The following is a 57671-nucleotide window of genomic DNA, read 5'->3' on the forward strand; positions in this document are numbered from 1 at the left end:
AAAACATGAGCATAAATTTTTTCGAGCATCGGGAGACGATTTCCAAAAACCTGGTGAACTTTCTGCGCCTGAAAGGTTACTCCAAATTATCTTTGTCCAAACAAGCAGATATCTCCCGTCCTACCATTGATCAAATTATTAAAGGTGAAAGTCCTAACCCTAAACAATACAATTCGCAGATTACAAAGATCAATCTTGCCTTTGATTTACCAGAGGATTACTTCATTACTGCTCGAATTACCTTAACCCCAGCCCCTGCAGCCTATGCATACTCGGATCATAGTGCTGGCACAGCGAAAAATCCTGTAGTCAAGGAACTATTGGATGGATTAGATAACGTATTAGACATTTATTCATTGTATATAAAGTAAGGAGATGTCCATATAACATGCGGATTACCAGCGAAAACTTAGATGAGACCGTGGAATTGAATTTGAAGATTGAGCGGCAAGTTGAGGAGCATATAGCCTATATCGAAAAGCGTTTAATTAAATGGAGATCTCTACCTCTTGAAGAACGGGCTTACGAGATTCTAAAAGAATACAACCTTATTGAGATCCCTATACCGGATGAGAATTGGGGTGGAGCTATCCGGAAGTTCGCCAATGGAATAGCCGTCCCGATCATCAATACCGCACAACCACGATTGTATCAATATTTTATATATTGGCATGAAATATACCACTTAACTGAACATGAAGAAATGGACAGCCATCCTGAAGATTACGAGATTTCAACTGAATTTGATTTGAATGAGCGAAAAGCTGATTATTTTGCCAGCCAAATGATTTTTGGTCGTCATGATTTGTATGAATATTATCTCTCACACAAACATAATGATTTCCTGGTTAATGTGGCCCATTGCATGAAATCCTTTAAAGCTCCATACAAAGCCGTGCTAATTCAACTATATCAGATCGCAAAAAAGAACCAAAACAGTCAACTCCAAGAACAAATCAGACTTTATTTCGATAAACATTTGTCGGCGGCAGAGTGGTCAGCGATTTTCCATGAATACGCACTAGATGATTCACTAATCAAGCCATCACTAGTAGCAAACCTAAGCCCCATTGTAGTTGCAATTAAAGAACAGATTGAAGCGCACCCGGATGTGGAATTGTACCAGGATAATTGGAGAGTAGTAGAGAAATGGGCCAGGAAATACAGCGATGTTCAGAAGGAGTTAAAGGAGCATTGGAATGGGGAGTTATAGCGATCTTGAACAACGTATGCGTACAGCGAACAATCTGAAAATACTGATTTTGGATACCGGGAACATCCAATTTTTTTATCAGAACGCAGACTTACTTCCACACTCGTTCATTTTTAATCGTTTCGATATCGTTCTTATTCCTGGCTGGGTTCATGCAGAGTATGCTCATCATCCCGGAAAAGTCAGTTATATCGCTTCTCTTCCTCGGCCTTATTTTATCGTCGATGAAGTGAATGACTACTTACCCATGTTAGGGTACAGCGATAAAAAGTTGATGGAGCTATTTCGAATAGCTGCGCCCAACGAATAATCCCAAAGGTTTTTTAACCAGTATAAAGGAATTGGCGCCGAGGATTTCCCTGATGACTGGATCGATCAATATTATGAAAATGGATTCTTCACTCGCGAAATGCAGGCTATGGTTACGAAAAAGAATGCGGGGGAAGTCTCTGTCCTGACGTTATGCTTCTCATTACTCTCCCATTATCCCATACAGATTTCAAACATAGCTATCGCCTCAAGTGACCTCGGTATCATTAATATTAAGAACAGAATTGTACAAGAAGCAAACAAGGCTCCTCTAGAACTAGGAATACCAATTTCACCATCCATTTCATATTTCAGTAAAGATGTATCCATGTTTACCGCTGTTAAAGAAGGAATTATCCAACCACATCAAGTCTCCGCTCTTCGTCCTAATTCCAGCTCTTCAACTTATGTAGAATTGTTCGCCGACGGAACCACTGCCCTCCACCGGCATTTGGTCCCTACGCCTTATTTTGAGGAAATGTGCAGGAAGCATCACCGGTATAATATTATTTTTTAGAAAAGTGGACTAGCTTATTGTTAAGTCAGACTCTCCCCGCCTCTGTTCCTGAGAGTTTGAAGAATAGTGCCAAGCCCCCCGGGAAAAAGCAGTTATTCGATAAACATTTCTGCAGATGGTGTTAATGTTCGGAATATGCGGACGGACTTATGATTTCCACTCCGCCGCACTCCATAGGGAGCGCTACACCAAATGCTTGGCTGTGCGCCTACGCATTTAAAATTTCACTCCATACACTCCGTGTGGAGTGCAACGACAGCACCAACATTAATGATTTTAGAGCCAACAAATTTCAATCCACGCACTCCATACGGAGTGCGACGTAATTCTTTCAAATTTGGCATATGCCTGTGATATTTCAATCCACCCACTCCACAAGGAGTGCGACGATATGTTCGTCTGGAGCAATTACGATGCTCGCCAATTTCAATCCACACGCTCCATACGAAGTGCGACGTGTTTTATATCTATGGCGGAGATGCCCCTGAAATTTCAATCCACACACTCCATACGGAGTGCGACGATATCCTCAATCTCGCGTTGATGCCGGACGGCTATTTCAATCCACACACTCCATACGGAGTGCGACCTCCAGATCCTCCTGGCTGAACGGCTGCCGGTGACTATTTCAATCCACACACTCCATACGGAGTGCGACAAAGTCTCAAGAACAGTACCATCAGCTCGATTAAATTTCAATCCACACACTCCATACGGAGTGCGACGATTGCATCGTCGTCATGGTTAATAGCGATATGAGGAATTTCAATCCACACACTCCATACGGAGTGCGACACATACGCGTGCGGGAACATGGCCGACAAGGAGATTTCAATCCACACACTCCATACGGAGTGCGACAGCGAAAACCAGCACAATCTATGCTGTTCCCGCAACAATTCACTGCACTTCCCCCAAAACAATACTAAACTAAGTATCAATCTGCCATTGACCTTTCTTCAGTATTCTCAATTCCAGGTGGTTTCGACAAATTCTGAGGTGCGAAGGACCCGTGGATTTCATGTGAGCTTGCTATTCGCACCTCATACTTGCCCTCAATAACCCCATGATTCTTTATTCTACAAGTGTTATTAATTTCCTAGATGAAGTGCCCCAGAAAATAGAGTAATTGCATTATGTACAATAGAATGCTTAAAGAACGGCCGAAAAATCTATTCTAATGTATTTCGTACAATTGTTTTCAGTTATATGAGCATAAACCTGCAAATCTAATGTATGAAGTGCAATAGATTCTAATTTCTGCCTGATTTTATTACTATCCATTGTACAAAATACAATAGGAACTATTCATGCTCTCTTCCCCCGAAGCCCAGCCCGCTTTTAACGTACCCTTACTCTTAACCCGCAAAACAAAGTTCATAGTATTACTAAACTTTAACCGGATTTACTTTAATGCATTTTTCCACAATCAAATATTCATGGCTAAGTATGAAAAACCGCCAACAGAAAAAGAAACACACAGCTTATCAGCCCAAACAGCTCAAGCGCAAATAGTCTGGAACGTTTTTTCCGGAAAAATACGATGGCGGGATGGGCCAGACTGGCTGCCATATATAGGAGCGACAGCAGCAGACCGAAGCTAAACAATGAGAATATAGGGTTATCTGCCAGAGGAACACCGATGAAAATGACCAGCAGAATGAGCACGGTCAGCAAATACAATAACAAGCGGGCAACAAGGATCACTGGTCCGGATTCCGCCGGCGGAAGGGTTTGCCCTTTACTTCTATACTTCTCCAGTGCCCGTTGTATCTCCTCGGGATTCTGTTTGCGCATTTTGTTCATTTCGTTCGCATTATCCATTCGCTGCTTCAGTCTTCTAAACATGAGGCCTACTCCTCTCCCTTGCTGCTTCACTCTTTATATTATGCCGGACTTTCCCCCATCCTGCCTGCTGCTACGCCAAATCCCCTTACCCCTGCAAAGCCTTCCGCACACTCAAAATATACCGCGCCTGATCCAGCGGGTTCACGCCCCGGCGGGTGCGCTCGGCGGTAACATCCGGTGGGCAAGGCTCGTAGCCGGCGAAAAAGGAAGTGAACGTGCTCCGTCCCTTCGTATAGGAGCTTAGGCTCACGGGATAATCGAGTGAGGTAGCCAGCGGCAACCGGCCCTCAATGATCATCCGCTCCCCTTGCAGCACCGGCGGCTCGAACGTGCCGCGCATCTGCACGAGGTCGTTCATCACGCGGCCGCCGTTCTCCTCGGGCACGACGATGCGCACTTGCAGGATCGGCTCCAGCAGGCTGGTGCCGGTATGGGCCAGCCCGTCCATGATGGCCATAGGCGTAGCCACGGCAAAATCCAGCGGGTGCGTATGCCACACATGGTGGTTCCCCTCCACCAGCGTCACTTTCAGGTCGGTGACCTCCCAGCCGCTTAGCCCCTGCTGCAACGCCTCCGGCACACGGCGGGCCGTCTCGTTCTGGTATTGCGGCAGCAGATCGGAGCTGCGCACCAGCGATTCATAGACAAGGCCGCTCCCCGGCGGGCCCGGCTCAATCCGGAAACGCAGAATCGCCCAGCACGGCTTCGGCATCAGATAAGCGACATAACCCTCCCCCGTGCTGCTCGGCGTCTCCCGGTAGATAACCGATGGCTGCCCAAAGGTCACTTTTAGCCCGAAACGCTCCTCCAGCACACTATCCAGAATCTCCAGCTGAATCGGCCCCATCACCTTAATGTGCAGCTCCCGCTCCTCCTGCAGCCACTGCGTATCCAGCAGCGGGTCTTCATCGGCCAGCTCCTGGAAGGCAGCAATCACCTTATGTTCGTCCGTATCCGCTCCCCAGAATACCCGCACAGTCAGCAGCGGCACAGCCAGCTTCGCCTCTTGCGGAATGGCATCCGGCTGGCCCAGCACATCCCCGATTCGCACACCGGACAGCCCGTATACCACGGCGATATCTCCCGCTTCGAGCGCTCCGACATCTTCAGTACGGCCGCCTTCAACCTTGCGGATCTGCGTTACTTTGGCCTGCACCTCCTGCGTGTAATTCATCACGGTATCGCGGTTGCGGATGGTCCCTTCATAGAGGCGTACGTATGCCATGCGCCCCATATTTTTATCCCGCTGAATGTTGTACACGATGCCGGACACCGGCTGCTCCGCATCCCCTCCCGCCCGGGGAAAATACTGGACCATCGCATCCAGCAGCGCAGTAACGCCAAGTCCCTTCGCCGCTACGCCATACACCAGCGGATAGATCTTTCCTGCGGCCGTCCGAGCGGCCAGCTCTCTTTTCCAGCGCATCAGATCTACTGCACCCTCCGACATGTACAGCTCCAGCAGCTCCTCATCTCTCTCAGCAAGCGCTTCCAGCAGCTCCGTACGCGCCTCATCCGCCGCCTCTCCGGCCTCGTCCCACAAATCAGCTGCGCCGATAAATTCCAGTTCCTTATACAGCGGCTGCTGCACGGGCAGGATATCCTCCGACAGATAAGTCCGCGCCTGCGCCAGTACAGCGGCTGGATCAGCGCCGATCCGGTCCATTTTATTCACAAAAATCAGGGTCGGAATCCCCAGCTTACGCAGCGCACCCCAAATCATCTCACTCTGTGCCTGCACCCCCTCCACCGCCGACAGAATCAGCACCGCACAGTCCATGACCCTTAGGCTCCGCTCCACCTCGGACAGGAAATCGACATGCCCCGGGGTATCGACCAGGTTGATCTGCACTCCACGCCACGCAAAAGAAGCCAGCGCCGCACGCACCGAGATCCCCCGCTGCCGCTCCACCTCCATCGAATCGGTCATTGCCGTTCCGCTGTCCACGCTGCCCAGCGCCTTGATCCTGCCGCTTTCATAGAGCATATGCTCTGTTGTAGTCGTCTTTCCCGCATCCACATGCGCAAATATCCCGACATTAATCCGTTCAATCCCCTGCTCATTCATCTATGTTCTCCTGTCATTAGCCTGTAATTTCTCAATGCCATAGGTCCATCTATTATTATATCAAGAGCAGCGGGTGCGCGGATACGGGGTTGATGGGATGGAGGAAATTAATGACTTTTACAGAATATAGTATGAACTTGAGAATTGGGAGGCGCCTTTTATGGGATTCAAATCAACAATTTTGGTAGTTGAAGATGTAGTGCGATCAAGAATGTTGTATGAAGATATACTTGGCTGCAAAGTAGAAGCTGATTTTGGTATATACAATCTGGGATTTTCAGGCGGCTTTGCACTTTATGCAAAATCCCTTTTTGCAGAATTAATTAATAGTAATGATATTGTATTTAAAGCACAAAATTTAGCTGTTTATTTTGAATTTGATGATATTCATTCATTAAGAGATAAGATTATCGCTAATGGGTTCGAGCTATTGCATGATATTCAGGAGCAGCCCTGGGGACAGTTGGTTTTTCGTTTCTATGATTATGATAAGCATATCGTAGAGATAGCAGAAGATATGGATACTGTTCTCGTTAATATGTACAAATCAGGCATGTCAGAATCAATGATAGCCAATAAGACGGGTTACACTGAAGAAGATGTGACAAAAACATTAAGATCTAAGGATAGATGAACGAACAGTATAGTTTCATTTTAAATAAACTTCCCCTTCCCGCAGTTAACTTAAGGGTGTAATCTGAAGGCACTTTCTTGAAGGAGTGGACCTAGTGCAGGTTATTAAATCTTTATTAGAGTGTCCAGAGCGTCGTAACGAATTTGCTGAATATGTTAAAGAAAAATGGCCGAAGGTAACGAAGGTAGTCCTCCCTAAAATTGACGAAAGTTTATCGGCTGAAGCTGGTTTGCCCTTTACATTCCTACTCTTGAAAAACGGAAAAATAATAGGATTTTATCAGCTGATTGAGCAGGAATACATAAGCCGAAAAGACTTATCGCCATGGATTTCACCTTTGTTCATTGATGAGAATGAGAGAGGGCGAGGTTTAGGCTCCGTACTGCTGGAGCATGCCAGAAAAATGGCGGGGCAATTGGGATATGCGAAGGTTTATTTAACAACCGACCATATTCTCTATTATGAGAAATATGGATTCAGAGAAATCGGTTTGGATAATTTCGCGTGGGGACGCCCCACCAAAATCTATGAGCATGATGCTATAGAATAAATATGGTCTTGTACTACAGGCATTTTATTGATTAATGCTTGTAAGTGATTAAGCTCTAACGGGAAACGTTTCCTCCCCCTTCAATTTAAATTTAATTCACCTGCAACCTTTTCGCCGCTTTTGCCATCTAAGAGTACAAGAGGTGAGGCACAATGAAGAAGACAACTTTCCAGAAGCGCGCTACAAAAATCACTCTAGCGTGCAGCATTCTGGCGGCAACCGTATCATTCGGAGCATCGGCTTCTGCTTTTTCAGACTTGAAGGGCCATGCGGCCGAAACGAAAATCAACGCACTTCATCAAAACGGCATCATTAATGGAATTACCAGTGATAAGTTCGCCCCGAAATCCAAACTGACTTATGCGCAGGGCCTGCAGTTCATCGTCAGCGGCCTTAAGCTCGCTCCGGTGAAGGACGGCAGCAAGGCGAGTGACCATTTTGACAAAGTAAAAGATTCCGCCTGGTACGCATCCGCCTTCCTGACTGCCAAGCAAAGCGGACTAGCGCTGGACAAAACGATTGATCCAAACGCAGCCATGACGCGCATCCAGTTCGCTCATTTGCTGACTCAGGCGCTGCAGAGCAAAGGGAATTTCCCGGTAACGCTGATGTACGCGGAGATTACAGATGGCGGCAAGCTGACTACGGCTGAGATGAACAGTCTGCAGATTCTTTTCAACACCCGGCTGCTCACGCTGGAGAAGAATAACACCTTCCGTCCTTATGATCCGGTGACCCGTGCGGAAGCCGCAGTCTTGATCTATGACGCAGCTAAATTTGCCAAAGAAGTAATCACTCCAGACAACAGCACAACGGCTCCAGCCTATGAGTATGAGTCGGCAGTAACGCTGACCAAGGCCGGTGAAGGTGTGAACAAAGCAACCGTAACGGTCGACAATCTGCCTAACCCGGGTTACGGCCTGGCCATTGAACGTATTGAATTCGGTGCGAACAAGACAGCTGTCATCTATTTCAAAGTAACTCCGCCGTCGGCAGGCTCGATGAACCTGCAAGTGATCTCCTCCGCTTCTGCGGATACTTATCTGCCTGATGGATATACGGCAACAGCCAAGTCCGTGAACAGCCCGGCTTCCTCGGCTTCATCTTCCGCAGGCAAGTAATGGTGCAAGTGCTGCAGCCGGGCAGCAGGAAATGATTCTCCGGCAGTAATAAAGCCGCATCTCCATTGGATTTCCAAGGGGATGCGGCTTTTAAAGTTTTGTATACCGAATACGGTGGCAGTTTCGCACTAAGGTGTCCACTGGTCATGGATGATTGCTACGAGAATAGGATCCTGGCCGTTTTTTTCAAAAACAAGACGCAGGCTCCGCCAATCCATCCCCTCTGCCGCAGGGTCGATCCCCTTGATGTAATATTCGACGTAATCATGGGTCGCCTTAGGGTACACCTCGTTGACGTTGTTGATCGTCGTTCCGTGGCTGGTGCTTTCGTTCAGCAAGATTTCGGCCAGGCCGGCAAAATCCACATCATACACATACTGCTTATAATAGTCTGCAAAGGTTAACGTCATGCTCTCACCTGAACCGGCTGACTCGCCCCAGTTACGCTTCAGCGGATCTTTCATCGCACCAGCCAGCTCATCCCGGCTTAATACGATATCCCTTTCCGTCTGGACATAAGCATATGGGGAAAAGCGTACGCCTCTGTCCTTGTGCGCCCAGGCGGCGAGCGTCTCCATATTCCCGTTCTTCAGCGCCTTCACTACAGTAGCTGCTGCTTCCAGTGCAGCCCGAGGTGTCCCTTCCTCCGGTGCTCCGGGATCTTCCGTTGCCTGGGGCTCAGGTGTAGCCTCAGGACTAGGGGCAATCGTCGCAGCCGGGGCCGGCGAGCCTGACGGTGCCTGCTCAGTCGGCGCAGGTGCTGCCGTTGCTGCAGGCGATGCATCCGGCGCTGAATTACAGGCTGCCAATGCGAGCATTAGAGCGGTTGCTGCGGTGAATCCGACAGCTTTTACCTTAATCATGATATCCCTCCTCATGCTGCCAATCTTACTTTTGTAGACGCTGACCCGCTGGGATTAGTTGCAAGGCGTGTGTCTTCGGAGTAGCACAGAGTATGAAGGAATTACCGAGGACGGTGGGGACTGCCACAATCTCAGGAACGTCAGGATATCAGGCGGCTGGCGCTACTCTATCTGTTAACCGAGCTCCGTGTAATATCTGATCTCCTGCTGGCCTTTTTCAAAACCCACCGATTCATACAGGGATAACGCCGAGTCATTGGTAGCCATAGCGATAAGCTGGGCCTGTTCCAGTCTATGCTCCTTCAGATACTGCAGGGCCCGGGCCAGCAGAGCCTTGGCAATTCCGCGCCGTCTCCAGGGTTCCCGGACGAACACATCTTCAATAATGCCGCCGTGCTCTTCCTTCCATACCATGAGACTGCCGGCTACCACGCCTGCATCGCGCACAACGATTGAGGTCCAGAGGGAATGCTCCTGATGCTCCAGCAAACGCTCCATTCCGAGCGCTGTATCCGGCCAGATCTCCGTATCCAGCTCCAGATAGGCCAGCCGTTCCTCCGGCGAATCGAGCTGAGCAAACGTGAGTTCCAGCCCCTCTTCCAGGTGATGCACGGGCATAGGTTCGTTCAAATCCCGGCGGAGCATGTACATCCGGCTATGCGGCAGGAAACCGAGATGCTGCTCAAAATAAACGTGACTGCTCACCTCCGCTGCATTATTCCCCGTACAGAGAATGGTGCCATACTCCTGCGGCAGTATAGACTTCAAGGTCTGTGCCCGTTCCAGCAGCGGGGCGTAGACACTATCCAGCAGCTCAATGTCATTCGCTCGTTCCGGTAATGTCTTAAGGTTCACAAAAATTTTATGCTTGCTCCCCGGAAGGCGTCCCGGAGGCACCACGTTGAAAATACCCAGCTGGCCCTTGGCCACCATAGTATCTCCTTCAAAAGCACAGATTACATTCTCCCAGTTGCTCTCCTCACCAACCCACCAAAAAAGCACATTCTCCTGCGCCGATACCACAGCATACATCGCTCCAAGCGCCGCCATATCACTCTGCTCAAACCTGCGGATGATTCTATTCTGCATTCACACTCTGCCACCTTGTCTCCAGTTTCCCCCAGCATAACATCATAAGTCGCAGCTACAGCAGACCATTAATGGCTATAACTATTCTCTACCGGAGTCAAAATAAAGCTGGGACCCTACTCTCATCGCGTTCTCTTTACTCCCTATTTACCCTTGGTACACCATTCTGGCTTCTGCTGAAAAAAACGGCTGCGCCGTCCTTGGTCGAGGACGCGCAGCCGTTTTGCTGGGTTTGGTGGGTTTGGTGGGTTTGCTGGTTACACCGTATGACCCTTGCGGACACCAGAGCCGTTATTTTGCAGAAAAGTCCGTGTTTTCTTCCCTTACGGACTCAGGAGACGTTATTATGCCCATTCAGCTTAATTGAAGGCCGCAATGCATGAAATAAGGGCTCCTGTGTCCTCAACTGAAGCTGAAACCCCGCTTTCCGCAAAATAAGGTCCGCTGTGTCCGTAACCGCAGCAGCGGATGCCGGGACAGAGGTGCGAGTGCTGGAGGCCAGTGTTGGATGTTGGGTGCCGGTTGATTAGAGTCTGTCCCCGGTATCGGCAGCAGTAATGTTAGGTACTACGTCCGCAGAGACGTCAAAGCATAGTTTGTTCAGACCACTGTATCCACGGTATTGGCGCAGTAATGTTCAGTGTTCAGTGCAGTGCAACATCCACCGTAACGCCAAAACCTAGTTTGTTCAGATCATCGAATCCCAGCATCTGGCAGCAGTAATGTTCATTAATGCTCAGTACTGCTGCCACTGCCACCGTAACGCCAGCCTAGTTTGTTCAGTTCACCGTATCCCAGAGGTTTGGCTGTATTCTGCTCTGAGCGTTTTCCCCTCACTGTTCCAGAATTCTTCTGTCCGAGCGCCTCCACTCACCATCTAGCATCCTTCTGCTTTGGCACTTTCCCGTTAACCCCCGCACTCTTCTGCCGGTCATTTTCCCCGCCGTCAGCAAGTCCCGTCCCTACTTCACGCTGCCGGCAGCTTCGCGCGGCTGGCGCATGGTCAGGCTGACGCGGCCTTTCTTCAGGTCAACGCCGAGCACCCAGACGGTAACGTTGTCTCCAACGGAGACTACGTCCATCGGGTGCTTGACGAAGCTTCCGCTGAGCTGGGAGATGTGGACCAGCCCGTCGTTCTTGATGCCGATATCGACGAAGGCGCCGAAATCGATTACATTGCGGACGGTTCCCTGCATTTCCATGCCGGGAACCAGGTCCTCGATCTTCAGCACATCTGTGCGGAAGATCGGCAGCGGCAGCTCCTCGCGCGGGTCGCGGCCCGGGCGCTGGAGGCTCTCCAGGATGTCGCGCAGCGTTGGCACACCGACATCCAGCTTCACCGCCAGGCCGGCGGCATCCTGCGCCGCCAGCTGCAGCGCAACTTCCTTGCTGCCGAGCTGTGCCACATCGAGGCCCAGCTCACGGAACAGCCGGTCCACCACCGGATACGATTCCGGGTGGATCGGCGTGCGGTCCAGCGTATTGTCCCCTCCGGGGATACGCAGGAAGCCGATGCACTGCTCGTAGGATTTCGCGCCCAGGCGCGGCACCTTCTGCAGTGCCTTGCGCGTAGTGAACTTGCCGTTCTCCTCGCGGAACTTCACAATATTCTTGGCGATCGTCGCATTGACTCCCGCCACATAGGAGAGCAGCGAGGCCGAGGCGGTATTCACGTCGACACCGACGTGGTTGACCGCCGACTCGACGACTCCCTTCAAGCTCTCCTCAAGATGCTTCTGCGATACATCATGCTGGTACTGCCCGACACCGATCGCCTTCGGATCGATCTTCACCAGCTCCGCGAGCGGGTCCTGCACGCGGCGGGCGATGGAGGCGGCGCTGCGCTCCGCCACATCCAGGTCCGGGAACTCCTCCTGCGCCAGCTTGGAGGCGGAATACACGCTGGCCCCTGCCTCGTTGACGATCAGGTAGGCCAGCCCCGGGTCACCGACCTCGGCAATGACCTCGGCCGTGAACTGCTCCGTCTCCCGCGAGCCGGTGCCGTTGCCGATGACGATGAGCTGGATGCCATATTTGGCAATCAGCTCCTTGAACTTCGCCGCCGCCTCTTTCTTCTTGTTGTTCGGCGGCGTCGGATACGTGACCGCTACCTCCAGCAGCTTGCCGGTATCGTCCACCACGGCCAGCTTGCAGCCGGTGCGATAGGCCGGGTCAACGCCAAGGACATGGCGGCCCTTCACCGGCGGCTGCAGCAGCAGACTGCGCAGATTTCCGGAGAAAATGGAAATCGCCTGCGTCTCCCCTTTTTCCGTCATCTCCCCGCGCACCTCGCGCTCGACGGAAGGCGCAATCAGCCGCTTGTAGGCATCCTCGGTCACCGCTTCCAGCAGCTCCTTGACCGGAGAAGGCCCCTTCACCAGCTTGCGGATAATGAAGGCATGAATCTTGTCGGCGGTCACCTCTATGCCGACCTTCAAAATATTTTCCCGCTCGCCGCGGTTAATCGCAAGGATGCGGTGCGGCGGCATTTTATGGACAGGCTCACGGTAATTGTAGTAGTTCTCGTAGACACTTTCCTGCTCCGAATCCTTGGCCTCAGAGACCAGAATCCCCTGGCTCGCTGTATATTGACGCACCCAGGAGCGGATCGTAGCATCATCGGCAATGTTCTCGGCAATGATGTCCATGGCTCCCTGTACGGCCAGCTCGGCACTGTCGACACCTTTCTCGGCATCTATATATTTCGCTGCCTCTTCATAAGGGCTGCCCTGACGGCGCTGCTCCATAATCCATTCCGCCAGCGGCTCCAGCCCTTTTTCCTTCGCTACGCTTGCCCGGGTCTTGCGCTTCTGCTTGAACGGACGGTACAGATCCTCCACTTCCTGGAGTTTGACTGCCTTCATGATCTGCTCGTGCAGCTCTTTCGTCAGCTTGCCCTGCTCGTCGATGCTGCGGATTACATCCTTTTTGCGGTCGCCCAGATTGCGCAGATAAGCCAGACGCTCTTCGATATCGCGCAGTGCATTCTCATCCAGCTCACCGGTCATTTCCTTGCGGTATCTGGCGATAAACGGAATCGTGTTGCCCTCATCCAGCAGCCCGACTGTAGTCCGTACCTGCTTCAGGCTGATATTAAGCTCCTTCGCAATTGCTGCAGTAATCAGTTCCTGTTCCTGCCGGGCGGCGGCTTCCTCTGCCGTTTTCCCTGCCTGATTCGTATCCACGCTCACTACAATCCCTCTTTCCATACCCAATCTGAGTTCATAACACACTACTGAAATACTATCACAATTTGCCGCCGGACCAAAGTTTAGCGCGGGGAAGCGAAAGAACCCCTGGACCCCAAAACATACAAATTCCGCAAAAAAACTGCACCGCCCCCTCCGGGACAGCGCAGCCAGCTTTTCAACAGTATTCACAAGATAAATCTTCATTGATGCGCTGCCGTGCTCCGCTGGTTCTGTCTGCGTCTGCCATAGCTCAGTGACAGGAAGAAGCAGATGAACATTACAAGCGCGGCTGCCGCATAAGGGAAATTCACATCGAGATCAAACAGGATTCCCGCCACGATCGGACCGGCAATATTGCCAAGGCTCGTATACGCGGAGTTCATCCCCATAACAAAGCCCTGCTGCGACTCGTCAGCCATTTTGGACAGCTGCGTACCGACTGCAGGCCGGAGAATATCCATCGCCAGGAACACAATGAACGTCACCGCAACAATCGCCGTGAAGCCGTGGACAAACAGCGTAAGGAAGATCGACAGACCGGCAATCAGCAGACAGATCGTGATGACTCTGCTCTCTCCGAATTTATTAAGTATCCAGCTGAACACCGTAACCTGAACCACCGCACCGGCAATTGAACCAAACGTCAGCACAAAGGCAATATCCTTCGGGGTGAACCCGAACTTGTGATCCACGAACAGCCCGAAGACTGTATCATAGTTGGCGAGTCCGAACGACAGCACGAAAATAATAATCAGTCCAAAGAAATAAGGCTCACGGTAGGAGCGCAGCAGCTGGGTACTCAGACTTTCTTTATTTCCCTGATCGGCCTGCGCTTCACCCCGCTTCTCAGCAGATAGTGATTCCGGCAGAACGGCAAAAGTAATAAATGCAACCAGTGCAGCAGCTCCGGCAGCCGTAAAGAACGGTACACGAATGCCCAGCTCCGCCAGATATCCGCCGATCCCCGGCCCGATGATGAACCCGGTAGTGATGGCCGCATTGATCAGCCCCATCCCTTTGGCGCGTTCTTCGGAAGACGTGGTATCGGCAACATAGGCCATAACCGCAGGCATAATCATTGCGGCACCCGCTCCGCCCAGCATCCGGGATACGAACAGCAGCCAAGGTACGCTAGCCAGACCAAACAGCAGCTCCGAGAAGGCAAAGACGATCAGTCCGGCGATAATGATTTTTTTGCGGCCCATCCGGTCAGACCAATTCCCTGCAAAAGGGGACACCAGCAGCTGCGTCAGCGCAAAAGCGGCCACCAGCAGCCCGACCACGCTCCCGCCGATTCCCAGCTCGTTCATGTAAGTAGGCATAATAGGGACAACCAGACCGATCCCCGTAAACGCCAGAAATATATTTAGCATCAGGAGCAGCATAGCGCCCCGGTTTCTTAACAGTAATGACATTGCATTTCCCTCCGTATTCCCCCGGACTTGAACAGCACGCCCAGGATGTACATCGTCTTATTATAGTAGTAGTTTAAAATATAGCCGTAATCTTACCGTCCATCTCCCCGGCCGCCTTGCTTTAGTTTCTCCCATTATAGGGCCTGAAAACCGCACACGGACCAGGTTTTTGCAGCTTGCATAACCTCTTGTACAAGACCGACCATCCGGTCTATTTATTGGGTAAAAAAATACCGTTACCGCTCCAGCTCCACAACTTCACTCCAGCCGAAAATTCACTGTTTCACCGATTGCAGCAGAAACGGGAGCATACCTTTGCCTTCATATAAAATGGGCCGTTTCTGCTTGCGCGATCCTTTATCAGCTGCCTGGCAGCTCTTACCCGCTAACGCTCCTGTAGGCGCATCCCCTGGAGTAACATTTGTATTGCCCCGCGGTAATATTCCCTGATATCCTCGGAATTCTGCGCCAGTGCAGTAATCTCGCTGACTCTGCAGATGCCTTCCAGCATGCCGCTGACAATAATCACATATTTGTCCAGATTGCCCGGGGCCAGGTAACCGGAATCCATCCCTTCCTGAAGCACCTCACGGCAAGCCTGTGAAGCCGATTCGTAGACCTCCGAGAGCCGCCGGCTGATATCTTCGGTAAGCGTCCGCGATCTGGAATACTCCTCCAGCGCATGAATAATCGGATTCTGAAAATCATTCGCATAATGATCCCCAAGCGCATAGAGACGGGCTTCCGTTCCGCTGATGGTGCTCCGCAGCTCCTCCCACTCACAGAGCCACTTTTGTGTGTCATCCTCCACCACGTGCAGGAACAATTCATCCTTACTCGGAAAATGGTGATACAGACTCCCCTTGCTGACCTTGGCAGCGGCACATACCTCATTCATGCTCACAGCACCGTAACCCTTGTGTGCGAACAATTGAGAGGCATTCTGCAATATGCGGTTTCTGGTTTCTTCTCCATCTGAGCGTCCTTTGATATGTATCCCTCCTCTAGACCGACCAACCGGTCTAATTATACCATGAGCATGTGTGAAAAGAAAACCTCCAAAGTTGTTCCAGCCTGCCCCAGCAAGAACACTCCAGTTATTGAGTGATCCAGCCTGCCTTCAGTTGCTCCTCCAGCATACTTTATGCAAATTCGAGCCAATTCTGGGGCACTTTTGCCCCTAATTTCGCTCACCTAAATCCCTGAATGCTGGCCTTGCGGACACCAGCGCCGTTATTTCGCTAGAAAAGTGAAGTTTGCACACCAAAAGTGGTGAATAAAGGCCGTGGTGTCCGCAAACCTGTCATTTTGATCAAAAGCAGGCTTTTAAGGGCGCTGGTGTCCGCTAGTGCCAAAGTCTCTGAAGTACCCGCAGTATTCGCAGCACCCGCAGTGTCCGCTTAAGGGTGTTGGTGCCCGTGTTGGTGTTGGTGCCCTAGTCCCCTTAATCCACCCGCGCGTATAGCAAAAAAGACATACCGGATATACTCCAGTATGTCTTTCATTACAACTATTGATGTGTATCCCGGCCTGATTCAGAAATCAATCAGACCCAGGCTGATTTGCAGCGAATCATCCACCAGCTTCATGGTCTCATCGTCCAGGTGGGTGATCTTATCAGTTAAGCGTTGTTTGTCAATTGTCCGAACCTGCTCCAGCAAGATCACGGAATCCCGGTCAAAGCCGTGCGCTGCCGCATCAATCTCTACATGCGTCGGCAGCTTGGCCTTCTGGATCTGGGCAGTGATGGCTGCCACAATGACCGTGGGGCTGAAGCGATTGCCTATGTCGTTCTGAATGACCAGTACCGGCCTTACTCCACCTTGCTCTGAACCCACCACCGGTGAAAGGTCGGCAAAAAAAACGTCGCCGCGTTTAACAATCAATATCTACACCCCGCTTACTAAGCGGCCAAGAGTACTGTCTGCATCTTCCTCAGCGAGAAAAGCCTCGCATGCCATGGTCAAATTAATCTTAGCCATTTCCATATAGCCCCGCTGCATCGACTCCCGGATCGTACGTTTCCTCCGTTCGCTTAAATACAGCTTCATGGCCTGCCTGATCAATTCACTACGGTTAGAGTTCTCCATTTGAACGATCCCATCCACTTCCTGCAAGAGATGATCGGGCAAGCTGATCATGATTCTTTTGGTGTTCTGCAAATTGGCCACCTTCTCTTCCACCCCCACAAACCTTCTGCCCTTGTGTTCCAGTGTTACAATATACAAGGAATTTTATACAAGGAATATATGCCGCCAGTATATCAAGTATGCTGCATCCCATTATAAACTAGAAATGGCGGTACGTATAGACTATAAGTCACACGCTCTACACGGATTATTCCTTTATACTCATTCCTGCACAAGGTATCTGGTCAGGGAATTAGGCCTGCAGCAAGGGATTCACGAGGTTCGGCAACATACCTTCACGTGTATATACACGGGGCACCCGGTGAGCCAGCATACAGATTACTTCGTAGTGAATCGTTCCAAGATGGAGCGCCAGTTCATCTGCCGTCACCGACATAGTGCCCTGGCGTCCGATGAGTACAACCTCTTCGCCGGCTTTGATTTGTTCCGCTTCATCAGCGAAAGATTTGAGTGATACCATACACTGGTCCATGCAGATTGTTCCGACGACAGGAACGCGGCGTCCGCGTATTAGCACCTCCGCTTTGCCCGTTAGCATGCGGGAATATCCGTCAGCGTATCCCACAGGAAGCGTAGCGATAATCTCATCGCCCTCTGTGAAATACCGGGTGCCGTAGCTGATGCCTGAGTCAGGCGGCAGGGTCTTGATATAGACAGCCTGCGTCTTCAGCGTCATTACCGGGTGTAAAGCCACCTGCTCGCGGTTCACCTCAGCCGAGGGGTAGAACCCGTACAAGCTTATGCCTACACGCACCATGTTGCTGGATAGGAGAGGTGTATCAATGGCCGTAGCGCTATTGCCCGTATGTATGATCGGGATCTCGATTCCATAGTCCCGAAGCGCCTCCGCCACGCTCATGAAACGCCGGTGCTGCATTAGTGTATAGCTTTTGTTCTGTTCGTCTGCCTTGGCAAAATGGGTAAACATGCCCTCCAGCTCCGCCTGCGTTGTCTGATGCACTTCATTAATGAATGCGGGTGCATCAGCCGGCAATAATCCCAGCCTGCCCATCCCGCTGTCAATCTTGATGTGCACCTTCAGCCGGTACTCCGGGTCTGCAGGAAGCTGTCTGACGGCCTCCAGCACCTCCGGTGTGAACAGTGTCACGGTAACGTTATTCTTCCAGGCAGCGGCTATCCCTTCCGGGGAGGTGTAGCCCAGCACCAGAATAGGAATTAGTATTCCCGCCTGACGCAGCTCCAATGCCTCATCCAAAAAGGCAACACTGACATAATCCGCCCCAAGTCGTTCCAGTTCCCGCGTCACTTCCACGGCTCCGTGTCCGTACGCATTTCCTTTGACGCATCCCATGAACTTGGTTTCCGGCGGCAGCACGCCGCGGAAAGCCTCATAATTGGCACGCAAATCATCCAGATTTATCTCGGCTACTGTCGGTCGATAGCTTGCTTGCACTTCAGGGTCACCTTCTTACATTGTAGTAAAACATCTGTGCAAATTTCGCACAGATTATAAGTCTTACTGCCAATGGTAAGCTTAGTAATGGCCGCTGTCAATCTGGGCCAAACTAACAAAAAACGGATACTGCGTGTAGAGGAATAATTCCCACATTGCGCAGCATCCGCCTACTGATTATTACTTACCCGATTGTTCCTCCATAGAAGCGGCAATTTGCATCATTTCCGTAACCGGGAGATTTGCACTGGTAATCCGGTACTCGACACCCTCGCTCATCCAGGTCAGCGTCTGCTGTTCATCCCCGCTGAGGAGGCCGGCGGTGAAGCCCAGATCGATCAGTGTTCCCGGTGCCAGTGATACCGCGCGGTCCAGCGGACGTGATTCCATAATGGTGTACTGGTAGATTCCGTCATAGCGGATTAGCACAGCATGATCCTTGCTGCCTTCAATCTTGTTGGTATCCTTCAGCTGCACACCCGCCGGAACATAAGCCGGCTCGATAATGCCGAAGTCACCCAGCTCAGCGGCCACCGGCTGATCCGTTTGTGTGCCGTCTTCGGTCACCACCGGATTGCCGTTTTCGTCTACCTCGGCGACCGTGCTCTCGGAAGGAGTACCGGTTGCCATATTCTTTTGCATATCGAAAGCGTCTGCGGTGAACTCCGGATCGAATTTGAAGCTGTCGAACTTCACATTAACGACAACCTTGGCTTCGGAATCGGAGACCTGGACCTGCTTTGGTTCATAAGTCTTTTTGGCGAGCCAGATCTTCTGGCGGACCAGCGCGCTGCTCTGATAATTCGCAGCTACCTCAAATACATAATTATCCCCGTCCTCCACGAACTGGCGGTTGTTGTCAGAGACAATCCCCTTGAGCAGCGTCTGGTACAGGTATACCTGCCCTTGGCTGTCCGGCCAGTCGCTCTGGAAACGGAAGCTTTTACCAAGACTAGGTGTTAATACGAATACGCCCTCATCATTGCGCAGCACGATCTGCTTCACGTCCTTCTGGACATTCGACAGGCTGATCCGGTAGTACGAAGGGTTCTTGTACCAGACTTCAACCTTGTATTCCTGCGGCTGCTCCCCGGTGTACAAGGTCATCGTGCCTGCCCCCTGGTAAGCCCCCTGTTTACTTTCCAGCTTGTCAGACACATTATTCAAATCCTTGACCACAGAGGCGGCATCCTTCTTCCCGCACCCCGTCAATACTAAGGCCACGCTCATAATGATCGCGAGTACCCATGTTATCCGGCGCATGATCTCATCCCCTTAACCTGTTTTGAATGCATTGATTAGTACATGTCTATGAGGGACTTGCCAGCATTATGCAGACGGGCATGACAAGCAGGCAGAGAAGTATTTCGGTCTGACAATTTGAGTAGAGAATCTTACGTATAGACTGTGGACGGCATATTGTTGTACATACTACAACTTTGATGAGCTGTTATCAGGTTGTTCCGGCGGATTGTTATATAAAGTACATGAATTCTTGCGCTAACCCGCTGTATGGAGGGAAAATGCTGTATTTCATACAACATCTTTGGATTTTAGCTGAAACTCAGAGGAGAATGTTGTATTTTGTGCAGTATTTCGGGAAAGGCTGCCATTCCACCGCAAACATGAGGATAACCTGGGAGTCCATCCGCACAAAAAACACCAGGCCACCATCCCCGCTTAGGGATCGCTGCCTGGTGCTGATGTTCATTATATATCCGGCGTTATTATCTGCCCGGTTACCAGTTAATCGACTCGGCGATTTTCAAGACCTCGGCCCGGTTAAGACCGCGGGTACCCAAATAATACAGCACTCCGTTTGCTTCCCAGTCCAGCCCCCTGTTGTTCATGAGAATGGCATCCACTCCCTTGATGTTCACCTGCTCAATCGTGCCGTCCGTCGACATCTCATAAGCATTATCCCTATTGGATAAGCGCAGCTGCATCCAGATCCGCTTGCCCTTCTTCGGGCTGTTAAAGAACAACTCCACCACCTGCCCGTTTACGCCATCTTCGCCCTTGTAGAACTCTCCACGGTCAAAGGTGAAACCCTCCGGCAAATATTCAGGCAGTTTTACTTTGAAAAGGGCGTATTTATCCAGCTCCGCAGGCTCTTTCACAGCAAATATACGTGCTGCCTGGGCCTTGTCCAGCTCTTCCTTCTCACTTTGAGTAATTAGCTTGTCACCGTCAAAGTCCACGATCTCCTCTCCGGCTGCATTGTATATAGCTCCCCGCTGGGGGGACAATGATTCAACCGGGTTGCCGGCTTTATCGAATATTTGCCCCTTCCATACTTCCGGGAACTCCGGCGGCAGGCTCACATCCATTTCATGGGCAATAATGTTACCCAAATTCACCGTCTTCAGCACCCGGACCAGCATCTCCTGCGCAAAGGATGGACTGACGATGGTTACACTTACTGCACCTGCCACCAGCAGGGAAGCCGCAATCATGGCCGGCCGTCTGAAACGCCCTTTGATTGTCACCTTTAATTCCTCCTGTTTCGATATGGAACGGCTTCTGACTTTGCGGAGCACTGCCGCTTGGTCAGAGTCCCGGGAGAAGTCCTGCTGTGCCAGGTATACTCCCAGCTTCTGAAGCTCAAGCGCTTCCTCAGCCTTCTTCTTATTATTCATAGACTCTCCACGCTCCCTATTTCAGATTTCAGTTTCTGCAGGCTGCGGTACAGAATGACCCCGACATTGCTCTCGGAGATTCCCATAACCTGCGCAATCTCTGTATTCTTCAGATCTGCCCCGAATTTAAGGGCAATCATGTTCCGCTGCTTGGCGCTGAGCTTATCCAGCGCAAGATTCAGCCGGTCGCTGCGCTCTATGCCGAGAATCAGCGCCTCCGGCTCTTTCCGGCCCGACACCAGCTCACGGATCGCCTCCAGCGGGAACCACCGGTGCCTGGCCTGGCTGCGGTAATGATCATTCACTACATTTCTGGCGATGGCGAAAAGCCATACCTCCAGGGGTGCCTTGTCCCGGGAATAACCGCACAGCTTGGTCAGTGTCTTCTCAAACACCTGGCTGGCCAGATCCTCGGCAGTGTAACGGCAGCTCACCCGGTAGGCTATATAATTGAATATCCGTTTATAGTAAGTTTCGAATACCTCGGTGAACTGCAGTTCTGTATCCATTCGTTCTGGAATTCCTTCTTGTACCGCAGGCAGCAATGCGCGCTCTTGCATCCCTGAAGCCCTCCCTTCCCTGACTGAATTTACTTGGCCAAGTAATTTACATCAGCTAATACGTTATCTATGTGAATTTCATTACATCATCCGTCCAAAATAACCCTGCAACGCTACAAATTCTTTAATGCTATCAAAATTCAGAGCATACCGCTATGTAATGACAAAAAGAGCCTGCGGATGCAGACTCTTCATTATGAAGATCTGGAAACAAATTTATGATTTGCTTCGATCCGTTACGAAGTAGATCAACGCCAGCACCGGCAGTGCCAGCCCGATCAATACCGCCATACTCCAGCCGCCGTAAGCATAGGCCCAGCCGCCCAGAGAGGACCCTACCGCCCCGCCGACAAAGAAAATCGCCATGAATAATCCGTTCAGCCGTCCTCTGGTCTCATTGCCGAGCGAATAAATGGCCCGCTGCCCCAGCACCAGATTGCCGGATACGGCCATATCCAGGAGAATTGCAGTCAGCACCAGCAGACCCAGGGCGAATCTGTCTGTCTGCAGCAGATACGCCAGGATGAAGGATAACGCAGCCAGCACCATAGCGAATCCGGTCAAAAGCTTCGTCCAGCCCCGGTCCGCCAGTCTGCCGGCAATCGGAGCAGCCACGGCTCCGCCCACACCGGCCAGGGCAAACAGGGCGATGCCTTGCTGCGACAAATGGAAATGTTCAGCCAGATGCAGCGGCACTGTTGTCCAGAACAGGCTGAAGGCACCGAACAGGCTGGCCTGATAGATCGCCCGGCGGCGCAGCACCGGTGTATGCAGCCAAAGCGTGCCGAGTGATGAGATCAGCTGGGCATAATTAAGCGTCCGCACCGGCTTGCGGGCCGGCAGAATGCGGGAGAGAAGCAGCGTCAGCAGCGCTATCACAACAGCAGAGACAACAAAGATTGATTTCCAGCCCCACAGTCCGGCCATGAAGCTTGCCACCGGCCGGGCGAACATAATTCCGAGCAGCAGTCCGCTCATCACATTGCCGACCACCCGGCCGCGTTCTTCCTCTGCTGCCAGATAAGACGCGTAAGGCACCAAAATCTGTGCCGCAACTGAACCTAGCCCGATGAACATCGAAGCGGCTAGGAACAGCGGCGCATTCGGAGCCAGCGCCGCTATGACCAGTGCCGCTACGACCAGCACAAGCGACATTACCGCAAGCCGCCGGTTCTCGAACATATCACTTAGCGGCACTATGAACAGCAGTCCGATGACATAACCGATTTGGGTCAGGGTTACGATCAGCCCCGTAGCTCCGGGAGAGAGATGAATAGCCTCGCCGATCGGTCCGACCAGTGTCTGGGCATAATACAGATTCGCTACAATAAGTCCGCAGGATACCGCGAGCAGAAATGTGATCCAGCCGGGAACCGCCTTGTGATCTGCCGGAGATGCTGTTTGCTGTTGCATGAATAATTCCACCTTTCAATTTTTAATACTGAACGTACAGTTTAGTAATTTGCATAACCAAATAGTATACTATACGTTCAGTATTGTAAATAGGCATTTTTATGTTATACTCCATTATGAGCAGCTTATAGTTAAGGAGGAATTGCAAGTGGATAAAAAAAGAGGACGGCCGCGCAACAGTGAGGCCAAGAATGCCATTCTTAACGCATCCTATGATTTGCTTCTGGAGATGGGCTTCGGATCAGTAACTGTGGAGAAGATTGCAGAACAGGCTAAAGTCAGCAAAGCAACGATCTATAAATGGTGGCCGAATAAAGCTGCAGTGGTCATGGACGGATATCTGTTTGCCGCAGCTGCCAGGCTGCCTGTACCGGACACGGGTAGTGTGAAAGAGGATTTGCTGGCTCACGCCGGGAACCTGGCTATGTTTCTGGCCAGCCGGGAAGGCAAAGTGATTACGGAGCTGATCGGGGAAGGGCAATTTGATTCAGGATTAGCTGAGGCTTACCGGACCCGGTATTTCGGGCCGCGCCGTCAGGAAGCTGCACAGCTGCTTGAACGGGGAATAGCCAGGGGAGAACTGCAAGCCGGGCTTGATGTTGAGAGCAGCATTGATCTGATCTACGGGCCGATCTTTTACCGTCTGCTTCTGACCGGTGATGACCTGGGCGAGAATTTCATTCAAACGCTGATAAGGCTGGCGCTGGAAGGGATTCAGGCTTGAAGCACCTTCAATTGCCGGAATCCCGGCTTCTGCAGAGAAAAGCTGCCTTATGATATTCATTGATCAGGTCATCCAGCCTTCCGGATTGCCTGATCACATCGGGATGCAACCGGCCATATTGCTCCTCCATCTGGTTCAGTCTGGCCCGTTCTGTCTCAATCTGCTGTTGAATAACCTCCAATTGATCCATTCCTTCCCCTCCCTGCTAATATATTAGCGGGATATGGCGAATTGCAGGGTAGTGTCCGCATTGCAGTACAAATGATGCCAACTAGCCCCACTAAGTAAAAATAATCTCATAAAAAAACCGCCGGAAAAGGGAAATCCCTCTCCGGCGGTTTTTGCGTGTAAGAAGATGCTCCTAACGGTCCGACAGCTTCATCATATACCCCATTTCCTTCAGATAAGGATTAAGCTGCTCCAGAAGCTCTGCCTGTCTGGCAAGCTCAGCATCCGGAACCCGGCCGGAATGAACACTGCCACCCCGACCGGCTAATTCTGCATGATAAGCTGTCCACTCTCCGATCAGCTGCTTGACGGTAGCCAGCTCCTCCCCGCTGAAGGTCTGCTCCGCCTTAGCCAGCAGCTGATCACTGAAGCCGGCGAAGTCCTCTGTGCCCGCCGCCGCTCCATGAGCATCAGCCTGATCCAGCTTCCCGTTATATGACTCAAGCTCTGCTGCCAGCTCCTCATAACGTATCTGATCCGCAGCGCTTAATTTATCCGGGTGCAGCACACCCTGATTATCGGCAATCTGCAGATTATAAGCCGCAAGCCCTTGCAGAACAGCTGACATTTCATTGTACTCTGTTTCACTTAAACTGTTCTTAGCCTCCTGAAGCTTGGCTTCCAGCCGGTCATAATCCTGCTGTGTTCCGCCAAATTCCGCCACATGTTCAGGTGAACCGTATAACGAATCAGCCAGATAGTTATAACCTGCATATGCTCCTGTAGGAATAATTAAAGTTGCAGCCACGACCGCTGCCACCAGCCATTTCTTCATCCGTGTGCCTCCTTGTCCGGGGACGATTCTCTCCAGAATCCTCCCCTTTAGTTCCGGTGGAGCGTTCCACCCGCCCGCTTCTTCCTTAAGCGCCTTGCGCAAATCCTGCTCAAGCTTCATGCAGTTCCTCCACCTTCCCTAATTTGAATGTGTTCACCTTATGCTTCCGGCGCAGCTTCTGCAGTGCGGCGTGCAGCCGGGACTTGACTGTCCCGAGCGGTATTTCCAGAATGACGGCAATCTCCTCCTGGGCATACTCATACAGGTAATGCAGGATAATAACCTGCTTCTGCTTGAACGGCAAGCCCTCCACCAGCTCAATCAGGCCGCGGTTCGCGAGCCGCTCGACAACGTCGCCGGCGAAATCATGCTCCATCCGCTGGCTGGTCTGCTCCATTCTTGTGACAATCCGCAGTTGCCTCCAGCTTCTGCGCCTGTAGGCATGAATCTGCCGCATGGTCAGACCCATCAGCCAGGGCCGGAACGCCCTCCCCCCGTCATATTGTCCCAGTGAACGATGCAGCTCAATGTAGATTTCCTGCACGACATCTTCTGCATCAGCAGCTCCGGAAACGAGGAAACGCACGGCTTTATAGACATCTTGAATCGTCGCCTCGTATAACTCACCGTATGCTTCACGGCTGCCGGCTAGCGTGAGCTCGATGAGCTGCGAATATTCAGCTGTTGTCTTCTTCATCCGTCATTCCCCCTTCAGGCTTACACTATATATTGGCTGAACACAGCAGTTTCGTTCGATTTATTTATCTGCCCGTTGATCGAGGAATGTTAGGAACGGCAAACAGAGCCTTTCGTTTCGAAAGACCCTCTTCGGCCCGCTTATCACTGTGCCTCTGATTTACAGCTTGATTTTGGCAAGCAGGCTCATCAGCTGCTGCTTCTCTTCAGGCGCGAACTCCTCATAGACAGCTGCGAGCAGTGTTTCTGATACGGCTTCGAAGACCGGCTGCAGCTCCCGCCCTTTCGCTGTCAGCGACAAACGAAAAATCCGCCCGTCCTGCTGGTCCTGCTCCCGCTTCACGTATTCCAGCCGTACTAATTTATCCACTAATGCTGTTATTGTGGACTTGTCCTTATCAATACCGCGGGACAATTCGTTCATCGTAAGGGCTTCCCTGGCGAACAGCTGGAATAGAATATCCCCATGCGAAGGGGCGATGCCGTGAATATTATGCTTTTTCAATTCCTGCTCAATAAACCTGTTTCCGCGCCGGTGAATACGGCCAATGACCGCCAAGACATTATTTTCATTCATAATTCACATGTTAAATTTATATAAAATAGGTGTCAAGCTGCTTCTGCCCGCCGGGCCAAAGTATAATTAATCCGTGTATTGAAAATTTTATGCAATATTCATCAAATTTTAGTTTGATATAAAAATTTATTGCGTTTTTGTGATTTATATCACACCTATTGTGAAAATAATCACTTAATATTAAGGCATCGAAGATGATCATCCGATACCACAGACAAAGAGATTCAGGATAGGTTGCTAACAAAACTAAGTGTATGCTTCCGAAGTCAGTTTTGCCGAAGTAATTCACTGCAGCTATGCTAACAAAACTAAGCGTATGCTTCCGAAGTGAGTTTTGTACGAAGTAATTCACTGCAGCTATGCTAACAAAACTAAGCAAATGCTTCAGAAGTGAGTTTTGTACGAAGTAATTCACTGCAGCTATGCTAACAAAACTTTAGGAGTGAGAGAGATGTTCAACAACTGGTTCCGCACAAACAAAGCAGCTATGGTGCTGCTCACAATAGTACGTTTATATGTAGGTTACAAGTGGATTGATGCCGGCTGGCACAAGCTTACCGGCGGTTTCGACGCTTCCGGCTTCCTGAAAGGCGCCATTGCCAAAAGCGTCGGCGAAGACGCCACCGTCCAGGCCTGGTGGGGCAGCTTCCTGCAGCATGCGGCGCTCCCTGGAGTAGATTTCTTCAATGTGCTGGTTCCTGCCGGTGAATTCCTCGTTGGGCTGGGCCTGATTCTGGGTACCTTCACTACCTTCGCCGCACTGATGGGCATTGTAATGAACACCGCTTACCTGCTGTCCGGTACGGTCAGCACCAATGTCCAGCTGCTCCTTATGGGAATCATCATCGTTGTGTCGTCCGCTAATGCCGGCAAGGTTGGTCTGGATCACTGGGTTCTCCCTTACCTGCGCGGCCTATTTCATAAGAAGAATCATACGCCTCTTGCCCAGCCGCTTGCTTCCGTTCAGACTATCAAACGTTCCGTATAACAAATGGTATGTATTATAGATATATAGACATCAAACAAAGACCTGCCAGACAAGGATAGCGCTTCTGCTGCCTTCTCTTGCAGGTCTTTGTCATATATTAATAACTTTCTTATGCCGGAACATAACCCGCTGGAGGCAATTTTCATTTATAATAAAATGGATTGGAATTTCCAGACTCCGGAGGTTATCCTTATGAAAAAAATCATGGCCGCTTCCGCAATTGCCCTGCTCTTCGCAGGCTATGCGGCAGCGACATCTATAAATACAGTTTCTGCTGCTGCCCCGCTGTCCCTGATTGTAGACGGACAAGCTGCGCTCGCACATGTTCCCCCTTTTTATATCAAAGAGACCCTATATGTCCCGGCAATTGCCCTGCTGGAGTATTACCCCATCCGGCTCGAATGGGACAATGTCCGCAAACAGCTTACTGCCGCAACCGGATGGGAGCATACCGTATTTACACCGGGAAGCTCTTCGCTTCAAATCGCTTATACACAGTCGGATGGCGGGTACGAAGAGGTTCTGGAGGCCCCTGTCCTGCTTAAGGCAGGACATGTCTACATTCCGGCAGCTTCGCTGGGGCTTATCACAGGTGCAACTGCAGAACTGGAAGAAGGCGGAAAGCGGGTAGCTATAACACCCGGCAGCCTAAGCACTACGGTGAGAGTTCCTGCAGCTCCAGTAGCCGTAGCCGCAGATAATACCAAGGTTAAGCTGTATGCTGCACTGAAGGACGGAGACACCTACAAAGGCTTCAATCTTGAAGTTAACGGCAGGAAGCATAGCTTCGGCTGGTCTGTATACAGGGATTCTATGAATCCGCCCCAGCTTTTCTACACCGATGTTGATCAGGACGGAAAGCCGGAAGCTGTAGTTGTATTCACACTAGGTACCGGAACATCGCTGGTAGTGCAGGAGGTTCATGTAGTCAAGCCGGAGCAGTGGAAGGAGCTCGCTGTGCCTGCAGCAGACCAGGCGGCAGCCGCAGCCGTATCGTCCAGTATTTCACTTGACGGGAAAGATGTGCTGCTGAAGCTTGAGCTTAAGGGGAACAAACCGTCTAAGATAACGCTGAGAATCCCGGACCGGGCAGAGGACGGACTGGAGTACTTGGGGCAGGCAGCAGGCATCGGCGCTGTCACCTACTACACGGCTGAAGGCGGTAAGCTGAAGGCGGATACCAGCCTGATGATCGGAATGCTGGAGAGCATGGGCACGCTGAAGCTGGAATATAAGGCAGGTACTGCGGGGATGGAGCTGGACACGGTTACCTTCGAGCCGCATGATACGACCCAATCCTTCGTTGTGAAGTAATCTCTTAAGAAAGGTGCGTTACAATCATGATTGATGCCCATATTCATCTGGACCAATATGAGGACGCTCTGCTGCCTTCACTGCTTCAGAACCTGCCGGAACAACAGATCGAGGCGCTCATTGCCGTCTCTATGAATCTCACTTCCAGCATGCGGACCCGGGATATAGCAGCCAGGTATCCCGGACGGGTCAAGCCGGCCTACGGCTTCCACCCCGAGCAGCCGCTGCCTTCAGAAGAAGAACTGACAGCGCTGCTGGACTGGATAGAGCAACATGCCGGGGAGATGACCGCTGTCGGGGAGATCGGGCTTCCCTACTATTCCCGTGCTGAGGCTCTGGAACGCGGCGAAGCCTGGGATATGGCTCCCTATATCGCACTGCTGGACAAGCTGCTTGCCCTTGCTGCACGGCTGGACAAGCCGGTTGTGCTGCATGCCGTCTATGAAGATGCATGGACCGTCTGCGATTTACTGGACAAGCACGGGATTACCCGCGCCCACTTCCATTGGTTCAAGGGACCTGCAGCAACTGTGGACCGGATGATCAGGCGCGGCTATTCTATTTCCTTCACGCCTGACATCCTGTATGAACAGGAGATTCAGGAGCTTGCGCGCCGCTATCCGCCGGAGCTTGTCATGGCGGAGACGGACGGGCCCTGGCCGTTCGAAGGGCCGTTCGCCGGACGCGTTACACACCCGGCGATGGTGCATGAGGCTGCCGCCGCCTGGGGAGCGCTGCACGGTTATGCCATTGACCGGGCTAAAGCCGTCCTGACGGCGAACACGGTACGCTTTTATCAGCTTAAGCTGTAGCGGTCAGGAAAGGGCTTCGTGCTTCACGGCAAGACGCTCCACACCGGTCAACCGGCCCTCTTGAAAGGCCATCACATATATATCTGGCTTCCTGGTCTGCATCAGGAAGTCCAGATTATATTCCGGGGCGTAATATCCCATCATTAAAGTCATTACGAGCCCGTGGGTTCCGATGACAACCCGCTCATCTTCATGCCGCTGCAGAATCTCCTTCAGCACACGGACCGCCCGTGCCTGGCATTCGCGGTTGGATTCCCCGCCCGGCAGGGCGTAATCCGGGTCTGCGAACATCTTGTGCAGTTCCGCATCCAGATCTTCGTCAGCCAGCTGTGCGTTGCCCTCCATCCAGACCTTTTCCCGGAGGTCTTCATTCAGCCGGATATCTTCTCCAAGCTCCTCGGCAAGGTCAGCAATGGTATCTATCGCCCGGGTATATGTGCTGCAGTACAGCGCATCAATTCCTTCATTCCGCAGCCGGGCTGTCACATCATGGGCGTCCTGCTCCCCTTTGGCCGAGAGGCCGCGTGTCCATTCATCCACTCCGGTACGCAGCGAATCCCCGTGCCTCACCATATAGATATAAGTCGTCATGGTTTCCTCCTGAATATGTATTGCGGGCTGGTGCCCGCTTTACATTTTCGCCGCACAGCTTCCAATTCCTGCATAATTCAGGGACGGACTTATTCCATTAACCTGCTCCATTAATGCTGCTCCGCTACAGCCTGAGCACGCTCCAGCTTGGGTACAGGCCAGAGCAGTCTGCCGAAGAGCAGGCCCGCCAGGCCCAGAACGAGCTGCATAATGCCGAAATTGACGAAGATCCGGGCCGGGCCCGCGTATTGAACAAGTATCCCGCCCAGCAGAGGGGCAACGATCAGCACCGTGCTGAGCACCGTGTTCTGGATGCCGAAGATCCGGCCGGTCATATGCGGCGGTGTCTCCTTTTGCAGGCAATAGTTGAATGTAACAATGAATGCCCCGTTGCCGATCCCCAGCACAAATCCAATCAGAAGAACCCAGATTACAGATGCCCCGGGCTGCAGCAGCCCAAGCGCTGCAACCGAGCCGCCAATCAGCACATAGCCTGACCCGAGCCGCCAGCTGTAGCCTGTCTCCGGATTCAGCTTATTCAGGACAAGTATGATCAGGACAGCACCTACTCCCGATGCCGCTACCATCCAGCCAAGCAGTGATTCCCGCGACGGGGCAAATACGCGGAACAGGCTGGTGAACTGATAATCAATCACCTGGATCACCAGTGATCCGGCCAGGCCGAACATCATCGTACTCAGCAGCATCCGGCTGCGGAGCATGAAGCTCCAGCCTTCACGCCACATCTTATGCAGCGGAACCTTCTCCTCCGGGGCACTTGAAGCAGCAGCGCCTTCTGTACCCTCCGGCTGCAGGCTATCCCCCTTATCAGCGGGGATATTCCTTACGGACAACAGCAGCAGATAGGAGCAGCCCCGCAGCAGCGCATTCAGCAGAATACACCACTGCGGTGTAAGGAAGGCGAGGGCCAGGCCTCCGAGCAGCGGCCCGGCGATTTTGGAGCCCTGGTTAACCAGACCGTTCAGTGAGGAGGCTTGCAGCAGCTGGTCCTCCCTGACCAGACTGCGGGTTAACGACTGCTGGGCAGGCATGTTCAGCGTAGATAGTGCGGAACGCAGCGCCAGGAGCGGCAGCAGCCAGACCATGCCTGGTGCGAACAGCACCAGCACGGTCAGAATTGCCGTGAGCAGATCGCAGATGCGCATCAGCTTCAGCTTGTTCAGCCGGTCGGCAGCTACGCCGGCAACCGAGCCGAGCAGAATGCTCGGCAGCGCCAGGGCTACCGGGATAAGCGCCAGCATCAGCGGCCCGGCCTGCCAGCGGTAGCCGACCAGCACCTGAATGGCAAGCGCATCGAACCAGTCGCCGAAGCTCGCTGTAGCGAAGGCGCTGTACACGCGCATGTAGGTTTTGTTGTGCAGCAGGCTGTTTCCCTGCTTCGTTGAAAGCTCCATCTGACATTCCTCCAGGTTGCTTATAGATTCATGGAATATGAAGAAGTCATATCCATAATCCTAATGTAGCGGAGTAATGTCAGAGAATTATCAGAGGGGCTGCGCGAATTGCCGGAGCACTGCTGCGAGCGGCTGATCTAACCGGTTAAGCCCCATCTGCTCAAGCTCGGCCGTGAATTTCTCTATGTATTTGCGGTGGACCGGCGGAGCAGGCGGGTATACACGGCAAAAGTGATAAATCCGGTACAGCGCGTACAACCGCAGCGGAGCGAATCCGGACATCTCCTGCACAGACATTCCCTCTTCCAGCAGCCTATCGCCCTCCAGCCACTGTCCGCGCCGGAAATGCCATAAGCCCTTGACTACCTTATAACTGCCAATCTCCCGCAAAAACGGCTTCTCCTGCAGCATTCTGCCAATTGCTTCATCCATCCGGATCAGTTCCTCTTCCCCGGTCCCGGCGGTCAGGTGCACATACATCTCGGTAATCATCGTTACCGGCACGAAATTCTCATAGCCGGGTCCGGCAATCACCTGATAACTCCTGTTCAGCCGCTCCAGGGCCCGCCCGGTTTCACCCGCTGTAGTGAACAAATCGAGCATAATCAGAATTTCCATCTCTGTCTGCTCAGGATCAGGCAGCTGGCAGTTATCAATGATCCGTCCGCAAAATCCCAGCTTCTCCCGCGGGTCGCCTGAGAACATATAGAAGAGAATTAAATAGAACAGCCTGTCCTTCAGCGGGACCTCTTCCGTATATAACAGCCAATCCAAATCACCTTGCATGTAATGCACTACAACGGAGTATAGCGGGTCCAGCTCATATCCCAGCAGATCCTGCTGGCGGGCAAGGGTCAGCATCGACTTGCCTTGGCCGTACACATGATATTTGCCGAATACCCCGCGCATGGCCTCATGCAGGTCAGGATCCTGAATGGTTGGATTCGGAGCTACGCCTGCGGGCATATCCGGTACAGTCAGACTATAGCCGAATCCGCGCACCGTCTTGATATCAACGGTGCCCAGCTTGTGCAGCTTTTTGCGCAGCCGGTAGATATGATCATCAACCGTCCGCTCCACCGGATACTCCAGCGGCCAGACCTTATCGAGCAGCTGCTCCCGGCTGAACGTCCTCCCCCGGTTACGGTACAGAAACTGCAGGAGCGCAAATTCCTTCGGCAGCAGCGTGATGCTTATCCCGCCTGCCGATACTCTATATTCACTTTCGTTCAACTCCAGCATATCTGCGCCTTCTTTCTGCTCCGGATACATCCATGAATAGATTATATCAGCATGGCGTTATTCGTACGAGCCGCCGCTTCAATCGTGGCCGGAGGGCAGGCCCGCTCCGGCCTTTGCGCTGTTCGCGGCTGGGCAGACAGGCAATCGTGAACAAGAGCATCCCCGCAGTTGCCGCTGCGGAGATGCTCTTGTTAGGTTGATCTATTCAGCTGCTTCCACTGGAGGTGCCATCGCTACAAAGTTTAGTTGGATTTTCTACACTTATTTATCCCGTTTATGAGCGGCGGCGGAATTTAGTTGGATTTTCGGCACTTAATTCTGCCCAAAACCTGCTGATTTCTTGAACAGATTAGAATTAAGTGCCTTTTATCCAATTATTCACCTCAACATTGGAAATTCTCCACAAATAGATGACATTTATCCACCTAATTTCCCGGTATCAACAACTCATAGTGCAGGGCTGCGGCCACAATGCATATTCCGGCTGCAATCCTGCTAGCCCGCCATATTGTTGATGGAATCCTGTTCAGAGAATACGGAGATATGATCTACTGTGCCGGTAGCATCCGGGATAACGAACTTTAGCTGGTACTGCTCCCCCGCCTGATAAATATATATTTCATCCTTGCCGTTCACTGCCGTATGGTCCGGCTCGCCGAGCGCAGCTTCAATCTGCTTCAGGGTCAGCTTGTGCAGGCCGGCGGCGCTTGAGCGTACATCGAAGACCCGGCTGCCCTTGTTGAAGCCGAACACCACTGCTTTGGCCGCATAGGTGGAATAGATGCCTTTGCCGGCCGCTTCCTTGGTGTCCGGCTCGCCCCATGCAGCTTCCACATCGTCGATGAGTCCGCTGTGCGCAGCATATTCCACGCCGGGCACCTTGCCCTGCTTGGCCAGCTCAAGCAGCTCCTTCAGCTGCTTGCCCGGATCCTGCGCCGCCGCTCCAGCCGCAGCCGTGCCGCCCGCGGCTCCCGGCTCTGCCGTAGCAGCTGCGCCGCCGGCCCCTGAAGCAGCCGGGTCAGCCGGTGCAGCTTCCCCGCCGCTTGCTGGTGCGGCGGCCTCACCGCTGCCCGTCTCCGCGGGCGGGCTGGCCTCCGGCTGCGGCGCTTCCGCTGCAGCCGGTGTCTGCACCGCGGCCTGCCCCGCAGGCGGCGCGGCATCCTGCTGGCCGGAGCTGCAGCCCGTCAGGCTGAGCAATCCGCCAAGCATGATGATACCGGCCAGCTTTTGGAATGATATATTCATCTTGCCATCTCCTTCGTCATAGGGAACATCCTGTAGTGTAAGAACTGTAACCCTATAACGAAAGCCAAGTAGTAAAGGTTGCACACGCATACGCTACCGAGCTGCCGAAACCGGAAGACGGCTATCCCTTCATAAATTGCTCATACAGCTCCTGGAACGAAGCGTAGCGCTCAACCTGCCGCCCTACCCTGATGTATTCGTTCAGATATTGGTCCATCACCAGCAGGAATTGATCCCGGAAGACATCCAGCTTCCCGGAATCGAAATACTGCATTACATCGAGCGCCGGAGTCCCCTTGTGCTCGCTCATTTCATTCAAGAAATTCTGTGCGCTCAAGGCTGCGTGATAGAGGTAAGCTGCATCCGCCTGTTCCACGCCCGCCAATACTTTATTGCGGCAGTTGCACCACAGTTCTTCGTACGTCCCCCCAAGACTGCTGTAATCCGGGACAGGACGCTCTACGAATTCCAGAGTCAGCTTACGGTACAGCCCGTTTACGCTTGTCAGCAGCGCGAGTGCCGAGCTTCTAATCTCCTCCTGCGTGCCGGCTTCAATGACAGCCATATACCTGACTGCGAAATCCTCCGGAACATAGCGGAATGTACCGATCTCCTCCAGATATCTTTTTATCCCCCGCTTGAAATAGGTATTGTTCAGATGCGTCAACGCATAGAGCAGATTGTAGACGGTCTCGCCCGCAGCATATCTTACAGCCCCGATCTCGTCAGATAAAAGCGTATTCGTATACTCCTGCTTCGCCTGGTCCATCCATTTACCCGCCCGGCGGATGCATTCTGGTCCGACAGGCTTCGCCAGCATATCCAGTGCGCGCTGTTTATATGAAGTGAACTTGTCCATGTACTCCGGCTTGGCACAATACAGAATCTGCATATCCACCAGATGTGAGATCATCGGACTGTCCAGCTTCGCCTGGCTCTCGATCCTCGTCTCCCAGGGCGTGCAATAAATATCGTAGCCGATCTCCCCCAGAATGAAGCAGGAGGAGATTCCCCAGCCCCGGTCCGTATTGTTGATAATAATGAGATCAAGATCGCTTGCAGCATGATAATCTCCTGTGCTGAACGAGCCGGTAAGCCCGATAATGGCGATATCCTCGGCAAAATCCCTCTTCGCACGTTCAATAACCATCTGAATCAGCAGCTCATTCCTGTCCAGAAGCCTCTGCCTCTCCGCAGCATTCATCTGTAAATGAGTCATTTACAGCCCTCCCTTCCCGTCTCATTCTATAGACCGCTAACCGGAAGGGGTATACCAAGTTTAATTAAGTTCAAATTATCCTGCCCGGTATCCAGGCTTACGATCACCGCCAGAAAGGCGTTGATAATGAAGAAGCAATCCCGGATGAGCGCCTGCTTGCTTCAGTGATTCATATTTTCCTTCCATATTAATAATCCTGGTCCCCAGAACCAGACTACATCAAGAGCGGTGCCGCAAACGGAAGAAGAATCAGGAGCAGGGCACTGATGCCCAGAATCCTGGTCCAGAAGGGTTTCAGCTTCTGGTTCTTCTCCGATTTGTACCAGCCCCTAAACTGCAAGTAATTCCGGTACAACACAAAAAACAGCAGAAAATTACCAATTGCAGAAGTATACAAATACCCGTTCCAGCCGTATAACGCCTTGAAGATCCACTGCTCCACGCTTCCAAGCAGAAGTAAGGTCAGTAGTAGCAGAGCTGCCATGCGTATCATTTCTGCGATAAAAGTTGCCACTTTACTCATCTGTTCCTCCGGTTCAATAGTTTCTGTTGCCCGCCTCAATCAGCGGGACACACTCTTCATATATTTGCCGACATACTGCATAATCTCGCGGTTACTGCGCTTATCCTTATACTCTTCGGTCAATGTCATAATGGCTGGAAGACTCTCCTTGTTGAAGCCCCGGTTCCACTCGAACAGCATCACATAACGTTTTCACTTCTATATTTTACCTGTAATCCTTTCCACGCGGCAATCCCCGCAGTCTATAAAGACTACGGGGATTGCTCAGGCATTCAATTCTGGAAAAAAACCGTCTGCTCCTGCGGCTCCCACTTAAGCTGCAGGCCGAACAGTGCCGGCAGGCTGCCCAGCGGCAGATACAGCCGTCCGTCCTGCTTCAGGGAAGCTATCATCTTCACGTTCTTGCCGTTAACCACAGCCAGATCGGCCAGCGGCTTATGAATCGCTGTATAGCTGCCTATAGTAATGATCAGTGCTCCGCTGCCCGCCTCCTGCTGCAAGGTTCCGCCAAGCAGGGCGACAGATTCACGGAGCGGAAGGTAGACCCGCCCGTTCTCCATGATTAAAGGCTCATTCAGCTTAACTGCTGCACCGTCAATCATGAAGGTACCGGCAAATTGCTTCTGGCCCAGACGGTAGCCGCTGGCGGAGGCGAGACTTGCCATCGTTTGGTTGGAGGAGGTAATAATAACGGTCGTATTCTTGGCGATCCGCGGATACAGCCAGTGAATATCATCATTATGCATCCGGATACAGCCGGCACTGACATATTTGCCGATTGAAGCTTCATTATTGTTGCCGTGAATGGCATAGGTCGTACCATAGGTATTGTTTACTTCAAGGCCCAGCCAGCGGTCGCCAAGCGGATTGGCCGGGTCACCGCCGGGAATTTTTTCTTTGTAATAAGGCCGGTTTTTGATTTTGACGACAATTTTGAAGCTGCCTTCCGGAGTCAGGCTTTTGGTTTTTCCGGTTGCAACCGGGAATTCCTTTTCCAGCTTACCGCCGCTGAAATACGCCAGGGTGTTGGTCTTTTTGTTCACAATAATTAATTCCGATGATGCAGAGGGTGCAGAGGATGACGATGCTGCTGCTGATCCGGCGAAGCATGCTGTGAACAGCATTACGAATACAAGGATCAGCCTGCTTGGATGATACGCTTTACTCCGGATGGTCTGCTCGGGCAGATTCATGGCTATCCCACCTCCAGGTTATGGTTGATTCTGGAAACTCGCTTACTTAGACGAAGCTGAGCCGCAATAGTTGCTTAGCAGCCTGTACCTATTCATATCAACCTGTCCCGCCGGATTGAAGCAGCTGAAGCCGGGATGAATATTCAGCAGTCCGGCACGGGATAATAAGCCCGCATGACCATTACATCACCCGCCAAGGAGGCAACTTAATTGAATTTAAATCATTCCAGCCAGATCAACGAATGCGAACAAATCATCCAGCAGCTAATGACCGAAACCCAGCAGGGAACGCAGAATTACCAGCAGCTTCTGCAGCAGGAGCAGCAGCATTCCGCCAAGCTGCAGGAGCTCAGCCAACACAGCAGCAAAGCCATTCAGATGATTCAGCAGGCACTGCAGGGTCATCAGACTGCTATGCAGCAGCTGCAGCATGTCTCGCAGATCATCCGGCAAATGGATACTTCCGGGCAAAGCACCGGTTATAATACGGGAATGCCGAGATATAACACCGGAATGCCGAACTTCAATCAGGGGATGCAGGGTATGAATTCCGGAGCTTCCTCTAATCCGTCCTATAATACCCAGCCGGTGAATTCGCTGCACAGTCCGCTGAATTCATCCATGCAACCACAGCAGATGCATACGCAACAGATGCATACACCGATGTTCCAGAACCCTTCCTTCAATGCTCCGATGAACCAGGGACGGAACTTCCAGCAGTAAGACAAAAGGGTTCTCTCATACCGCCTAAGCGGTCCTGCAGAGAACCCTTTCCTGTATCCGCATTTAAGGCTATACCACCAGCCGCCCCCGCTTCTCCGCCAGGCCGATCGTTGCTTCTACGCCGGAATTAAACTCCAGATAATCGCTTTCGACTCCGTCGCTGAAGATTACCCCGTCCTCCGGCATCTGCGAGGTTATCCGCAGCGGCATGCCGCTGCACACTCTCCCGAAGACCAGATCAGCTGAAGTCGTCCGGCTGGGAAAAGGCTCCCGGACTGTGAAATACAGCTCCGGATGATCCCAGGCCAGCCCTTTGCCCCCGCTGAGCGCTGCGGAGTCTGCCAGCGCCGCTGCACTCAGCGGGGAACCGTTCTGCTGCAGCCGGGAGGCGCTGCTGATGATGCCCGCTGCTCCGGCAAGGACACTCCTCAGCCACCCGGTCGAGCCCATGCCGGTCGAGACAATGATTCCGCTGGACGACTGCTGCTCCAGCAGTCCGTTCACCTCAAGCTGATAACGGGCTGAGACATGGGTCCGGCGGCCGATGAACAGATCGTTGACCCCGTAAAGGCTCTGGCCGTCATTCAGCTCGGCCTTGGCCAGCGTGACCTCCCGTACCTCACGCCGTCCATGCAGCACCTCCGGCACCAGTTGCCGCAGCTCCTTGACGGTGTACGGGAGCAGTACGCCATCCCAGCGCTGCGGATCAGGATTAACCCCAATCAGCGGCTGCTCGCGTAGATACTTCAGCGTATTGGCTACCAGGCCGTCCTGTCCCAGCACAACTACCGTATCCTGAGCGCCGAATATATAATTCGGCACATGCTGCCGGTCGAGCAGCTGCAGCCGGCCGATCGCACTCAGCTCCGTCACTGCCGTCTCAAGCGCCTTGCGGTAATGGAAATCCTCGCTCAGATAATCGCTGAAGTCGGCACCCAGCCGTTCAATGTAGAACTGGGCCTGCTGAATCGTATTATAGCGGACCACCAGCTCTTCCAGCCTTGTATTGCGCTTAATCAGAATAATTTTGTTCTCGGACAGCCGGCTGCCGCCACCGCCGCCTTGGGCCCCCCCGCTCATCGTCCGCCGCCTCCCCCGGCACCTGTCTGGCCGGACATCAGGCCCTGCAGCAGATCCGGCGTAATGTTCAGCTGCCCGATCTTCTCTGCATTCTCGGCCAGCTCCTGGAACGCGATGGCGATCAGCTTATCCGGCTTCATACCGACATTAGTCAGGGCCTGCAGCACACCCTGCGGTACCCCCTGCAGCGAATTCATGACTGCCGACAGCTCATAAGCCTTGGCATCCGCCTCTTCCCGCTGATTCGCTACCGTCAGCCCGATCAGCTCCTGCTTCTTCTCCTCAAGGGCGGTATCGAAGCTGAGCTGCTCTTCCTTCATTTCGTTCTGCTTCTGCTTCACCGAGCGTTCGGCATCGAGCTGGGTCTCACGGATCTGCCGTTTCTTCGTCTCTACGGCAATCTCCGTATTCAGCTCATTCTCCTTTACCCGCCGTTCCTGCTCAATGGAGGCATTACGCCGTTCATAGAGCGCGTTGTCCGCGCTGCGGAGAATCTCCTCCCGGGCCTGCGCCTCCAGTGCGCGCAGCGTCTCCTTATTCGGCACCACTGCGAGAATGGATAAGCCCATCAGCTCAATACCCAGCTTCTCAATCTCCGTACTCTGCCCGATTTCAAGCGTAATTGTCTTGGCCAGGCGTTCACTGGATTGGATCGCTTCCTTCAGCGGCAATTGTCCAATCTGCTTCTTGGTCAGTACTTTGGCAATATTAATCACCCGCTGGGCCAGCTTATGCGGATCATCGGAGAGATACGTATTCTTCCGTAAATTATAGGTGTAATTGAGGATCTGCGTCGTCTTGCGGTAATCGGTAATCCGGTAGGTCAGCTGCCCCTGTACGGACACCGTCTGATAGTCAGCGGTAATCTCTTCAAATATGAACGGAACATCGATCGACGAGACCGGCACCACCACCACTGAAGTTGTAGGGGCATAATAATGAAAGGCAAGCCCGACTCCCTCGCGCACCACCTTACCGTTCTTCACCTTAAGCACATAATCACTGGGCTGAAACTTTACAAACCGGAATCCGAACATGGTCATTACCTCCTGTAATTTGGTCTGAAGCCATGAATCAATCAGCGGGAAATGATATTAACTATTTGATATTATTAATTTGTTATTAACAATATCTTAGCAGACCATGGTGATATTATCAATACGGTAATAACAAAATAATCAAAAAAATCACCGCCTTCTCCATCCCGGAAAAAGCGGTGATCCTTCTACTTATTATTTTACGGTGACTTTAATCTTGACGGTTTTGCCGCCATATTTCACGGAGATGCTGGCCGATCCCTTGCTGCTGGCTTTTATCAGACCGTTTTTACCGGTAGCTACAAGCTCTTTGGACGAAGTCCAGGTTGCCGCCCTGGATACATCGGACTCGCTCCCATCCTCAAAAGTAGCCGTAGCCGCCAGCTGTACCGACTGCCCCACACTCAGAGTGAGATTCATCTGGCTGACCTCGAGATATTTCAGCACATCTACGGTGACGGGGATTTTTACCGTTTTACCGCCGTATTTGGCCGTGACGTAGGATTTTCCGTAAGCAACCGCCTTTACCGTTCCTCCGGTTACTGTGGCGATTTTGTAGCTGCCGCTTTTCCACTCCGCCTTATCCGTAACATCCCTGGTGCTGCCGTCACTGAAAGCTATACTGACCGTCACTTTGCCACTATCGCCGGATTTCATCGCCAGATTGGTTACAGATGCTGTAATTTCAGCTATCTGATCGACCTCAATGCTGATGCTCACCTTCTGGCCGCCGTACGAGGCTGTAACGGTTGTCTTGCCCTTCAGCACCCCGGTTACGAGGCCCTTCTTCACCGTAGCAACCGTCGTTTTGGCTGAGCTCCAGTCCGCATCCGCAGTTACATCACTCTCTTCACCTGCAGAATCGGTAGCGGTTAAGGTGATCTGCCCCTTATCCCCGGCGGACAGTACAACCAGGCTGACATCTGCAGCAAGCTCATCCACCAGACCGCACTCGACAGTAATCGTTGCCTTCACACTGCCCAGTTTGGCGGTAATTACGGCCGTGCCTGTTCCGGTTCCGGTAATCAGGCCGTCCTTAACCTCGGCCACCTTCTCATCGCTGGAGCTCCATTCCGCCTCATCCGTCACCGTCAAATCACTGCCATCGCTGTAACTGCCGGTAGCTACCGCCTGATAGGTCTCATCTTCCTTCAGTTCAACCGCTTTGGCGGACAGCGTCAGCTTGTCCGGTGTTCCTGCCGTAACCTTAACCGCAGCCGTCTTGCCGCCATACGAAGCCGTGATGACTGCACTGCCTGTAGCATAGGCCGTAATGGTGCCTTTACTTACATCGGCCACAGCCGCATTATCCGTACTCCATACCGCATCCCCGGTTACATCCTGTGAGGTGCCGTCCGCATAACTGGCCATTACTGTTACCGCTTTGCTCTGGTCCTTGCCGAGATTCAGCTTGCTGACCGTCAGATTGAGGCGCGCGGCTGTTTCGACGCTCACGGCAACTGTAATTGTTTTACCGCCGTATACTGCAGTAATTGTGGTTGCACCGGACTTGTAGCCTGTCACCAGACCTTTGGTTACTGTTGCAATATTCTCGTCAGCCGCCGTCCAGACGGCGCTGTCTGTCACAGTGCTCGGTGTGCCGTTTGCGTCCAGGGCGGTCAGCACCAGCTGGCGGGTAGCGTTCAGACGCAGGTTAATGCTCTCACTGTCAGCACTCAGCTTATTGCTTTTGCCTACAGCAGCAGCTGCCGTAACCTTCTTCCCGCCATATTCCGCCGTGATAGTCACGTTGCCTTCCGAGTAGGTGGTGATCTTCCCCTTATCTGCAAAAGCCACGGCCTCATCGCTGGAGGTCCAGGCTGCCTTGCTGGTTACATCCGTTACCGTGCCGTCAGCAAAGGTCGCACTCAGCGTAAGCGCCTTATCAGCATCTACCGCCAGGTTCAGCTTGGTTTCACTCAGGGCTAAGTGCCTCGCTGTTCCTACATCCACCGTAATGGCTGCGGAGGCTCCGTTATAGGTTGCTGTAATAGTAGCTGTTCCTATGGTATAGCCGGTAATCAGGCCTTTACTGGCCAGTGCGATGCTTTTGTCGCTGGAGGCCCAGGCTGCGCTGGCTGTCACATCCGAAGAGGAGCCGTCTCCGGCAACGGCAGTCAGGGTCAGCTGCTTCGTCCCGCCGGACTGCAGGAATACACTGTCACTGCTGGCGGTCAGCTTGCTGACCGTTCCGACTTCGACCTCAAGTGAGGTTTCAAGTGTGCCGTAGGCGGCAGAGATTGTCGCGGTTCCCGCTGATTTGTAAGTGGTAACCGCGCCTTTTTTGACAAAAGCCACAAGCTCATTGCTCGAGCTCCACACCGCCTTGGCTGTGACATCTTCAGTCGTTCCGTCAGCGTAGGTCGCTGTCAGGGTAAGCGCATGGGAGGAGCTTGTCTTCAGGCTGAGCTGCTCTTCACTCAAGTCGAGATAACGGGCAACCGCAACATCTACAGCTACCTCCACCGATTTATCACCATAGGTTCCCGTAATCGTTGCCGTTCCGGCGGCATTGCCGTATATCCGGCCTTTATAGACATAAGCAATGCCGGAATCGCTCGAGCTCCAGACCGCTGTGCTGGTCACATCCTTGACCGTCCCGTCCGGATACACCGCTGTAAGCTTAAGCTGCTGGTCTTCCTCCGTCTTCAAAAAAACATTCTGATCATCCACCGCCAGTTTGCTGGTCTGGTCAACCGATACCTGAATGGCGGTGGTTTTGGTGCCGTACTTTGCCGTAACCACTGCCGTTCCTTGCTTGTAGCCGGTAATGACTCCCTTCAGCACATCGGCGACAGACTCATCACTGGAGGACCAGGCTGCAAGCGCAGTTACATTCTCCTGGGTGCCGTCCTGAAAAGTAGCCGTAAGCTTTACCGCCGCACTGTCTTTCAGCAAAAGCGCAAGCTCCGGCTGATCCGCTTCGATCCGCTTGGCTACCTCTACACTGGCAGTGACGGTAATCGTTTTTTTGCCATATACGCCTGTGATAGTCGCAGTACCGGAGGAAATCCCCTTCACTACGCCGTTCACCACGGTTGCTACCGCAGCATCGCTTGTGCTCCAGACCGCTTTGCTCGCCACAGTAGCATCGGTTGTATTATCAGAATATGTAGCTGTCAAAATGATACTGCCACTCTCCGCCTTGCGCAGGTCCAGATTCTGGATATTCTGCGTCAGCGCCTTAACCTTCTTAGTCACGGTAACGGTCGCCGCCTGGGAGAACTTCGTTCCGTCACTGTAGGTGAATACCGCAACGATTGTAGCTGTCCCTTCTCCCTTTGCGGTAACCATCCCGTTGTACACTGTAGCTACAGCCGGTTTGTCACTGGACCAGTCACTATTGACGGTCACATCGCCCGAGGTGCTGTCGGAATAGACCGCCGTAGCCGTCAAAGCCGAAGTATCCTCGATCGCAAGCGTCAGCTCACTAACATTCAGCACAATTTTGGAGACAGTGACGGCTGTCGCTGCAAGCGCGAGCCCCCCGTTAGCCAAGACCAGGACCAGCGATAATGCCAGCAATACGAACCTGAAATACCTGTGTTTTCTCAATCTGTTATCCTCCTTGCCGTTGTTTGATTCCACTTTCTTATCGACATGCAGCGGCTCTAAAATCAGGTGCTTAAGACTCATTTAAGTTCCTATAACAAGATTAATTATTCAGTTTATTGATCTATGTATATGAATTTTCCCACCTCAAATAAACCTGCTCACAGCCCGGCTGAGTGCATCATAGCAACCTAAACTGAATTTAATCTGAAAAGCTTCAATATTTTTTCACATGAAGTTTTCACCTGTTAAATCCGCTATAGCAGTTCATGCTGCAGCGGCATTTTTGCACAAAATCAATTCCCGCTGTAGGTTTTGTCCATTGAGTAACAGAAGGGTTTACTTTATGATGTTTTCAACGAGAATGATTATCATTATTGGTAATCGATATATATGGGGAGGCATACTTACAATGAACAAGGCAAAACAACCTTTCGTGATTCTGTGCATCATCTTCCTGATGAGCACCTTACTGCTCGCCTGCGGCAACAACAGCAACGGGCAAGGCAGCAATGCCGCTGCCAATACGGCGGCAAGCAACGCGGCGGCAACAACAGCACCTGCAGCTGAAGCTGAAGCTACTGCGGAACCTGCTGCAACAACACGCTCTTACACAGATTACAAAGGCCACACTGTTGAAATCCCTGTAAATCCTGAGCGGATTATCTATTCCGGCGAAACTTACGGCGACCTAATTGCACTGGGCGTACAGGCTGTCGGTTATCCGCTCTCCATGGGCGAGGGCCAGGTATTCGAAGACAAGCTGGCAGGCGTGGAGGATGTCGGATTCCCGATCAATCTGGAGAAGACACTTGAGCTTCAGCCTGATCTGATTATCTATGCCGGAACGGATGAGGCGGATTTCGAGGCATTGTCCAAGATCGCTCCAACCATCATCTTCAATACCTTCGCTCCGCTGGACGAACGGATGACTGAAATCGGCGGGATTCTGAATAAATCAGCTGAAGCAGAAGCTTGGCTGGCTCAATACCAGACGAAGGAACAGGAGATGTGGACACAGCTGAAAACTGCGGGCATGAAGGATGGCGAAACTGCTGCAGTCTTCACTTATTATCCCGGTGACCGGTTGTTCGTAATGGCGACAACAGGGCTGTCGCAGGTATTGTACGGAGAGAACGGCTTCAAGCCAACTCCGGCAATCCAGGCCGTGCTTGACCAGGATATGGGCTTCCAGGAAATCTCGATGGAAGTTATCCAGGAATACGCAGGAGACCGGATCTTCCTTCTGACTCCAGTTGCAGACGAGGCGAAGAAATCGACTGAGAAGCTGCTGCAGAGCGCGGTTTGGAAAAGCCTGCCGGCCGTCAAAAACGGCCATGTCTACACCCAGGACATCATGAAGACCTCCAGTGATGCTACCACCAGAGAGTGGCTGCTGGGCGAAATTCCTGTAATGCTTAACAAATAGGCAGAATGACAGCAAGCTTGCAGGTTATTGAACCGTAAGCAAGACGATTCTCACAGCAAACGGCAAAAAGCAGCTTATCGACTAGATGTTGATAAGCTGCTTTTTTTTATATACAATAAAACTTATTGATAATCGTTCTCAATATATCTTGAAAGGAGTGCGAGCCATGCGACAGCCTGCCCTGAATCCTGAACATACACCTGCACCGGCTCTGCCGTCCGTTCCGCTCCGCTCCCTGCTGTTTCAGCTGCAGGATATTCAGCTTATCATCCGCAGTGCCGACACGGTCTCTCTTGCACAGACTGTCCATCAGCATACCCTGCTGGTATTTACAGGCGGCCGCGGCGTACTCCGCACCGGTGAGCAGCCAGCCATTACCGTGAACGGGGACAAGTGCTGCCTGCTGCCGCCCGGAGCCTCTTACAGCACGGATAATCAGGAGATGACACTCTACTATTACCTTCTCACCTTCACTGCCATCACAGCAGGCGAAGCTCCTGCACCTTACATAAATGAGCTGCTGCCGGACCGCAAAGAATTAATCGTCCACCCGTTCACCCGGGTAATCCGCCTGGCCGAAGAACTGCTCGCGAGTCACGGCAGCGGGGATGAAATCCAGTACTTCCGTCAGCAGCTCCGGTTCCAGGAGCTGCTGCTCCTGCTGTTCGAGCATAATTATTCTACCCGCCAGCTGCCGAGCCCGGCGCAATCCGTGGAGAGTACAATCCTGTATCTGCAGGATCATTACATGGAGAGCATTACCGTGAAGCAGCTTGCTGAGCTGGCCCATGTCTCCCCCTGGCAATACACGCCGATCTTCCAGAAGCTGACCGGCAAGCGGCCGCTGGATTATCTGGCTGATCTGCGGATTAAGCATTCGAAGCATTATCTGCTGGAATCCTCCGAACCGCTGCGCGAGATTGCCCGGCTGGTCGGCTTCTCCGACGAGTACTACTTCAGCCGCCGCTTCCGGCAGAAGACAGGGGTCACGCCCGGGCAATACGCCCAGGCACAGCAGCGCAAGGTTACCGTCAGAGACTGGACGGGGCATGAGGTGGAGATTCCCGAGCGCCCGCGGCGGATTGTCTACCATGGAGAGACACTTGGTGATGTGCTGGCGCTGGGCGTCAAGCCGGTGGGCGGGGATGAGGCCTTCGCCCGGAATACCGTCTATAAGCACCGGATCCGGAATCTGGCCAATGTCGGCTTTCCGCTGGACCCGCAGCTGACCCGGTTAATCAGCCCCGACCTGATCATTATCGCGAACCCGGATGAACGTATTTACCGGCGCGTGTCCGGCATTGCGCCGACAGTCACCTTCGATTCATTTGCTCCACTGGAAGAGCGGATGCGGATTCTCGGCGGCTGGCTCGGCAAGCCGAATGAAGCCGAGGCCTGGCTGGAAGCCTATCACGCCAAAAACGCCGCCATGTGGCAGCGTCTCTACACCGGCGTGCTCCAGCCGGGTGAAACGGCATCTGCACTGGTCTATGATCATGGCAGCCATCTGTTCGCCATGGGAATGTCCGGCTTGTCCACAGCCCTGTATGCCCCCGGCGGCCTGCAGCCGACGGCGGAAATCAAGGCTATGCTGGACCAGGGCTTGGGCTTCGGCGAGGTAGATCCTGCGCAGCTGCACAGCTACGCAGGCGACCGCGTCTTCATGCTCGTCCCGGAGCGCGAAGACTCGCGGGAAGCCATGAAGCAGCTGCTCCAGTCGCCGCTCTGGAGCAGCCTGCCCGCCGTGCAGCGGGGCCATGTCTACATGCTGGACAGCGCCAAGTGGAATTCCGGCGACGCCCTGACCCGCGAGCGGCTGCTGACCCTGCTGCCCAAGCTGCTGGGCGGGCAGCAGGGAGGCTGATGCAGCTGCTGGGCGGCGGGGTTAGCTAGGTTTGCCCGGGGCGGCGGGAGTGGTGAGCAACTTGGTTTGCTCGGGGCTCGGGGCTCGGGGCTCGGGGCTCGGGGCTCGGGGCTCGGGGGCTGAGGTAACTTCGATCTTGTTCGTAGACGCAGCAGCTTGAACCCGGCGCGGCTCCAGCCGCTCCCTAGCAGATTCTGAAGTTAAGTGGATAAATGACATTTATTATCCGGCAAATCTCAATTTCCGGCCAAATAGTTGGATAAAGAATAGGCCTGTTGATTAGCCAAAAAAAGGTAGCAAAAAGGCCGCTCATTCGGTAAAGTGTTTGTACCCCTACAAACTATCCGAAACGAGGCGACCTCATGAAAAAGTCTACTTCAATTTCACACATTCTGCAATTGGTGATTCCCGAGGAAGACATGCGTCCCATCCTGGAAGAATTACAATATACGGATGTTGCGCGTAAATTTACCGTGTATGATTTGTTTTTATTTTTGGCGGAAGCTGCGTTTCAGCAGTGGGATGGATACCGAGACGGCGCACAGCGAATGTCCCTTCAGGGACAACGTACGGTGAATTATTCTACCCTTTCCAAAAAGGCCAAGGCGGTTCCTTTTTCAGTATTTAAGCGTCTATTGAATCTGATGCTAGGGCTATGTAACCGGAAGACAAAGCGTACCCTCGGTATTCCGAAAGACCTGTTAATCGTGGACTCCACCACTATTTCGGTCGGTCAGGGTCGGTTGCCGTGGGCGCAAATTAAAGGGCGAAAAGCAGGCGTTAAGCTGCATGTCGGGTTACTCGGGGACTCGAACGAATTGCACAAAGTGACGGAGACCCCGGCCATTCAGCATGATCTAAACAGTTGTGCTGCGCTGCTCGACAGCCAATTTATTTTGGTGGGTGACCGTGCTTACGGGAAGCACCAACTGTTTGACCGCTATCAAGAGCAGAAAGAGCGGCAATATTTTGTGATTCGGCTTAAGGATAATACTACGCTCGCCAATCCCATCCCGCGCCTGCGAAATCGCCCATTTGAGGGAGGGATCGAACAGGATTTGACGTGCCAATTGGGAAAGAAAAAGGCGCTCTCCGAGAATCGGTTTCGAGTGGTTATTCTGAAAGATCCCAAGGGAAATCCCGTCATTCTCGCAACAAATCTGCACTGGCACTCCCCAGAAGCCATAGCAGAGATCTATAAGAAACGTTGGCAGATTGAAGTTTTTTTTCGTTGGATTAAGCAGCATTTAAACATTCCCAAGTTGTTTGGAACCACAGAAAATGCAGTCTATGGACAGCTCTATGTGGCTTTATTGGTGTATGTGTTGCTAAAGTTTCTGTTTGAGCAGGGAAATCGTATCGTGCACGCTAGCGCTAGGTTAACGTTCGCGAACTTTGACCGGTTATTTGCGCTGCATAAGTTACCTGTGGAGTGGAGGATTTATTTAGCTCAAGCCGTCCATTTTATTAACACAAACTGGTAAATCAACAGGCCTAGATAAAGAACACTTATTCAGGAGCAATCTGGTTGATATCGGGCTTTTGTGCGAATTTAAGTGCCCTAAATCCAACTAATCCCTTAAGAGCAGAAAATCTGGGATCATTAAGTGTCATAAATCCAATTATTGTATACGCCGAACTCTAAAATTAAAACAAGCTGGCTGGAGAAACTCTATTGAGCCATGGGGTTCACCAGTCAGCAGTCAGCAGGCTAGTCCAGCGAGGTGGCGGTACTTAATTACGGTCACCTTAGTAGTACCTGCCTTCGCATGAGCTCATTGTATTCGGTTTTTCGCATTCATTTGACCGTTCTGCCTTCGCATGAGCTCATTGTATTCGGTTTTTCGCATTCATTTGACCGTTCTGCCTTCGCATGAGCTCATTGTATTCGGTTTTTCGCACACATTTGTCCGTTTGCCTTCGCATGAGCTCATTGTATTCGGTTTTTCGCACACATTTGTCCGTTTGCCTTCGCTCGAGCTCATTGTATTCGGTTTTTCGCATTCATTTGACCGTTTGCCTTCGGTGTTGATCTTCTGCTCTGCTAATTTCCGGCATTCTGCGCTGCCTGCCCGTTTCCATCAGGGCCATTCGGGCAGGTCAGCTTCATGAACAGCTTCATTTTGCCGCTTCAGGAGCGGAGTGCTTGATCTTCAGCACGAGAATCCCCTGCCCGGACCGGTTCTCTGGCAGCTCAACAGTTAAGCCTTCCCCCTCCCGGCTCCACACCAGCTCTTCGCTGCATCCCAGCAGCTCTACCGCCAGAATCTCACCAGCCAGCTGCTTGGAGCGGCTGCCCAGAGTCCCGATGACAGAGATTCCGCCCTCCGGCCAGCCCATAATAGCGGCATAGAGCAGCTCTTCACCTCTGGTTGTGAAGCGGATATCCTGCGGGGTGAACGGACTGCGCTTCGTATCATTGAACGTGCCGCTGACAATCTGCGTCGGCCCTTCGCCGTATACCTTCCAAGGCCGTGTTCCGTAGATTGCCTCCCCGTTCACCGCCAGCCAGTCTCCCACCTCGATGAGCAGCTGCTGCTCCTCTTCCGGAATAGTCCCGTCAGCACGCGGCCCGACATTGAGCAGCATCACTCCGTTTTTGCTGACAATATCAACCAGATCACCGAGGATCATGCCGGATGTCTTGTATTTATGGTCAGCAATATGACACCAGGCGGTTTCACCGACGGAAGTGCAGGTCTGCCAGACCACCGGGTTGATGTCAGCCAGCTGGCCCCGCTCCATATCATAGACGGCGGTCCCTTCGGCGAAAGCATCAAACTTATAGTTGATGACTGCTCCCTGCCCCCACTCCGCTGCCTTGTTGTAGTAATAGGCGGCCAGCTGCTGCAGATAAGGCTTGAAGACAGGCTGCTCAATCCACCAGTCGAAATAGAGCAGCTGCGGGCCATAGCGGTCGATCAGGTCGCAGGTGCGGACCAGCCAATCATCGAGAAATTCCTCATTCGGGGGCAAAATCGGCAGCGGATACGCCGGATCGCCGTAGCAGGGCTGTGCCGGGCCGTACAATTCCGCATACTTCGGATCTTGCACATCCGACGGGAGCTCGCGGCCTCCGTTGTAGTACCACCAATTCTCCGCCCGGTGGCTGGACACGCCGAAGGTCATATAATGCCGCCGCACAGCAGCGCCGAGCTCTCCGATGATATCTCTGCGCGGGCCCATCCGCGCTGCTGTCCATTCGGAGAACGGGCAGTCATACATCGCGAAGCCGTCATGATGCTCAGCTACCGGCACGACAAATGCAGCACCGGCACGCTTGAACAAGGCTGCCCATTCCTCCGCATTGAACTGTTCTGCTGTAAACTCAGGAATGAAATCCTTATAGCCGAAAGTATCCGGCGGACCATAAGTTGCAAGGTGATGCTCGTAGACCTCCGTGCCTTTCCTGTACATATTGCGCGCATACCACTCTGTTCCGAAGGCCGGTACAGAATAGACACCCCAATGAATGAAAATCCCGAATTTCGCGTCCTCATACCAGCGGGGCACGGAATACTTCCCGAGCGACTCCCAATCCGCCGCAAACGGGCCGTTCTCCACTGTACCTTTGATCTCCAGCTTCTTCTCTTTGCGCAGCTCATGCAGCGTAGGTTTTGACAAGGAACTCACCTCTTCTATGGTTTGAGAATTACACGGACGGCTTCCAAACGTCCGGGATCAATGGACCTCAGCGGATCGCCGTCCTCACGGACAGCCGAACCGAAGTGCACCCGGCGCACCGCCGTCCGGGCAAGAAAATCCTTCAGGACCCCTGCGTTCAGCCCGCTGCCGGCCAGGATAGAGAGCGAAGAACCGGCAGCCAGCCGCTCCAGTACAGCGATCCTCGATACCCCTTCAGGCGATGTAGCCACAGGGCTGCCGCCGGAGGTTAAAATATCCGTAATCTGCGGATAACGCTTCAATGTTTCAAGGGCTTCAGGCTGGTCCCGCACTTCGTCAAACGCCCGGTGATACGTGACCTCCATGCCGCCAGCTGCTTCAAGTACCCGGACCAGCAGCTCTTCATCCACGGTCCGGTCACTGCGGAGCATTCCCGTGACAAGCGATAACCCGCCGACCCTGGCGATATGGCGGATATCACGCAGCATCGTTTCCGCATCGGCAGGGTCATACCGGAAGGACCGCGCATGCGGCCGCACCATCACTCTGACGGGAATGCTGACTGCCTCCCTTACAGCCTCAATCAGTCCGAGGCTTGGTGTTAATCCGCCTTCCAGAATTCCGGTAATCAGCTCAATCCGGTCGGCTCCATAACGTTCCGCTGTAACTGCATCACTTACGGTTGTGGCAATAACCTCTAACAGCATGGCTCACTCTACTTCCCTTCCCTGTTCATAATCATCCTGGCTGCTCCGATCATCCCGGCTTCATTCCCAAGCCTGGCCGGAAGCACCTTGACGGGCAACGGCGACACGGCGGGAAGCCTGCTCATCCAGGCCTCCCACCATAAGGCATGGGAATCCGCGACTCCGCCGCCAATAATAATGGCTTCCGGATCCATGATGGACTGGATATTATGCACGGCCAAGCTTAGATCGTACATATATCTCTCCATGGCAGCAACTGCTGCTGCCGGTGCGCTGCCGGCAGCGAATTCGGCGAGCAGCCTGCGGCCGTCCCAGCCCGCAGCCGCCTCTCCGGCCAGGCGGCTAAGCGCTTTGCCCGAGACATAGTGCTCAGTACAGCCCTGTTGCCCGCAGCTGCAGGCAATTCCGCCAGGATAAAGCACCGTATGCCCAAGCTCGCCGGCACCGCCTTGAGTACCCGGAACGGGTTCCCCTTGATGAATTATAGCCCCGCCCACGCCGGTTCCCAGCGTCAGCATTACATAATCCTTCAGCCCGGAGGCGGCACCGAGCCAGCCTTCGCCCAGTGCAGCGGCATTGGCGTCGTTGCCCACTGCCACCGGCAGCGGGAATTCGCTCCCGATCGCCTCCGCCAGCCGCATGCCGGTCCAGCCCGGCAAATTCTCCGTTGCATAGAGAACTGTGCCTTGAGCCGGATCTACCCGGCCTGCAGTGCCTATGCCAATGCCGCTGATCTCATACCTGCCGGGCATCAGCTCTGCAATAATCTTCTTCAAGCCGGCAAGAATTCCTGCTGCACCTTCATGGACCGGGGTGGCGATGCCGCGGCGGGCAACTATCTCTCCCTGTCCGCCGACCACCGCCGCCTTCATGCCCGTTCCGCCGATATCTGCCCCGATATAGTAGCGCTTCATCCTTCAGCCTCTGCCCCTGAGCCGTCCGCCCGCTCCTGCATCGCCCGCACATAGCGGGCGGCGATCCATTGCGGGCGGGTAATCGCCGAACCCACAACGACAAAAGCCGCCCCCAGCCCCAGCGCGGCAGCCGCCTGGCCCGGCTCACAAATCCCGCCTTCGGCAACAACCGGGACCTGCAGCACAGCGGCCAGCCGCTCCAGCAGATCGAGATTGGGCAGCGGAATTCCCTGCGTCTCGGCGGTATATCCGCTCAGCGTAGTCGAGATGTAATCCGCACCCCACTCCGCCGCCTGCATCCCCTCCTCGAAGGTAGCGATATCAGCCATTACAGGGATGCCCGCCGCCTTCACCTCTGCCAGCACAGCCGCAAGGCTCCGCCCGTCCGGCCTCGGGCGGCCAGTGCCGTCGATAGCTACAATGTCAGCTCCCGCCGCATGGACAGCAATGGCATCTTCAAGCGTCGGGGTAATGTACACCTCACTGTTTTCATGCTGTATTTTGACCAGCCCGATCAGCAGCAAACCGGCGGCTTCTTTAATCGCCCGGATATCTGCCAGCCCGCCGGCCCGAATCCCAACCGCTCCCGCTTCCTTGGCGGCCAGCGCCATCGCCACCATATGATGACTCCCGTACAGCGGCTCGTCCTCCAGCGCCTGGCAGGATACGACCAGCCCCTGGTGCAGAATTAGACTCCCGGAGCCTTCTCTCATTACATACTCACCCTTCCGGCTGTATTTATGCAGCTTAACCTAAGGCTCAACGTCCACTACGTCATATCTGCTGCTTACACAATCTGAATGTGTCCGTTACCCAAACTATTTACCTCTGATCATCCATTGAAAACTGTAGCCAGCCTAACTTTCACCACAACACACTCTGCATCCTCACCGGTTCCGCCCCGGCTAGCTTCTTACCCCTTTACCGCCCCGCCTACCAGCCCCTTAATGATGAACCGCTGCACGAACAGATAGAGCAGGATGATCGGCAGCGCCACCAGCGTGGCCCCGGCGAACATTTGCGGCCAGTTGGTGTTGTATTGGCTTTTGAAGGCCATGAGGCCCACAGGCAGCGTGCGCATATCGGGTGAGGACAGATAGATCAGCGGATTGAAGAAATCATTCCACGAGTTGATCGCCACCACGATAATACAGGTCACCGTAATCGGCAGGGTCAGCGGGAAGATGATCTTCACAAAGGTCCGCCAGGGCCCGCAGCCGTCCACCAGCGCAGCCTCCTCAATCTCACTTGGTACCGTCTTGAAAAAATTCACGTAAAGGAAGATCGGCAGCGCGAGCCCGGAAGCTATCTGGATCAGCGACAGCCCGATATGCGTATTGAGCAGATGAATCTCGCGCAGCACCAGGAACGCCGGAATCGTGCCGGAGAACGCCGGAAGAATCAATCCCATCAGGAAGAACGTCGACATCGCTTCCGACTTATAGCGTTTGCCGTGATGCAGCCCGTAAGCAGCCAGCACTGACACACCGATCGCGGCAGCAGTAGTCATGACTAGCACCAGAATGCTGTTTCCGAAATACGGCAGCAGATTGCCGGTACGGAAGGCTTCAGTATAATTGCTCCACTGCGGATCTTTCGGCAGACTAAGCGGATTGATATTGGCCGGTGTCTGCAGCGAGACCGAGACCATGACCGCCATCGGAACAAGAACAATCAGAAGTGCGATAACCAGCACGGTGTAGATAGAGGTTTTCTGTAAAGTCGTAGTCAATTCGCCACCTCCAGTCGGCTGAGCAGCTTGATCTGCACAAAGGTTACAGCCAGAATCATCACGGACAGGATCATCGCCATCGCGGTGCCGTAGCCCATCTGCGAGGTTTTGAAGGCATACTGGTAGATCATAATCCCGAAGGTCTGTGTGGAATTTGCCGGTCCGCCCTGGGTCATGATGAAGACATGCTCGAACATTTTCATACAGCCGATCACGGACAGCACGGTGTTCACAATAATCGAAGGGATCAGCAGCGGCAGGGTGACCTTCCAGAATTTGTTCCACGGCCCTGCACCGTCAATGCTCGAAGCCTCATAGATTTCACCCGAAACGGATTGGAGTCCGGCCAGGTAAATCATCATCGAATACCCTGTGTACTGCCAGACCATCACAAGGGCAATTGCATAAATCGCCAGCTTCGGGTCACCGATCCAGTCCAGCTGAGCCAGGCCATCCAGACCGATTGCGGCAAAAAACTTCGGCAGAAATCCGACCATCGGCGCATACATATAGCTCCACACATAACCGATTACCACGGTGTTCAGAATGACGGGGAAAAAGATAATCGCCCGCATCCATACAATGCCTTTGAGCTTCTGGTCAAGCAGTACGGCCAGCAGGATCGATGCGCTGTGCTGCAGCACGATGACCACCACCGAGAGGACCGCCATATTCTTCAGTGCCGTCAGGAGCAGCGGATCGCGGAAGGCTTCGCGGAAATTCTCAAGCCCCACCCAGTCCGCCTTGAACGAGAATCCGTTCCAGTCAGTGAAGCCGTAGTACAAGCCGCTGAAGATCGGTCCGGCAAAAAACAGCAGGTAAATCAGGAGCGCCGGTGCGATAAACAGCAGGTAATTGCGAAAATTCATGAATTTCATCTTCTGCCTCCGTCCCTTACCCCTATTTCGGGTAAAAAAAAGAAACCTAAGCGAAAGACAGGATTGCCCTTGAATTGAACTTTCGCTTATTCTCTTTTGGTTGTGTGTGTTCTATAAAGATCAAACATTAAGACGCTCCAATTAGATGCTGGCCGTAACTGCGGTGAACATTTGGGCTTCCGGCCGCTGTTGTCTACAGATTTCCTGATTCATAACCGCTGGCCGCGGTAGAAATCCAAACACTAGCATATGCTTGCGAAGCGAGCTTTCCTGCGGAAAGCTTTCAGGCGGACGCTAACGCTCCTACAGCTCCAAATTTCCCCTCCGTTACTTTCATCTTGTTATTGTCGCTTTCTTAGTTCAATCTTTATAGTTTTGTATTGTTATATATCTTTACCTTGTGCTGCTTGCATCTGCTCAAGAAGCTTAGTGGTATCGACATCCTGCTTCAGCAGGATTTGCTGGAAGATCGGGAACATAACCGGCTCGATGGAAGAGGTCATACTCGGGAAAATCTGCGCTTCACTGGCATCGATCAGCGGCTGAAGGGAAGCGGCCAGCGGACTGTAGGTTTCGGATGTGCCGCCTTTTACCGTTACGGCCTGCTTCGTTTCATCCGACCAGATCTTCGCCATTTCCGGATCAGCCACGAATTCCATGAACAGCTTGATCTCTTCCTGATGTTTGCTCCAGGACACGCCTACCAACAGGTTGTCGGACACCAGATTCGTTACGAGCGGCTGGTCGCCGCGGTTCACCGGAATCGGGAAAGCCCCCAGCTCGAACGCGGAGAAGTCTGCATCAAAGTTCTCGCTGTAGCCCCATTCCCCCATAGGCCACATGGCTGCTTTGCCTTCTTTGAACACCTGCGCCACCTGGTCATAGCTAAGGCCTACGGAGTTCTCCAGCAGATACCCTTTATCCGCCAGCTCCTTCATACCGTCGAAATAGCCTGTGAACTCGGGATCAGTCCACTTCTTGGCTCCGCTTGCCAGCTGTGAGAACACATCTGCATTATCATGCTGATACAGGCCAAACTGTGAAGTGGTGATGAACTGGGTGGCCCAGCCGTCCTTGCTCCCGATTACCATCGGTGCAATGCCGCTGGCTTTGATGGTTTCGCTCACCGCCATCAGCTCATCCCAATTCGTAGGAATTGCCAGCCCCAGCTGGTCAAACAGTGTTTTATTATAGAACATCACGATCGGCTGGCTGTTATACGGAACACCGTAGGTTTTACCGTCAACAGTCCCCAGCTTCACGGCTGCTTCGAGATAATTGTCAAGCCAAGGACTGCCGGAGATATCCATCAGGACATTCTCTTTGGAGAATTCGGCGACCTGGTTCGGGAACAGCCATAACATGTCCATGTCGGATTTGGAGACGATCCGGGTACGGATAATTTCCCGGAATTGATCATAGACCTTGTCGTGCTCAATCGTAATGTAAGGATATTTCTCCTGGAATTTATCGACCACCGTCTGGCTGACCGGATTCCATGTTGTCAGCTTCAGTACCACCGGCTCTTTCTCCGCATCCCCTTCTGCAGCTGTACCGCTGGTTGCAGCCGCTCCGGAGCTGCTGTTCGAAGCTGCATTATTGCTGCCGCAGCCTGCAAGAATGACCAACAATCCAAGACATAATACCGATAACCACCAGAACCCGCCTTTTCTTCTCATATGTTAGCCTCCCTGACAAAATGTGTGTTTCTTGGTTATATCGTACCTCCGATACGTCAGGTTAACTACCATTTCAATCTGCTGCTTTATAGCTATTAATTGCTGATCTTCAGCAGGCAACCGGATACGGTGATTACCAGCTAGACGAAAATTGCTCTTTTCACAAATAATTTGCTCTTTGCTCTTTGCTCACTGATTACGGAATTCAAGCGGCGTTAGCCCCGTGTCATCTTTAAACAGCTTGCTGAAATAATGCGGGTTGGCATAACCCAGCTCTTCAGCCACCTCGTACACCTTGCGGTTGCTCTCACGCAGCAGCCTGCGGGCCAGGAGCATCTTTTTGGCGGTCAGATACTCATTGAAATGCTGCCCGGTCTCCTTCAGAAACTGGCGGCTCAGGTGGCTGACGCTGACATGAATCGCCTCCGCTGTCCGGGCGAGCGTCACATCCTCCAGCAGATGATCCTCAATATAAGCTGTCGCCAGCCGGATAATTCCGCTTAGCTTCCCGCCGCTGAGCGCCTCCAAGGCCGCAGTGGTCCTGTAAGCTTCCGGCAGTTCTTCCGCCTTCAGGTGAGCCCCGCTGTAAGCGTAGGCCATCCGAATCCCCAGCATCCGGAACAAACCTTGCTCCAATTGCTCCAGATAAGTCTCCATTGCCCCTGAATCAGCACCGTCTGGCTGCTGCGGCAGCAGCCACACCAGCTCATTATTCGCACGGCTGAGCAGAATTCCGGCCCATTCGCGTGTAATATATTCCTCCAGGAAATACCTGAATGACATGAACCGGGCCAGTGCCGCCTGCGGTTCAGCCGTTTCCTGATCCGCTATACGCAGAATTGCCAGCCGGTAACCCGCCCCGAACAGAGAATCAAGCCCGAAGCGCCGCCAGCGCTCCAGCCAGTCCTCCGCCTGCTCCACCGCTGCAGGCTCAAGCATGGATTGCAGCAAGCCGTCCCTGTCTTTATCACTGTAATCCTGCACCTGCGGCTCTGACTCCTGATGCAGCTGCACCAGCGTATCTGACGCCTTGCGCAGCGCAGCGGCAATCTCCTCGGCAGCCATCGTCGGTTTATGGAGATAATCAACGACCCCGATACGGACGGCTTCTTTGACATAAGGGAAATCCTCGAAGCTGCTGAAGAAAATAATCTGCACATCCGGATAGAGCTCTTTTATTCTGCGCGCCAGCTCCAGGCCGTCCATGCCCGGCATGCGGATATCCGTCATGACAATGTGAATCTCCTCCTGGGCCAGCACCTTCAGCGCTTCATGCCCGTTCGCAGCCTCAGCTTTCCAGTTGACCGTAAGCTCATCCCAATTCAGCATATAGCGCAGGCCCAGCCTCACAATAGTCTCATCTTCCACTACAAGCAGATTCCACATATTTTCATTCCTCCATTCTTGGCGGTAGAGTATCCCCGTCCTCCGGTTGATAAGGCAGATACAGCTCAGCCCTCGTTCCTTGCCCCGGTTCACTTCGCAGCGTAAGGGTATAGGGCGGCCCGAATCTTAAGCGGATACGGTCACGCACATTGGCAACGCCGATTCTTGCCGCCGGTTCCACTCTGCCGCCCGGGGCGGCGGCCCTCTCCGTATCCCCGTTAAGCTGCTTCAGCGCCTCAGCCGGAATGCCATGCCCGTTGTCGGCAAGCGTAATCAGCAAGTCGCTTCCGTCTCCGCTCAGCCTGGCATGAATCTCAATCTGCAGAGGGCCTTCAACCTCGAACGAACCATGAAAAATCGCATTCTCCATCAGCGGCTGCAGAATCATCGGCGGCACCATCGCCAGCTTCGTCCGCTCTTCAATCTGCCACTCTGTCCTGAAGCGGTTCGCATACCTGAGCTCCATCAGCCGCACATAATGATGCAGCAGTTCAAGCTCCGCAGAGAGCGGCACAAGCTCGCTGTCGAGC

The 57671-nt window shown here is 52.9% G+C and carries 52 protein-coding genes and 1 CRISPR repeat array (1 of these 53 running past the window's edge); of the genes, 14 read left to right on the forward strand and 38 right to left on the reverse strand.

Annotated features, from left to right (window positions below):
- Positions 1-5: 5 nt before the first annotated feature.
- From LOS79_RS18865 to LOS79_RS18875, 3 genes are read left to right on the forward strand one after another with little or no spacing between them, the layout of a single operon-like run.
- Positions 6-371, forward strand: a complete 366-nt coding sequence (locus tag LOS79_RS18865; protein WP_315411593.1) for a hypothetical protein — start codon at positions 6-8, stop codon at positions 369-371.
- Between the two features lie 17 nt (positions 372-388).
- The gene (locus LOS79_RS18870) at positions 389-1213 is read left to right on the forward strand and encodes an ImmA/IrrE family metallo-endopeptidase (protein WP_315411594.1); all 825 of its coding nucleotides are present in this window, start codon (positions 389-391) and stop codon (positions 1211-1213) included.
- The gene (locus LOS79_RS18875; protein ID WP_315411595.1) at positions 1200-1523 is read left to right on the forward strand and encodes a hypothetical protein; all 324 of its coding nucleotides are present in this window, start codon (positions 1200-1202) and stop codon (positions 1521-1523) included. Before LOS79_RS18870 ends, LOS79_RS18875 begins: the two co-directional genes overlap by 14 nt.
- Positions 1524-2260: 737 nt before the next feature.
- A CRISPR array of direct repeats spans positions 2261-2900; the repeat unit is 33 nt; unit sequence ATTTCAATCCACACACTCCATACGGAGTGCGAC.
- A 582-nt stretch (positions 2901-3482) separates the two neighbouring features.
- On the opposite strand, the gene LOS79_RS18880 is transcribed toward LOS79_RS18875, so the two are convergent.
- Complete coding sequence (locus LOS79_RS18880; RefSeq protein ID WP_315411596.1) at positions 3483-3887, reverse strand: hypothetical protein; 405 nt, start codon at positions 3885-3887, stop codon at positions 3483-3485.
- A gap of 85 nt (positions 3888-3972) precedes the next feature.
- Positions 3973-5955 carry a GTP-binding protein gene (locus LOS79_RS18885; RefSeq protein WP_315411597.1) on the reverse strand — a complete coding sequence of 661 codons (1983 nt, stop codon included), beginning with the start codon at positions 5953-5955 and terminating at the stop codon, positions 3973-3975.
- Positions 5956-6115: 160 nt separating this feature from the next.
- Between LOS79_RS18885 and LOS79_RS18890 the strand changes: the two genes are divergently transcribed.
- From LOS79_RS18890 to LOS79_RS18900, 3 genes are all read left to right on the forward strand, one after another.
- Entirely contained in the window at positions 6116-6589 is a 474-nt protein-coding gene (locus LOS79_RS18890) for a VOC family protein (protein WP_315411598.1), read from the forward strand.
- 94 nt (positions 6590-6683) lie between these two features.
- Complete coding sequence (locus LOS79_RS18895) at positions 6684-7139, forward strand: GNAT family N-acetyltransferase (protein WP_315411599.1); 456 nt, start codon at positions 6684-6686, stop codon at positions 7137-7139.
- A 152-nt stretch (positions 7140-7291) separates the two neighbouring features.
- Positions 7292-8260 (forward strand): S-layer homology domain-containing protein, encoded by a 969-nt coding sequence (locus LOS79_RS18900; RefSeq protein ID WP_315411600.1) that lies wholly within the window; start codon positions 7292-7294, stop codon positions 8258-8260.
- 128 nt (positions 8261-8388) lie between these two features.
- On the opposite strand, the gene LOS79_RS18905 is transcribed toward LOS79_RS18900, so the two are convergent.
- The 12 genes from LOS79_RS18905 to LOS79_RS18960 form a co-directional block, all read right to left on the reverse strand.
- Positions 8389-9123 carry a hypothetical protein gene (locus LOS79_RS18905; protein ID WP_315411601.1) on the reverse strand — a complete coding sequence of 245 codons (735 nt, stop codon included), beginning with the start codon at positions 9121-9123 and terminating at the stop codon, positions 8389-8391.
- A gap of 174 nt (positions 9124-9297) precedes the next feature.
- A complete protein-coding gene (locus LOS79_RS18910; protein WP_315411602.1) occupies positions 9298-10212 on the reverse strand; it encodes a GNAT family N-acetyltransferase in 915 nt (304 codons plus the stop codon).
- 962 nt (positions 10213-11174) lie between these two features.
- Positions 11175-13337: a Tex family protein gene (locus LOS79_RS18915; protein ID WP_315422325.1), complete on the reverse strand. Its 2163-nt coding sequence runs from the start codon at positions 13335-13337 to the stop codon at positions 11175-11177.
- 266 nt (positions 13338-13603) lie between these two features.
- Positions 13604-14818, reverse strand: a complete 1215-nt coding sequence (locus LOS79_RS18920; RefSeq protein WP_315411603.1) for an MFS transporter — start codon at positions 14816-14818, stop codon at positions 13604-13606.
- 385 nt (positions 14819-15203) lie between these two features.
- Positions 15204-15767 (reverse strand): TetR/AcrR family transcriptional regulator, encoded by a 564-nt coding sequence (locus LOS79_RS18925; RefSeq protein ID WP_315411604.1) that lies wholly within the window; start codon positions 15765-15767, stop codon positions 15204-15206.
- Between the two features lie 586 nt (positions 15768-16353).
- Positions 16354-16704 (reverse strand): type II toxin-antitoxin system PemK/MazF family toxin, encoded by a 351-nt coding sequence (locus tag LOS79_RS18930; RefSeq protein ID WP_019913013.1) that lies wholly within the window; start codon positions 16702-16704, stop codon positions 16354-16356.
- A gap of 3 nt (positions 16705-16707) precedes the next feature.
- Positions 16708-16989 (reverse strand): CopG family ribbon-helix-helix protein, encoded by a 282-nt coding sequence (locus tag LOS79_RS18935; RefSeq protein WP_315422327.1) that lies wholly within the window; start codon positions 16987-16989, stop codon positions 16708-16710.
- Positions 16990-17200: 211 nt separating this feature from the next.
- Positions 17201-18382, reverse strand: a complete 1182-nt coding sequence (gene alr, locus LOS79_RS18940) for an alanine racemase (RefSeq protein ID WP_315411605.1) — start codon at positions 18380-18382, stop codon at positions 17201-17203.
- Positions 18383-18562: 180 nt separating this feature from the next.
- Positions 18563-19645, reverse strand: a complete 1083-nt coding sequence (locus LOS79_RS18945; RefSeq protein WP_315411606.1) for a LolA family protein — start codon at positions 19643-19645, stop codon at positions 18563-18565.
- A gap of 476 nt (positions 19646-20121) precedes the next feature.
- Positions 20122-21021 (reverse strand): DUF4367 domain-containing protein, encoded by a 900-nt coding sequence (locus LOS79_RS18950; RefSeq protein ID WP_315411607.1) that lies wholly within the window; start codon positions 21019-21021, stop codon positions 20122-20124.
- Positions 21018-21581, reverse strand: coding sequence for a sigma-70 family RNA polymerase sigma factor (locus LOS79_RS18955; RefSeq protein ID WP_315411608.1), 564 nt, complete (start codon positions 21579-21581; stop codon positions 21018-21020). Before LOS79_RS18955 ends, LOS79_RS18950 begins: the two co-directional genes overlap by 4 nt.
- A gap of 216 nt (positions 21582-21797) precedes the next feature.
- Complete coding sequence (locus LOS79_RS18960; RefSeq protein WP_315411609.1) at positions 21798-22994, reverse strand: MFS transporter; 1197 nt, start codon at positions 22992-22994, stop codon at positions 21798-21800.
- Between the two features lie 148 nt (positions 22995-23142).
- Between LOS79_RS18960 and LOS79_RS18965 the strand changes: the two genes are divergently transcribed.
- Positions 23143-23718, forward strand: a complete 576-nt coding sequence (locus LOS79_RS18965; protein ID WP_315411610.1) for a TetR/AcrR family transcriptional regulator — start codon at positions 23143-23145, stop codon at positions 23716-23718.
- Between the two features lie 7 nt (positions 23719-23725).
- On the opposite strand, the gene LOS79_RS18970 is transcribed toward LOS79_RS18965, so the two are convergent.
- From LOS79_RS18970 to LOS79_RS18985, 4 genes are all read right to left on the reverse strand, one after another.
- Positions 23726-23908, reverse strand: a complete 183-nt coding sequence (locus LOS79_RS18970; RefSeq protein ID WP_315411611.1) for an aspartyl-phosphate phosphatase Spo0E family protein — start codon at positions 23906-23908, stop codon at positions 23726-23728.
- A gap of 171 nt (positions 23909-24079) precedes the next feature.
- Positions 24080-24841, reverse strand: a complete 762-nt coding sequence (locus LOS79_RS18975; RefSeq protein ID WP_315411612.1) for a DUF3600 domain-containing protein — start codon at positions 24839-24841, stop codon at positions 24080-24082.
- The gene (locus LOS79_RS18980) at positions 24831-25418 is read right to left on the reverse strand and encodes a sigma-70 family RNA polymerase sigma factor (RefSeq protein WP_315411613.1); all 588 of its coding nucleotides are present in this window, start codon (positions 25416-25418) and stop codon (positions 24831-24833) included. Before LOS79_RS18980 ends, LOS79_RS18975 begins: the two co-directional genes overlap by 11 nt.
- Before the next feature lie 159 nt (positions 25419-25577).
- Positions 25578-25994, reverse strand: coding sequence for a MarR family winged helix-turn-helix transcriptional regulator (locus LOS79_RS18985; RefSeq protein ID WP_315411614.1), 417 nt, complete (start codon positions 25992-25994; stop codon positions 25578-25580).
- Between the two features lie 451 nt (positions 25995-26445).
- On the opposite strand from LOS79_RS18985, the gene LOS79_RS18990 reads away from it, so the two are divergent.
- From LOS79_RS18990 to LOS79_RS19000, 3 genes are all read left to right on the forward strand, one after another.
- Complete coding sequence (locus tag LOS79_RS18990) at positions 26446-26982, forward strand: DoxX family protein (RefSeq protein ID WP_315411615.1); 537 nt, start codon at positions 26446-26448, stop codon at positions 26980-26982.
- Positions 26983-27174: 192 nt separating this feature from the next.
- On the forward strand, positions 27175-28296 hold the full coding sequence (locus tag LOS79_RS18995) for a stalk domain-containing protein (RefSeq protein WP_315411616.1): 1122 nt from the start codon (positions 27175-27177) through the stop codon (positions 28294-28296).
- Between the two features lie 26 nt (positions 28297-28322).
- Positions 28323-29108 (forward strand): TatD family hydrolase, encoded by a 786-nt coding sequence (locus tag LOS79_RS19000; RefSeq protein ID WP_315411617.1) that lies wholly within the window; start codon positions 28323-28325, stop codon positions 29106-29108.
- 3 nt (positions 29109-29111) lie between these two features.
- Here LOS79_RS19000 and LOS79_RS19005 read toward each other — a convergent pair whose 3' ends face one another.
- The 8 genes from LOS79_RS19005 to LOS79_RS19040 form a co-directional block, all read right to left on the reverse strand.
- Complete coding sequence (locus LOS79_RS19005; RefSeq protein WP_315411618.1) at positions 29112-29699, reverse strand: histidine phosphatase family protein; 588 nt, start codon at positions 29697-29699, stop codon at positions 29112-29114.
- Positions 29700-29809: 110 nt separating this feature from the next.
- Positions 29810-31114 (reverse strand): MFS transporter, encoded by a 1305-nt coding sequence (locus tag LOS79_RS19010; RefSeq protein ID WP_315411619.1) that lies wholly within the window; start codon positions 31112-31114, stop codon positions 29810-29812.
- A 90-nt stretch (positions 31115-31204) separates the two neighbouring features.
- Positions 31205-32356 carry a winged helix-turn-helix domain-containing protein gene (locus LOS79_RS19015; RefSeq protein ID WP_315411620.1) on the reverse strand — a complete coding sequence of 384 codons (1152 nt, stop codon included), beginning with the start codon at positions 32354-32356 and terminating at the stop codon, positions 31205-31207.
- Between the two features lie 495 nt (positions 32357-32851).
- Positions 32852-33601 carry a YjgB family protein gene (locus LOS79_RS19020; protein ID WP_315411621.1) on the reverse strand — a complete coding sequence of 250 codons (750 nt, stop codon included), beginning with the start codon at positions 33599-33601 and terminating at the stop codon, positions 32852-32854.
- A 121-nt stretch (positions 33602-33722) separates the two neighbouring features.
- Complete coding sequence (locus tag LOS79_RS19025; protein ID WP_315411622.1) at positions 33723-34820, reverse strand: nucleotidyltransferase domain-containing protein; 1098 nt, start codon at positions 34818-34820, stop codon at positions 33723-33725.
- 214 nt (positions 34821-35034) lie between these two features.
- Positions 35035-35343, reverse strand: coding sequence for a hypothetical protein (locus tag LOS79_RS19030; protein ID WP_315411623.1), 309 nt, complete (start codon positions 35341-35343; stop codon positions 35035-35037).
- Between the two features lie 39 nt (positions 35344-35382).
- The gene (locus LOS79_RS19035; RefSeq protein WP_315411624.1) at positions 35383-35526 is read right to left on the reverse strand and encodes a hypothetical protein; all 144 of its coding nucleotides are present in this window, start codon (positions 35524-35526) and stop codon (positions 35383-35385) included.
- Between the two features lie 89 nt (positions 35527-35615).
- Positions 35616-36536 carry a L,D-transpeptidase family protein gene (locus LOS79_RS19040; RefSeq protein WP_315411625.1) on the reverse strand — a complete coding sequence of 307 codons (921 nt, stop codon included), beginning with the start codon at positions 36534-36536 and terminating at the stop codon, positions 35616-35618.
- A 210-nt stretch (positions 36537-36746) separates the two neighbouring features.
- Between LOS79_RS19040 and LOS79_RS19045 the strand changes: the two genes are divergently transcribed.
- Entirely contained in the window at positions 36747-37259 is a 513-nt protein-coding gene (locus LOS79_RS19045) for a hypothetical protein (RefSeq protein WP_315411626.1), read from the forward strand.
- Positions 37260-37328: 69 nt separating this feature from the next.
- Here the strand turns inward: LOS79_RS19045 and LOS79_RS19050 are convergent, their stop codons facing one another.
- The 3 genes from LOS79_RS19050 to LOS79_RS19060 form a co-directional block, all read right to left on the reverse strand.
- Positions 37329-38339 (reverse strand): diacylglycerol kinase catalytic domain-containing protein, encoded by a 1011-nt coding sequence (locus LOS79_RS19050; protein ID WP_315411627.1) that lies wholly within the window; start codon positions 38337-38339, stop codon positions 37329-37331.
- Positions 38336-39376, reverse strand: a complete 1041-nt coding sequence (locus LOS79_RS19055) for an SPFH domain-containing protein (RefSeq protein WP_315411628.1) — start codon at positions 39374-39376, stop codon at positions 38336-38338. Before LOS79_RS19055 ends, LOS79_RS19050 begins: the two co-directional genes overlap by 4 nt.
- Positions 39377-39571: 195 nt before the next feature.
- Positions 39572-42931 (reverse strand): Ig-like domain-containing protein, encoded by a 3360-nt coding sequence (locus tag LOS79_RS19060; RefSeq protein WP_315411629.1) that lies wholly within the window; start codon positions 42929-42931, stop codon positions 39572-39574.
- Positions 42932-43340: 409 nt separating this feature from the next.
- On the opposite strand from LOS79_RS19060, the gene LOS79_RS19065 reads away from it, so the two are divergent.
- From LOS79_RS19065 to LOS79_RS19075, 3 genes are all read left to right on the forward strand, one after another.
- Complete coding sequence (locus LOS79_RS19065) at positions 43341-44357, forward strand: ABC transporter substrate-binding protein (RefSeq protein ID WP_315411630.1); 1017 nt, start codon at positions 43341-43343, stop codon at positions 44355-44357.
- Between the two features lie 166 nt (positions 44358-44523).
- Positions 44524-46221, forward strand: coding sequence for a helix-turn-helix domain-containing protein (locus LOS79_RS19070; protein WP_315411631.1), 1698 nt, complete (start codon positions 44524-44526; stop codon positions 46219-46221).
- A gap of 362 nt (positions 46222-46583) precedes the next feature.
- Positions 46584-47705 carry an IS4 family transposase gene (locus LOS79_RS19075; RefSeq protein ID WP_315411632.1) on the forward strand — a complete coding sequence of 374 codons (1122 nt, stop codon included), beginning with the start codon at positions 46584-46586 and terminating at the stop codon, positions 47703-47705.
- Positions 47706-48339: 634 nt separating this feature from the next.
- On the opposite strand, the gene LOS79_RS19080 is transcribed toward LOS79_RS19075, so the two are convergent.
- From LOS79_RS19080 to LOS79_RS19120, 9 genes are all read right to left on the reverse strand, one after another.
- Complete coding sequence (locus LOS79_RS19080) at positions 48340-49854, reverse strand: alpha-L-fucosidase (protein ID WP_315411633.1); 1515 nt, start codon at positions 49852-49854, stop codon at positions 48340-48342.
- A gap of 5 nt (positions 49855-49859) precedes the next feature.
- Positions 49860-50552, reverse strand: coding sequence for a copper homeostasis protein CutC (locus tag LOS79_RS19085; protein WP_315411634.1), 693 nt, complete (start codon positions 50550-50552; stop codon positions 49860-49862).
- Between the two features lie 8 nt (positions 50553-50560).
- Complete coding sequence (locus LOS79_RS19090; RefSeq protein WP_315411635.1) at positions 50561-51466, reverse strand: ROK family protein; 906 nt, start codon at positions 51464-51466, stop codon at positions 50561-50563.
- Complete coding sequence (locus LOS79_RS19095) at positions 51463-52179, reverse strand: N-acetylmannosamine-6-phosphate 2-epimerase (protein WP_315411636.1); 717 nt, start codon at positions 52177-52179, stop codon at positions 51463-51465. The genes LOS79_RS19090 and LOS79_RS19095 overlap by 4 nt, the downstream gene beginning before the upstream one ends.
- 200 nt (positions 52180-52379) lie before the next feature.
- The gene (locus LOS79_RS19100) at positions 52380-53198 is read right to left on the reverse strand and encodes a carbohydrate ABC transporter permease (protein WP_315411637.1); all 819 of its coding nucleotides are present in this window, start codon (positions 53196-53198) and stop codon (positions 52380-52382) included.
- Positions 53195-54067 (reverse strand): carbohydrate ABC transporter permease, encoded by an 873-nt coding sequence (locus LOS79_RS19105; RefSeq protein WP_315411638.1) that lies wholly within the window; start codon positions 54065-54067, stop codon positions 53195-53197. The genes LOS79_RS19100 and LOS79_RS19105 overlap by 4 nt, the downstream gene beginning before the upstream one ends.
- A 392-nt stretch (positions 54068-54459) precedes the next feature.
- Positions 54460-55755, reverse strand: coding sequence for an ABC transporter substrate-binding protein (locus tag LOS79_RS19110; protein WP_315411639.1), 1296 nt, complete (start codon positions 55753-55755; stop codon positions 54460-54462).
- Positions 55756-55944: 189 nt separating this feature from the next.
- On the reverse strand, positions 55945-57141 hold the full coding sequence (locus LOS79_RS19115; RefSeq protein WP_315411640.1) for a response regulator: 1197 nt from the start codon (positions 57139-57141) through the stop codon (positions 55945-55947).
- 4 nt (positions 57142-57145) lie between these two features.
- A protein-coding gene (locus tag LOS79_RS19120; protein WP_315411641.1) for a cache domain-containing sensor histidine kinase crosses the window boundary here: on the reverse strand, positions 57146-57671 show its 3' portion. It continues 1322 nt past the right edge of the window; 526 of the gene's 1848 nt are visible here — the last part of the coding sequence; its start codon lies off the right edge, out of view; it ends in the stop codon at positions 57146-57148.

It is taken from the genome of Paenibacillus sp. MMS20-IR301 (genome assembly GCF_032302195.1).
Taxonomy (GTDB): Bacteria; Bacillota; Bacilli; order Paenibacillales; family Paenibacillaceae; genus Paenibacillus_AQ.

Bases quoted from the DNA above. Each gene is read 5' to 3' on its own strand.
- LOS79_RS18865 (WP_315411593.1), top strand. From the start codon at position 6: ATGAGCATAAATTTTTTCGAGCATCGGGAGACGATTTCCAAAAACCTG.
- LOS79_RS18870 (WP_315411594.1), top strand. From the start codon at position 389: ATGCGGATTACCAGCGAAAACTTAGATGAGACCGTGGAATTGAATTTG.
- LOS79_RS18875 (WP_315411595.1), top strand. From the start codon at position 1,200: ATGGGGAGTTATAGCGATCTTGAACAACGTATGCGTACAGCGAACAAT.
- LOS79_RS18880 (WP_315411596.1), bottom strand. From the start codon at position 3,887: ATGTTTAGAAGACTGAAGCAGCGAATGGATAATGCGAACGAAATGAAC.
- LOS79_RS18885 (WP_315411597.1), bottom strand. From the start codon at position 5,955: ATGAATGAGCAGGGGATTGAACGGATTAATGTCGGGATATTTGCGCAT.
- LOS79_RS18890 (WP_315411598.1), top strand. From the start codon at position 6,116: ATGGGATTCAAATCAACAATTTTGGTAGTTGAAGATGTAGTGCGATCA.
- LOS79_RS18900 (WP_315411600.1), top strand. From the start codon at position 7,292: ATGAAGAAGACAACTTTCCAGAAGCGCGCTACAAAAATCACTCTAGCG.
- LOS79_RS18905 (WP_315411601.1), bottom strand. From the start codon at position 9,123: ATGATTAAGGTAAAAGCTGTCGGATTCACCGCAGCAACCGCTCTAATG.
- LOS79_RS18910 (WP_315411602.1), bottom strand. From the start codon at position 10,212: ATGCAGAATAGAATCATCCGCAGGTTTGAGCAGAGTGATATGGCGGCG.
- LOS79_RS18920 (WP_315411603.1), bottom strand. From the start codon at position 14,818: ATGTCATTACTGTTAAGAAACCGGGGCGCTATGCTGCTCCTGATGCTA.
- LOS79_RS18945 (WP_315411606.1), bottom strand. From the start codon at position 19,645: ATGCGCCGGATAACATGGGTACTCGCGATCATTATGAGCGTGGCCTTA.
- LOS79_RS18950 (WP_315411607.1), bottom strand. From the start codon at position 21,021: ATGAATAATAAGAAGAAGGCTGAGGAAGCGCTTGAGCTTCAGAAGCTG.
- LOS79_RS18955 (WP_315411608.1), bottom strand. From the start codon at position 21,581: ATGCAAGAGCGCGCATTGCTGCCTGCGGTACAAGAAGGAATTCCAGAA.
- LOS79_RS18960 (WP_315411609.1), bottom strand. From the start codon at position 22,994: ATGCAACAGCAAACAGCATCTCCGGCAGATCACAAGGCGGTTCCCGGC.
- LOS79_RS18970 (WP_315411611.1), bottom strand. From the start codon at position 23,908: ATGGATCAATTGGAGGTTATTCAACAGCAGATTGAGACAGAACGGGCC.
- LOS79_RS18975 (WP_315411612.1), bottom strand. From the start codon at position 24,841: ATGAAGCTTGAGCAGGATTTGCGCAAGGCGCTTAAGGAAGAAGCGGGC.
- LOS79_RS18980 (WP_315411613.1), bottom strand. From the start codon at position 25,418: ATGAAGAAGACAACAGCTGAATATTCGCAGCTCATCGAGCTCACGCTA.
- LOS79_RS18985 (WP_315411614.1), bottom strand. From the start codon at position 25,994: ATGAATGAAAATAATGTCTTGGCGGTCATTGGCCGTATTCACCGGCGC.
- LOS79_RS18990 (WP_315411615.1), top strand. From the start codon at position 26,446: ATGTTCAACAACTGGTTCCGCACAAACAAAGCAGCTATGGTGCTGCTC.
- LOS79_RS18995 (WP_315411616.1), top strand. From the start codon at position 27,175: ATGAAAAAAATCATGGCCGCTTCCGCAATTGCCCTGCTCTTCGCAGGC.
- LOS79_RS19000 (WP_315411617.1), top strand. From the start codon at position 28,323: ATGATTGATGCCCATATTCATCTGGACCAATATGAGGACGCTCTGCTG.
- LOS79_RS19005 (WP_315411618.1), bottom strand. From the start codon at position 29,699: ATGACGACTTATATCTATATGGTGAGGCACGGGGATTCGCTGCGTACC.
- LOS79_RS19010 (WP_315411619.1), bottom strand. From the start codon at position 31,114: ATGGAGCTTTCAACGAAGCAGGGAAACAGCCTGCTGCACAACAAAACC.
- LOS79_RS19015 (WP_315411620.1), bottom strand. From the start codon at position 32,356: ATGCTGGAGTTGAACGAAAGTGAATATAGAGTATCGGCAGGCGGGATA.
- LOS79_RS19020 (WP_315411621.1), bottom strand. From the start codon at position 33,601: ATGAATATATCATTCCAAAAGCTGGCCGGTATCATCATGCTTGGCGGA.
- LOS79_RS19025 (WP_315411622.1), bottom strand. From the start codon at position 34,820: ATGACTCATTTACAGATGAATGCTGCGGAGAGGCAGAGGCTTCTGGAC.
- LOS79_RS19030 (WP_315411623.1), bottom strand. From the start codon at position 35,343: ATGAGTAAAGTGGCAACTTTTATCGCAGAAATGATACGCATGGCAGCT.
- LOS79_RS19040 (WP_315411625.1), bottom strand. From the start codon at position 36,536: ATGAATCTGCCCGAGCAGACCATCCGGAGTAAAGCGTATCATCCAAGC.
- LOS79_RS19050 (WP_315411627.1), bottom strand. From the start codon at position 38,339: ATGAGCGGGGGGGCCCAAGGCGGCGGTGGCGGCAGCCGGCTGTCCGAG.
- LOS79_RS19055 (WP_315411628.1), bottom strand. From the start codon at position 39,376: ATGTTCGGATTCCGGTTTGTAAAGTTTCAGCCCAGTGATTATGTGCTT.
- LOS79_RS19065 (WP_315411630.1), top strand. From the start codon at position 43,341: ATGAACAAGGCAAAACAACCTTTCGTGATTCTGTGCATCATCTTCCTG.
- LOS79_RS19070 (WP_315411631.1), top strand. From the start codon at position 44,524: ATGCGACAGCCTGCCCTGAATCCTGAACATACACCTGCACCGGCTCTG.
- LOS79_RS19075 (WP_315411632.1), top strand. From the start codon at position 46,584: ATGAAAAAGTCTACTTCAATTTCACACATTCTGCAATTGGTGATTCCC.
- LOS79_RS19085 (WP_315411634.1), bottom strand. From the start codon at position 50,552: ATGCTGTTAGAGGTTATTGCCACAACCGTAAGTGATGCAGTTACAGCG.
- LOS79_RS19090 (WP_315411635.1), bottom strand. From the start codon at position 51,466: ATGAAGCGCTACTATATCGGGGCAGATATCGGCGGAACGGGCATGAAG.
- LOS79_RS19095 (WP_315411636.1), bottom strand. From the start codon at position 52,179: ATGAGAGAAGGCTCCGGGAGTCTAATTCTGCACCAGGGGCTGGTCGTA.
- LOS79_RS19105 (WP_315411638.1), bottom strand. From the start codon at position 54,067: ATGAATTTTCGCAATTACCTGCTGTTTATCGCACCGGCGCTCCTGATT.
- LOS79_RS19110 (WP_315411639.1), bottom strand. From the start codon at position 55,755: ATGAGAAGAAAAGGCGGGTTCTGGTGGTTATCGGTATTATGTCTTGGA.
- LOS79_RS19115 (WP_315411640.1), bottom strand. From the start codon at position 57,141: ATGTGGAATCTGCTTGTAGTGGAAGATGAGACTATTGTGAGGCTGGGC.